This window comes from Psychrobacter immobilis (assembly GCF_904846225.1).
GTDB lineage: Bacteria > Pseudomonadota > Gammaproteobacteria > Pseudomonadales > Moraxellaceae > Psychrobacter > Psychrobacter immobilis_F.
This window is the reverse complement of the sequence record NZ_CAJGZJ010000009.1, coordinates 1-57671: the sequence shown is the minus strand read 5'-3', so window position 1 is coordinate 57671 and position 57671 is coordinate 1. Positions and strand designations below refer to the sequence as shown.

General features: G+C 42.1%; 45 protein-coding genes, 1 tRNA gene, 2 pseudogenes and 1 CRISPR repeat array (1 of these 49 running past the window's edge). Of the genes and pseudogenes, 35 read left to right on the top strand and 13 right to left on the bottom strand.

Going from position 1 to position 57671, the window contains the following annotated elements:
- Nucleotides 1–1001 carry the 5' portion of a hypothetical protein gene (locus JMX48_RS07975; protein ID WP_201536402.1) on the bottom strand. 334 nt of this gene lie to the left of the window's left edge, so the window shows 1001 of its 1335 coding nt (coding positions 1–1001); it begins with the start codon at nucleotides 999–1001; the stop codon falls past the left edge of the window.
- A 486-nt stretch (nucleotides 1002–1487) separates the two neighbouring features.
- On the opposite strand from JMX48_RS07975, the gene mrdA reads away from it, so the two are divergent.
- From mrdA to scpB, 9 genes are all read left to right on the top strand, one after another.
- Nucleotides 1488–3461: a penicillin-binding protein 2 gene (gene mrdA / locus JMX48_RS07970; protein ID WP_201536401.1), complete on the top strand. Its 1974-nt coding sequence runs from the start codon at nucleotides 1488–1490 to the stop codon at nucleotides 3459–3461.
- A 23-nt stretch (nucleotides 3462–3484) separates the two neighbouring features.
- Entirely contained in the window at nucleotides 3485–4171 is a 687-nt protein-coding gene (gene rsmD / locus JMX48_RS07965; protein ID WP_201536399.1) for a 16S rRNA (guanine(966)-N(2))-methyltransferase RsmD, read from the top strand.
- A gap of 254 nt (nucleotides 4172–4425) precedes the next feature.
- Complete coding sequence (gene rplM / locus JMX48_RS07960) at nucleotides 4426–4854, top strand: 50S ribosomal protein L13 (RefSeq protein WP_201536397.1); 429 nt, start codon at nucleotides 4426–4428, stop codon at nucleotides 4852–4854.
- Nucleotides 4855–4864: 10 nt separating this feature from the next.
- Nucleotides 4865–5251: a 30S ribosomal protein S9 gene (rpsI, locus tag JMX48_RS07955; RefSeq protein WP_101206364.1), complete on the top strand. Its 387-nt coding sequence runs from the start codon at nucleotides 4865–4867 to the stop codon at nucleotides 5249–5251.
- A 372-nt stretch (nucleotides 5252–5623) separates the two neighbouring features.
- On the top strand, nucleotides 5624–6715 hold the full coding sequence (locus JMX48_RS07950) for a lysophospholipid acyltransferase family protein (RefSeq protein WP_201536394.1): 1092 nt from the start codon (nucleotides 5624–5626) through the stop codon (nucleotides 6713–6715).
- A gap of 151 nt (nucleotides 6716–6866) precedes the next feature.
- Nucleotides 6867–7967 carry a tryptophan--tRNA ligase gene (locus JMX48_RS07945; RefSeq protein WP_227687952.1) on the top strand — a complete coding sequence of 367 codons (1101 nt, stop codon included), beginning with the start codon at nucleotides 6867–6869 and terminating at the stop codon, nucleotides 7965–7967.
- A 27-nt stretch (nucleotides 7968–7994) separates the two neighbouring features.
- Nucleotides 7995–8606: an O-methyltransferase gene (locus tag JMX48_RS07940; RefSeq protein ID WP_201536391.1), complete on the top strand. Its 612-nt coding sequence runs from the start codon at nucleotides 7995–7997 to the stop codon at nucleotides 8604–8606.
- 5 nt (nucleotides 8607–8611) lie between these two features.
- A complete protein-coding gene (locus tag JMX48_RS07935) occupies nucleotides 8612–9451 on the top strand; it encodes a segregation and condensation protein A (protein WP_201536388.1) in 840 nt (279 codons plus the stop codon).
- Nucleotides 9452–9609: 158 nt separating this feature from the next.
- Nucleotides 9610–10173 (top strand): SMC-Scp complex subunit ScpB, encoded by a 564-nt coding sequence (gene scpB / locus JMX48_RS07930; RefSeq protein ID WP_227687951.1) that lies wholly within the window; start codon nucleotides 9610–9612, stop codon nucleotides 10171–10173.
- Between the two features lie 121 nt (nucleotides 10174–10294).
- Here the strand turns inward: scpB and lolA are convergent, their stop codons facing one another.
- From lolA to rplU, 3 genes are all read right to left on the bottom strand, one after another.
- Nucleotides 10295–10993 carry an outer membrane lipoprotein chaperone LolA gene (gene lolA / locus JMX48_RS07925; protein WP_201536386.1) on the bottom strand — a complete coding sequence of 233 codons (699 nt, stop codon included), beginning with the start codon at nucleotides 10991–10993 and terminating at the stop codon, nucleotides 10295–10297.
- Nucleotides 10994–11373: 380 nt separating this feature from the next.
- Nucleotides 11374–11631, bottom strand: coding sequence for a 50S ribosomal protein L27 (gene rpmA / locus JMX48_RS07920; RefSeq protein ID WP_201536385.1), 258 nt, complete (start codon nucleotides 11629–11631; stop codon nucleotides 11374–11376).
- A 91-nt stretch (nucleotides 11632–11722) separates the two neighbouring features.
- Nucleotides 11723–12034: a 50S ribosomal protein L21 gene (gene rplU, locus JMX48_RS07915; RefSeq protein WP_144297745.1), complete on the bottom strand. Its 312-nt coding sequence runs from the start codon at nucleotides 12032–12034 to the stop codon at nucleotides 11723–11725.
- 560 nt (nucleotides 12035–12594) lie between these two features.
- Here rplU and JMX48_RS07910 point away from each other — a divergent pair.
- The 5 genes from JMX48_RS07910 to hemB all read left to right on the top strand — a co-directional run bounded on the left by JMX48_RS07910 (nucleotide 12595) and on the right by hemB (nucleotide 22117).
- On the top strand, nucleotides 12595–13620 hold the full coding sequence (locus tag JMX48_RS07910; RefSeq protein ID WP_201536384.1) for a polyprenyl synthetase family protein: 1026 nt from the start codon (nucleotides 12595–12597) through the stop codon (nucleotides 13618–13620).
- Between the two features lie 589 nt (nucleotides 13621–14209).
- Nucleotides 14210–15610: an efflux RND transporter periplasmic adaptor subunit gene (locus tag JMX48_RS07905; protein WP_201536383.1), complete on the top strand. Its 1401-nt coding sequence runs from the start codon at nucleotides 14210–14212 to the stop codon at nucleotides 15608–15610.
- A 35-nt stretch (nucleotides 15611–15645) separates the two neighbouring features.
- Complete coding sequence (locus tag JMX48_RS07900) at nucleotides 15646–18885, top strand: efflux RND transporter permease subunit (RefSeq protein WP_201536382.1); 3240 nt, start codon at nucleotides 15646–15648, stop codon at nucleotides 18883–18885.
- Nucleotides 18886–18929: 44 nt separating this feature from the next.
- Nucleotides 18930–20699, top strand: a complete 1770-nt coding sequence (locus JMX48_RS07895) for an efflux transporter outer membrane subunit (RefSeq protein WP_227687950.1) — start codon at nucleotides 18930–18932, stop codon at nucleotides 20697–20699.
- A gap of 410 nt (nucleotides 20700–21109) precedes the next feature.
- On the top strand, nucleotides 21110–22117 hold the full coding sequence (gene hemB, locus JMX48_RS07890) for a porphobilinogen synthase (RefSeq protein WP_201536377.1): 1008 nt from the start codon (nucleotides 21110–21112) through the stop codon (nucleotides 22115–22117).
- Nucleotides 22118–22303: 186 nt separating this feature from the next.
- On the opposite strand, the gene JMX48_RS07885 is transcribed toward hemB, so the two are convergent.
- Complete coding sequence (locus JMX48_RS07885) at nucleotides 22304–23281, bottom strand: glutathione S-transferase family protein (protein WP_201536374.1); 978 nt, start codon at nucleotides 23279–23281, stop codon at nucleotides 22304–22306.
- A gap of 313 nt (nucleotides 23282–23594) precedes the next feature.
- On the opposite strand from JMX48_RS07885, the gene JMX48_RS07880 reads away from it, so the two are divergent.
- Nucleotides 23595–23671, top strand: a tRNA-Val gene (locus JMX48_RS07880).
- Nucleotides 23672–23913: 242 nt separating this feature from the next.
- Here the strand turns inward: JMX48_RS07880 and JMX48_RS07875 are convergent.
- Nucleotides 23914–24138 carry a helix-turn-helix domain-containing protein gene (locus JMX48_RS07875; RefSeq protein ID WP_201536371.1) on the bottom strand — a complete coding sequence of 75 codons (225 nt, stop codon included), beginning with the start codon at nucleotides 24136–24138 and terminating at the stop codon, nucleotides 23914–23916.
- A 150-nt stretch (nucleotides 24139–24288) separates the two neighbouring features.
- Between JMX48_RS07875 and JMX48_RS07870 the strand changes: the two genes are divergently transcribed.
- The 12 genes and pseudogenes from JMX48_RS07870 to JMX48_RS07815 all read left to right on the top strand — a co-directional run bounded on the left by JMX48_RS07870 (nucleotide 24289) and on the right by JMX48_RS07815 (nucleotide 38530).
- Complete coding sequence (locus JMX48_RS07870) at nucleotides 24289–24504, top strand: hypothetical protein (protein WP_101211220.1); 216 nt, start codon at nucleotides 24289–24291, stop codon at nucleotides 24502–24504.
- Nucleotides 24505–24515: 11 nt separating this feature from the next.
- Nucleotides 24516–25718, top strand: a complete 1203-nt coding sequence (locus tag JMX48_RS07865) for an Arm DNA-binding domain-containing protein (protein WP_201536368.1) — start codon at nucleotides 24516–24518, stop codon at nucleotides 25716–25718.
- Nucleotides 25715–26005: a hypothetical protein gene (locus JMX48_RS07860; RefSeq protein WP_201536365.1), complete on the top strand. Its 291-nt coding sequence runs from the start codon at nucleotides 25715–25717 to the stop codon at nucleotides 26003–26005. The genes JMX48_RS07865 and JMX48_RS07860 overlap by 4 nt, the downstream gene beginning before the upstream one ends.
- Nucleotides 26006–26015: 10 nt before the next feature.
- On the top strand, nucleotides 26016–26336 hold the full coding sequence (locus JMX48_RS07855) for a hypothetical protein (protein WP_201536362.1): 321 nt from the start codon (nucleotides 26016–26018) through the stop codon (nucleotides 26334–26336).
- 168 nt (nucleotides 26337–26504) lie between these two features.
- A pseudogene (locus JMX48_RS07850) lies at nucleotides 26505–26624 on the top strand (subtype I-F CRISPR-associated endonuclease Cas1); the annotation flags it as partial.
- A 44-nt stretch (nucleotides 26625–26668) separates the two neighbouring features.
- Nucleotides 26669–27776: direct repeats of the CRISPR family, unit length 28 nt; unit sequence CTTCATCACCGCTCAGGTGACTTAGAAA.
- A gap of 286 nt (nucleotides 27777–28062) precedes the next feature.
- A complete protein-coding gene (locus tag JMX48_RS07845; RefSeq protein ID WP_201536359.1) occupies nucleotides 28063–28764 on the top strand; it encodes a hypothetical protein in 702 nt (233 codons plus the stop codon).
- Between the two features lie 252 nt (nucleotides 28765–29016).
- Nucleotides 29017–30315: a translesion error-prone DNA polymerase V subunit UmuC gene (gene umuC / locus JMX48_RS07840; RefSeq protein ID WP_201536356.1), complete on the top strand. Its 1299-nt coding sequence runs from the start codon at nucleotides 29017–29019 to the stop codon at nucleotides 30313–30315.
- Nucleotides 30316–30741, top strand: coding sequence for a translesion error-prone DNA polymerase V autoproteolytic subunit (gene umuD, locus JMX48_RS07835; protein WP_201536353.1), 426 nt, complete (start codon nucleotides 30316–30318; stop codon nucleotides 30739–30741).
- 381 nt (nucleotides 30742–31122) lie between these two features.
- On the top strand, nucleotides 31123–31623 hold the full coding sequence (locus JMX48_RS07830) for a hypothetical protein (protein ID WP_201536351.1): 501 nt from the start codon (nucleotides 31123–31125) through the stop codon (nucleotides 31621–31623).
- Nucleotides 31620–34112: a site-specific integrase gene (locus JMX48_RS07825; protein ID WP_201536348.1), complete on the top strand. Its 2493-nt coding sequence runs from the start codon at nucleotides 31620–31622 to the stop codon at nucleotides 34110–34112. Before JMX48_RS07830 ends, JMX48_RS07825 begins: the two co-directional genes overlap by 4 nt.
- On the top strand, nucleotides 34099–37446 hold the full coding sequence (locus JMX48_RS07820; RefSeq protein WP_201536346.1) for a tyrosine-type recombinase/integrase: 3348 nt from the start codon (nucleotides 34099–34101) through the stop codon (nucleotides 37444–37446). Before JMX48_RS07825 ends, JMX48_RS07820 begins: the two co-directional genes overlap by 14 nt.
- Nucleotides 37447–37804: 358 nt before the next feature.
- Nucleotides 37805–38530, top strand: coding sequence for a DMT family transporter (locus JMX48_RS07815; RefSeq protein WP_201536344.1), 726 nt, complete (start codon nucleotides 37805–37807; stop codon nucleotides 38528–38530).
- 265 nt (nucleotides 38531–38795) lie between these two features.
- Here JMX48_RS07815 and JMX48_RS07810 read toward each other — a convergent pair whose 3' ends face one another.
- The 4 genes from JMX48_RS07810 to JMX48_RS07795 all read right to left on the bottom strand — a co-directional run bounded on the left by JMX48_RS07810 (nucleotide 38796) and on the right by JMX48_RS07795 (nucleotide 42832).
- Entirely contained in the window at nucleotides 38796–39653 is an 858-nt protein-coding gene (locus tag JMX48_RS07810; RefSeq protein ID WP_201536342.1) for an ABC transporter ATP-binding protein, read from the bottom strand.
- A gap of 15 nt (nucleotides 39654–39668) precedes the next feature.
- Nucleotides 39669–40655, bottom strand: a complete 987-nt coding sequence (locus JMX48_RS07805) for a FecCD family ABC transporter permease (protein ID WP_201536340.1) — start codon at nucleotides 40653–40655, stop codon at nucleotides 39669–39671.
- Nucleotides 40656–40702: 47 nt separating this feature from the next.
- Nucleotides 40703–41560: a heme/hemin ABC transporter substrate-binding protein gene (locus JMX48_RS07800; protein ID WP_265088772.1), complete on the bottom strand. Its 858-nt coding sequence runs from the start codon at nucleotides 41558–41560 to the stop codon at nucleotides 40703–40705.
- A 138-nt stretch (nucleotides 41561–41698) separates the two neighbouring features.
- Nucleotides 41699–42832 (bottom strand): ChuX/HutX family heme-like substrate-binding protein, encoded by a 1134-nt coding sequence (locus tag JMX48_RS07795; protein ID WP_201536338.1) that lies wholly within the window; start codon nucleotides 42830–42832, stop codon nucleotides 41699–41701.
- A 477-nt stretch (nucleotides 42833–43309) separates the two neighbouring features.
- Here JMX48_RS07795 and JMX48_RS07790 point away from each other — a divergent pair, with 477 nt between their 5' ends.
- Nucleotides 43310–45490, top strand: a complete 2181-nt coding sequence (locus JMX48_RS07790) for a TonB-dependent receptor plug domain-containing protein (RefSeq protein ID WP_201536336.1) — start codon at nucleotides 43310–43312, stop codon at nucleotides 45488–45490.
- 102 nt (nucleotides 45491–45592) lie between these two features.
- Nucleotides 45593–46849, top strand: a complete 1257-nt coding sequence (locus JMX48_RS07785) for an HmuY family protein (RefSeq protein WP_201536334.1) — start codon at nucleotides 45593–45595, stop codon at nucleotides 46847–46849.
- Between the two features lie 431 nt (nucleotides 46850–47280).
- Here JMX48_RS07785 and JMX48_RS07780 read toward each other — a convergent pair whose 3' ends face one another.
- Together JMX48_RS07780 and dkgB are read right to left on the bottom strand one after the other, a co-directional pair.
- The gene (locus JMX48_RS07780) at nucleotides 47281–47883 is read right to left on the bottom strand and encodes an NAD(P)H-dependent oxidoreductase (protein WP_201536331.1); all 603 of its coding nucleotides are present in this window, start codon (nucleotides 47881–47883) and stop codon (nucleotides 47281–47283) included.
- A 20-nt stretch (nucleotides 47884–47903) separates the two neighbouring features.
- Nucleotides 47904–48716, bottom strand: a complete 813-nt coding sequence (gene dkgB, locus JMX48_RS07775; protein ID WP_201536328.1) for a 2,5-didehydrogluconate reductase DkgB — start codon at nucleotides 48714–48716, stop codon at nucleotides 47904–47906.
- A gap of 117 nt (nucleotides 48717–48833) precedes the next feature.
- Between dkgB and JMX48_RS07770 the strand changes: the two genes are divergently transcribed.
- The 6 genes and pseudogenes from JMX48_RS07770 (at nucleotide 48834) to JMX48_RS07745 (ending at nucleotide 56299) form a co-directional block, all read left to right on the top strand.
- On the top strand, nucleotides 48834–49721 hold the full coding sequence (locus JMX48_RS07770) for a LysR family transcriptional regulator (protein ID WP_201536326.1): 888 nt from the start codon (nucleotides 48834–48836) through the stop codon (nucleotides 49719–49721).
- A gap of 210 nt (nucleotides 49722–49931) precedes the next feature.
- Nucleotides 49932–50927 (top strand): annotated as a pseudogene (locus tag JMX48_RS07765) (IS3 family transposase); the annotation flags it as partial.
- A gap of 600 nt (nucleotides 50928–51527) precedes the next feature.
- Nucleotides 51528–52046, top strand: a complete 519-nt coding sequence (locus JMX48_RS07760; RefSeq protein WP_201536323.1) for a spore coat protein U domain-containing protein — start codon at nucleotides 51528–51530, stop codon at nucleotides 52044–52046.
- Between the two features lie 5 nt (nucleotides 52047–52051).
- Nucleotides 52052–52822, top strand: coding sequence for a molecular chaperone (locus JMX48_RS07755; protein WP_201536320.1), 771 nt, complete (start codon nucleotides 52052–52054; stop codon nucleotides 52820–52822).
- Complete coding sequence (locus JMX48_RS07750; protein WP_201536317.1) at nucleotides 52773–55262, top strand: fimbria/pilus outer membrane usher protein; 2490 nt, start codon at nucleotides 52773–52775, stop codon at nucleotides 55260–55262. Before JMX48_RS07755 ends, JMX48_RS07750 begins: the two co-directional genes overlap by 50 nt.
- A 119-nt stretch (nucleotides 55263–55381) precedes the next feature.
- Nucleotides 55382–56299 (top strand): spore coat U domain-containing protein, encoded by a 918-nt coding sequence (locus JMX48_RS07745; RefSeq protein ID WP_201536314.1) that lies wholly within the window; start codon nucleotides 55382–55384, stop codon nucleotides 56297–56299.
- A 628-nt stretch (nucleotides 56300–56927) separates the two neighbouring features.
- On the opposite strand, the gene JMX48_RS07740 is transcribed toward JMX48_RS07745, so the two are convergent.
- Nucleotides 56928–57554, bottom strand: coding sequence for a DUF421 domain-containing protein (locus tag JMX48_RS07740; protein ID WP_413786354.1), 627 nt, complete (start codon nucleotides 57552–57554; stop codon nucleotides 56928–56930).
- Between the last annotated feature and the right edge of the window lie 117 nt (nucleotides 57555–57671).

Sequence of the window (57671 nt, the reverse complement as noted above, 5' to 3'; positions counted from 1 at the left end):
AGATGTGACTTCATCAACTCACGTGTTTGCGCAGCGTTGTCACCATACATCATCTCATTCATGATGTTCTCAAGCGTCACCAAATCCTTCACGACAATTTCAGCGAAAACTTCGGAAACTTCCTCTTGGCGCTTCATAAAGCCACCTTGCAGGCGATACTGCGCGATGTGAGACATCTGCGGTTTGATAAAGGGGAAACGGCTTTGTACGCTAAAAAACTTCAAATAAGGTATAAAGTGTGGTTCTACTGGATTAAATACCATCCAAATCGCGATCCAATTGGTGAGAAAGCCCCAAATCGCGGCAAAAAACGGTACGGTCCAATGCTGCGGCACCAGCAAAAATATGAACATCTGAACAACACCGAAGATCAAACCAATCAAAGCACTAATATGCCAAATAAAATTAATTTCTTTTTGTCCGACTTTTAAAAACATATTGACCATCAAACGACGATCGCTTTCCATCGTATTGACAATCATCTTACGCATATCAACCAAATCTTCGACATGATAGGTCAGGTCAGTCACCAAAGACTGCATAATATTGGGCAATTCTTGATGTGCTTGAGCATAAACGCGGCGCTTTAACGCATAAGGCAGATTACCCCATAGCGCTGGCGAATGATCCAGCATGATTTCATCAATCAGTGGCTCAAGATTTTTGTCCACCGTATCAGTGATGAATACCGCCATTTGCTCAGGCTCCATTGCCTGAAAAAACTCATCAAGCGAGCCAAGTTTTGACAGCGTCTGATCAACGATAACGCCTGATATTTTACCCGCTTTGCGTGGAACGATACCTTGCCAGCCAATACCCGGTAACCCAAAAAAAGGGAAGTTTGGGATACGAATGCCCCAAAACTTAATCGGATAAAACAGCATTTTAAGCGCCATCCAAACGTGTATCCATGTGACAAATGCTGTTACTGGCGGAATGGTTAGCATAGCAAAAAATTCTGGGTGCTCAGCTATCGTCTGCCACAATGAAGTTGCATCCATGAATTGTCTTGCCCCTAAAGAAGTTGGAGGTTGAGTATCGTTGCTAATAAACTACGGTTAGCAAATTAGAAGGCTTAACAGAAACACGCTCTGCCCATAATAATTACTATAAAATAAATCGCCTGATTTTAGCATACTTGCTACTCTTTAGCACACGTAGAACCTAGGCAAGTTGTGACTAGAGATGACACGTTTGACGGCTTTTCTGCAATCGCAAAAACATGACCATCATCTATAAGCAACTTAGCCAATGATAACGACAAAATAAATGGCTGAATACTGCGTCCTATGACTTGTTCTGTTATAATTGCTCTCTAAATGCCAGTGATTATCTAAAATCAAGCTGATGCATTGTTATTTCAAATTAGGTCAGCCTATGTGATTGAAATCCTTTGCATTATCCTTTATGCTCACCGCACTTTGGCTAACTGCCCTACTCATTTATCTCTTTTATTGATTCACTGACCGTTTTGGCTCTGACTTTATATGAATAAACCAATGACTCCCCATACTGAACAGGTTAATAATGTTTTTACTAGTCGCATTATTATCCTTGGTATTTTAATATTTGTGGGTTTGGGCGGCTTGATAATGCGCTATGGTTATTTGCAAGTTTATGCCCATGATAAATATACAACCCAAGCAGACAAAAATCGTATCAAATTGATATCTGCACCGCCCAGCCGCGGCTATATTTATGATCGCAACGGTATAATCTTGGCAGACAATCAACCTGTATTTACGGCAATGTTGAGCCCTGACGAAGTAGAGAATCCAGAACGTACATTAAAATTGCTCGCACCTATCTTTGATCTGACAGATGAAGAAATCACTGATATTTTGGCGCGTCTGAGTAAAAGTAAAAATGATCCTGTGACCATCAGGATTGATGTAACAGATACGCAACTGGCCCAGTTTAGTGAGCGTAAACCCTTTTTTCGCGGTGTCACGATTCAAAGCAAGTTGACGCGTTCCTATCCTTATGATGAATTATTTGCTCATGTCATCGGCTACGTTGGTCGTATCAATGATAAAGAAAGCAAACGTATTGATAAAGATCACTACGCTGGAACTGACCTGATTGGTAAGATTGGGATCGAAGATTATTATGAAGACATATTATTGGGACAACCCGGTTATCAATCAGTAGAAACTGATGCTCATGGCAATATCATACGTCAATTAGACACCAAGCCGCCCGTATCCGGCAATGACATTACTTTGAGCTTAGACTACGGATTACAAACCGTTGCTCAGCAGCAGCTCGATGGTCGTCGCGGCGCTATTGTCGCGATAGATCCCAAAAACGGTGACGTACTGGCCTTCGTCAGTAACCCAAGCTATGACCCCAACCCTTTTATATCCGGTATCTCGTTTAAAGATTATGGCGCGTTAAGAGAAGACATTGACCAGCCATTATATAATCGGGCGCTACAAGGCACCTACCCGCCCGGCTCTACCATTAAGCCCTTTGAAGGCTTAAGCGGTATTCATTACGGTTTACGTAATTGGGATACCACTATTTATGATCCTGGTTATTTTAGCTTACCGGGAGATTCACATCGATTCCGTGACTGGAAGCGCGGTGGTCACGGTACGGTAAATTTAAAAACGTCTATCATACAATCAGTCGACACTTACTATTATAAATTGGCCTATGAGATGGGCATTCAGCGCCTGCATGATTGGATGGTACGCTTTGGTTTTGGCGCACAAACGGGTATCGATTTACCCAATGAAAAATCAGGCATTATGCCATCGCCCAAATGGAAGAAAGATACCTATGATAAAGGCTGGCTACCGGGTGAGACTATTTCGGTCAGTATCGGTCAAGGCTATTTTTTAGCAACACCGTTACAGATCGCCAATGCCACTGCCATGACAGCCAACAAAGGCTATCATATCACCCCGCATCTGCTAAAAAGCAGCGATGGGGCCGCTGAAGTGAAGGTTATCACCAAGCCTGATGGCAAAATAGATTATAACGGCAAACCTTCTGATTGGCTGCGTATGCATGATGCCATGGAAGAAACGGTTAAGCATGGCACGGCACGGCGCGCTTACAATCCGCGCTATCGTACTGCCGGTAAATCTGGAACAGCGCAAGTAAAATCTATCGCTCAGGGTAAACGTTACAATAAAGCCGCACTAGACCCACGCTACTGGGATCACGCTTGGTTTAACGGTTTCGCACCCGTAGAAAACCCAGAGATCGCACTTGCCGTACTGGTCGAAAATGGTGGTGGTGGTGGTGCCGTCGCAGCTCCTATTGGTCGTGCTTTATTTGACTACTGGGTACTACAACGCAAAACCGATCCTATTTTGCCGCCGACAGCAGATCAGCTTAAAGCGATTAAACGCCAAAAAGCGTTTGACAAAGCCGCACGTGACGCCATACGCGATAAAGAAGCAAAAGCGCTAGAAGAAAAAGCAGCAATAACTGCGGCAACCACTGAGTAACGACAGCGTAAACGAGATTTGCCATGAAGAAGTCCTTAAGCGGCCGCGAGCCTAAAAAGAGTCATAAAGTTAAACAGGTAGCGGCGGGTGACGTGCGTATCATTGGTGGTCAGTTTAAACGCCGTAGCGTGCGCTTTGTCGATGCAGAAGGCCTACGCCCAACGCCAGATCGGCTGCGAGAGACGCTATTTAACTGGCTATTGGCTGATATTCATGGCGCTCATATACTTGATAGCTGCGCTGGTAGTGGCGTGCTAGGGTTCGAAGCGTTATCACGCGGAGCAGCACACGCCACCTTTATCGAAGTCAATCCTGCACAAGTTGACATGCTGCGCCAAAGTACTGAACAGTTGCGCGTTGATGCCACCACTTACCAAATCATTCAGGGCACAGCCGAGCAAGTATTGACTAAAAATCAGCTGACTCAGCGTCATTTTGATGTTGTATTTATCGATCCGCCTTATGCTCACGACTTATGGCAGCCTATTTTAATGGCATTGATTAGCCATTCATTGATCGATACAGAAACGCTGATTTACTTAGAAGCGGACAAAGATTTAGACGATCAATTAAAACAACTGGCGAACTCTGTTAATGAAAACTTAGATGCTAATCTACTAAAAAGTCAACATAAAATCGGTTTTAAATGTTTAAAACATACTAAAGTTGGACAAGTTGTCGCTGGACTTTATCGATTGTCATCGTCATAATTGTATCTTGATTGCCAAAGGCAACAGCCACCGTTTTTAAATGAGCCTTTTTAGTAAAATTATTGAATACCAGCTAAAAATGTCTAAAACCGCTTAAAAACTGACCAATTGCTGCAGCTTAATGTATCTAAGGCAAAAATAAACCCCAATGCAGCTTGCAAGCGTAGGCGCTACTGCTTATAATGTGCAGTCTGTTTTTTGAGAGCCCCGTTCCCAGCTAAACTCTCAACGAATTCTAATTTTAAGGTTTTATCATGAAAACACTTAGTGCAAAACCAGCTGAAGTGACCCATGAGTGGTTTGTCGTAGATGCTGACGGCAAAACTCTTGGTCGCTTAGCTACTCAAATCGCTACTCGCTTACGTGGCAAGCATAAGACTTGTTATACTCCACACGTAGACACTGGTGACTTTATTGTTGTCATCAATGCAGAGAAAATTGCGGTAACGGGTAAAAAAGCTCAAGATAAAAAGTACTATCGTCACAGTGGTTACCCAGGCGGTATTAAAGAAACCAACTTCACTAAGCTGATTGCACATAAGCCTGAAGATGTTCTACACAAAGCAGTTAAGGGTATGCTTCCAAAGGGCCCTCTTGGCTATGCGATGATCAAGAAGCTGAAACTATATGCGGGTACTGAACATCCACATACTGCACAGCAACCTAAAGAACTAGACATCTAAGGATATACTTATGGAACGCAATTACGGAACTGGTCGCCGCAAGACGTCTACTGCTCGTGTCTTTTTATCAAAAGGTACTGGTAGTATCGTTGTTAACGGTAAGCCACTTGATGAATACTTTAGCCGTGAAACTTCACGCATGGTTGTTCGTCAGCCTCTAGAACTACTTGATTCTGTTAACGCATATGATTTATATGTGACTGTTGCAGGCGGTGGTATTAGTGGTCAAGCGGGCGCAATTCGCCACGGTATTACACGTGCATTAATCGAAGCTGACGAAACTTTGAAACCTGCTCTAAAAGCAGCTGGTTTTGTTACTCGTGATTCACGTCAAGTTGAACGTAAGAAACTGGGTCTACGTAAAGCACGTAAACGTCCACAGTTCTCAAAACGTTAATCAAAGCTCTCTCTTCTCTGTTTGTTACTGTTGTCTTTTTCTCGGAGCCACAGTAACTGAACTGAGTAAGCGTGTAGATTTGCAAAACCTTATAAGCTGGTCACAGCTTGTAAGGTTTTTTTATGCCTGTTAATGGCGTGTTAGTCACATGAATGTCTCAATCAAACTATTCCTGTGATAAATTAATCATTCATAGCTGTCAAATACTCATATCTTTGTGCTAATACTTGGAGCACGAGTAATTTACTTCAACACTGCAAAATAGAGACCCTGTGAAAATTCTAACTTGCAAAGCGTCTGATGCTACCCCATCATATCAGCAACTTTTCATTATTAGCCCTGATGTCATAAACAGTGCTGCAGAAGGATATTATGAAAGCGCCAGAACAATACGATCCCAGCAAACCAACCGCTAATAGTAGCGTACCACCACCAAGTGGAAAGCCGTCGATTAAGTCGCCCGCCATACCGACTGGTACGCCGACGATTACACAAACGCATAAACGCACAGCGCAAGCAGATAAAAAGCCCTTTCAAAAGCAATTTTTATTACCCAAATATTGGGCTATTTGGCTGTTATTTATTATATGCTTACCCATGATATATCTGCCGCTACGTTGGCAGTTTTGGTTGGGGCGTAAGCTCGGTATTTTTTGTTATAGCGTTGCAGGCTCGCGTCGCCGTGATACATTGATTAATCTCAAGCTGGCCTTCCCAGAAAAACTGGAGATCGAGCGTGAACTGATGGCAAAACAAGTCTTTGTCAATCAAGGAATTGGCGTGTTCGAAACCTTATGTGCTTGGTTCCGGCCCAATGTTTTTACCCGTACGGTATCTATTTCTGGACTACAGCATCTCGTTAATGCTCAAAATGACAATCGTCCTGTCATTTTAATAGGGGCGCATTATACGATGCTTGATTTGGGAGGATTGTTTTGTGCTCAGTTTTTTGCCTTGGACTGTATGTATCGCACGCAGAACAATCCACTACTCGACTGGTTTATTTATAATGGTCGCACCAATCTGTTTGGTAAGCAGATTTCTAGCCGTGATATGCGCAGTTTAGTCACCTCCATTAAAGCAGGACACGTTATTTGGTATTCCCCTGATCAAGACTATGGCCTAAAGCAAGGGGTAATGGCGCCATTTTTTGGTGTGCCTGCAGCCACTATTACTGCCTCACGACGTATGGCTAAATTAGGTAGCAAGACGCACCCACCTGCTGTGATGGCATTGCATACCTATCGGCAGACGCCAGATAATTTGCCACGTGGTAAACGCCCACATTATCACCTGACGATTACACCAGAATTAGATAACTATCCAAGCAATGACGAGGTTGCTGATGCGACTCGGGTCAACGACGTGTTAGAAGGGTTAATTCGTATTGACCCAACTCAGTGGATGTGGTTTCATCGCCGCTTTAAGCATGGGCCGAATGGTCGTACTGATATCTACAAGTGATCCTTTATTCCCAAAAATATTGATAAAATTTGCTATACTTTACGGTTAATATTTTTATATTACCTGCATATAAATAACGATGAATTTATAATAAATTGAAAAACGAAACTTTTATAAATAAAACCTTGATAAACCAAATAATGGATTTACCATGAATAACAATCATATTTCTGATAACCAGACCTCTGACAGCCAAACTTCTAATAACTCGGCACAAGCCAAACGAATTTTAACGGGTATTAAACCGACTGGTACTCTGCATCTGGGAAATTACGTTGGCGCGATTCGTCCAGCCATTCAGTCTATCCAGAATAGTGACGATGAGGCATTCTTCTTTTTGGCAGACTATCATGGCATTATCGGCTGTTATGATCCTGCTATTATTCATGAATCGACCAAGGCTATTGCAGCAACTTGGATTGCCTGCGGTCTTGATCCTGAGCGTGTGACCTTCTATCGTCAATCAGATGTGCCCGAAATACCAGAACTTGCTTGGGTTTTAAATTGTTCATGTGCCAAAGGCTTAATGAACCGCGCTCATGCTTACAAAGCGGCAGTCGATATCAATGTCAGCAAACAAGACGTTGATCCTGACCAAGGTATTAACATGGGATTGTTTGGCTATCCGGTGCTGATGGCAGCAGATATCTTAATGTTTAATGCTACCCATGTGCCCGTTGGTCGCGACCAAATTCAGCATGTTGAGATGGCGCGTGATATTGCGGGTACTTTTAATCATCGCTATAAAACATTATTCACTTTACCGTTAGCGGTCGTTGACAGCGACATACCACTACTGACAGGGCTTGACGGTCGCAAGATGAGTAAGAGCTATGGCAATACTATTCCGCTCTTTGGTGAGCTCAACCCTCAAGTAAGCTCTGAAAAGCAGATGCATAAAGCGATTATGAAAATTGTGACCAACTCACAATTGCCAGAAGAGCCAAAAGATCCTGACGATTCTGCTATTTTTGAAATTTATAAAGCCTTTGCAAGCTCTGAAGAGATTACTGATATGCGTGCGAAGTATGCCGCTGGTATTGGCTGGGGTGATGCGAAGCAAGCGTTGTTTGATAAAATCAACGATGAAATTGCGCCATTCCGCGCACGCTACGAAGAACTGATGGCCAATCCAAAAGAGTTGGAAGAAATCTTACAAATGGGCGCAGACAAAGCCCGTCGTCATAGCCGTAAACAGCTAGACAAGACACGCCGCGCTATTGGTATCCGTCCACTTGCCAAACTTAAATAATAAATGAAGTATTGGTAGATATTATTAATGTCAATGCATGAATGTTTCGACAATACTTACTTCTTATCTTATTGTCAGTCTTTATATGATACTGACAAAGCGTATGACACTGAGCAAGCGAATAGACTTAATCGTCATCGCCATGTAGAACCAGATTCTGCTCAATTTCTAGCCAGTATTGCCATGATAAGAAAACCTAATAAAGTGCTGGAGATTGGTACGTCAACTGGATTTTCTACCCTCTGGCTTGCTTATGGTTTACGTCACCAGTCTCATTCTGATTTTATATCGTTAGATATAGATAAAAGCCGAAGCGATGCTGCTAGGGAACATTTACAGAATACCAGTTTACATACTTTCGTCAGGTTAATAGTGCAAGACGCATTTGTTTTTCTGAATGAGACTGATGATATTTTTGATTTGATATTTTTAGATGCAGAGCGTCAATTTTATTCTGATTATGCCGAACGTTTACATAAAATATTGAGTGTTGGCAGTGTTCTTATCGTAGATAATGTCCTCTCTCATAGCGATGAGGTTTCTGAATTCATAGCAAAATTCAAAAATAACTCTCGCTATATTTGTCATACTTTAGATATTGGTGCAGGATTATTTATGGCAGTATGTCAGGAACCTTGAGCATTATGGATACATTTGATACTACTGCTATTCGCATTTACCAAACGCCAGTTCAACATCTACCAGAAGATCTTTATGTGCCGCCGAAGGCCTTTGCCATTTGGTTAGAGCAATTCGCTGGGCCATTAGACTTTTTATTATATCTGGTCAAAAAAAGCAACGTTGATTTGACACAGATGCCAATATTGCCCATTACTGAGCAGTATTTGGCTTATATTAGCGAGCTGGACACGGCGCATTTTGAGTTAGCCGGTGATTATCTGCTAATGGCATCAACGTTGATTGCGATCAAAACTGAGCTGCTCTTGCCTTCGCCAGAAAGGCCTACCGATGAGCGCGATCCAAAGGCGGAATTGATTGAACGTCTAGAAGAATATGCACAAATTAAAGTGGTCAGTCAGCGTTTAGATAATTTGGTTCGTCTAGAACGTGATGTATTTTTGGCGATGGTCAGTATGCCTAGCCAAGACGTTATGAATACTGAATTACCGAGTTACTCACCGACTTTGTTAATTGATAGCTTGTTTAAAATGCAGTTACAACCCGACTATCAGATGCATACCATTAAAATTGATGCGGTACCGCTTGCTGATCGTATTGCCAGTATCAGTCGGCAGTTAAGCATAGAGGGCGCACGCCCCTTTTATGAGCTATTAGATAAAGCGCAAGGTAAGATAGGCGTCGTCGTCAGTTTTGTAGCAGTGCTTGAATTGATGAAGCGGCAGTTGATTGGCGTGGTCAGTACGGATACAAGTAGTTACACGAGCTCGGCAAATACTACTGATGCTAATGCGTCCGCCACAGGCAAGGAACTTGAATCATTAACATTACAATGGCTGGTTTAATAGCGATTACCGTGATGATATTTGGCCTGTAAGCATTACACTCACTTGATAGTTTATGTGTTATTGAAAACACCACAATTAGAAAGAGTATATTCCCAATGGTAGACAGTGATGATTCAATAAAAAACAATCAGGCACATAGATCGATTTTAGCAACTGTGCCTGCATCAACTAATGAACAGTCGCAAGATCTCAGCAAATATACAGAGATCAGCAAGTATATTGAAGTAATATTACATGCATCAGAAGCGCCACTCACGGCAAATTTACTCAAAAAACAGTTGTCTTTGTCTACCAAAGAGCTAGAACAATCTTTAAGATTATTACAAGAACGCCTAGATACTGGTGTGTTAAATTTGCATGAAACTGCCAGTGGTTATCGATTACAAATCGCGGATAACTATAGCGCGTTAATACAGCGTGTTTTTCCGCAGCGTCAAGAACGCCTAAGCCAAGCGTTACTTGAGACTCTGAGTGTTATTGCCTACAAACAACCCGTGACACGTAGCGACATAGAGCATGTGCGCGGTGTGACGCTATCGAGTAGTATATTACGGCAGTTGTTTGATAAAGGATGGATAATAGAGAAAGGCTATAAAGACACCTTAGGTCGCCCTGCCTTACTACACACTACACCGCAATTTTTGGATGCGTTTGGATTGAGTCATCTAGATGACTTGCCTCCGATGCCAGATATGGAAGGCATCAAATCACTGTCTTAGCAAATCCCTGTCTTAGGCTGTGCCAATATCCCATTTATGATTTAAAAAAAAGGACAAACCTTAATCGGCCTGTCCTTTTTATACTTGTTTAACTGTCAATAATCGTGATGGGCGTTGCTGATTATTGATTGATAACATCAACACCTTTTGGCGGAGTAAACTTGAACTGGCTGCCACTGATACTTGGATTAAGTTTAATGCTGCTGAACTTAATCGATGTTGTCTGGCCCAAGGTGTCATTTAGTACCATCATCACAGGTTTGCCACCGCTAAAGCTTATTGATAAGCTTTTAAAGCTGGCACTATCTGATTTTGGATAGAGTACATAATAGTTTTTATTGTCATAAGGCTGGGTAATTTTAAAATTTTGATCAATTTTACTTGGATCGCCTGACAGTAAGAGTGCTGGCGTATTGCCAACTTGGCTGTCGACATTTTGCTTGGTTGCTTGCTCCAAGTCTTTATCATAGACCCACATAGAATTACCATTAGCCACGATCAACTGCTCTGACGGTGATTTTGTTTCCCAGCGGAAATTATTTGGGCGTTGTACACTCATCGTACCCGAAAAAGTACCGCTATTGGCACCTTTAGTCGTTTGGCTGAAGTTGGCCGTCATACTTTTCGTATTTGTTAAAAGCTTGTTCAAGCGTTTGGCCGCTGTCAAATTATCAGCAGGCGCTGCCGTTGCAGATTGCGTCAATGCAATCATAGGTGCTGCAACACCAAGCGATGTCATTAATACACCTGTTAAAGCGCCACTCATTATTTTTTGTTTTAAAGTTGTCTGTTTGGCTGATTGCTTGGTTAATAAATTCATCATTAATCCTCTCTTAAAATGCATAATAGCTTAAAAATAAAATATCTTATTAAAATTGTTGTTCTCTGAAATCATTGACCTTACTTATATAAAGGTAGTGCTAATAAGCTAGGAAGACAGTTTGCCAGTTTTTTCATTGCGCGCCTAGTCATGATTTGCAATCATTACTACGCCTGCCATACACACTTGTAACCAGCTCAATTGCACAATAGTCTATAGCGTGCATCATATTCATTTAAAGATTTTATCTCTTTAAAAAACTCATAACGTCCTGCATTTAGCAATAGGCATAAAAAAGCTTCTACTACCATAAAGTAATAGAAGCTTTTTCGTCATCCAGTTATTTTATTCAAAAAGTATAAAATAACTTAGATAAGCAATTAGGCGTTTTCAACCATCACATAACGACGGTTGAACTTACCTTTGGTCGCAAACTTCACAACACCATCATTCAGTGCAAATAAAGTATGGTCACGACCCATGCCAACGCCTTCGCCTGCGTGGAATTCTGTACCACGTTGACGAACGATGATGTTACCAGCTGTGATAGCTTGGCCACCAAAGATTTTTACGCCGAGCATTTTTGGGTTTGAATCACGACCGTTACGGGTCGAACCGGCAGCTTTTTTATGTGCCATGAGAAAATCTCCTTGTTAATGTGACTTATCGCTAATGCGACAACTCTTAAGCATTTAGTGCGCTATTTAGCAATAATAGCTAAATGGGTAATTAGGCATTAATGGCTTTGATTTTTAACAAGGTGTACCATTGGCGGTGACCTTGCTCTTTGTGATAATGCTTACGACGGTTGTGCTTGATGATACGGATTTTTTCGCCGCGACCATGTTCAACCACTTCAACTTCTACGCTAGCGCCTTCAACGACAGGCTGACCGATTTTGACAGTTTCACCATCAACAACCATCAACACATCTTCAAATTTGATGGTTTCGCCTTTTTCTGCTTTTAGTAGTTCAACTTTAAGCAACTCGTCAACCACTACACGGTGCTGTTTACCACCAGTTTTAATTACTGCGTACATTGTATGACTCCGTTTAACCCGTGTGCCGTGGCTGATATCATACCAACGCTTTTACGACGAACACGACAGGGAAAAATTAAAGGCAAGATTTTACGTCTTTTTGCTTATAAAAGCAAGCAACGCATCTTGTTTTTGTAAGGTAATTACACGCAAACTATGTTCCGTATCACTATATGAAATATCATTTTTGAACACAACAAAAGCCATGTTCTATACGAAAACAAGTCATAAAACAATAGGGAATGATAATTTATGCCTAATCGGTGGCTATTATAACTTATGCAATCAGCTACTTACAGCCTTTTATTACACTCTTATGTGACTATAACTTTCTAAAAAAATAAGAACTCATTTAAGTATCATATCAGTGCTATTTTTATGGTTTGATCTCGGTTTCCGCCTGTAATTAATCTCACATAAATAAAAGATAATCGCTCTACCCTCCGCACACTTTAACCAACAATTTAAAGCGGTAGCTATGTTATTATAGGCAACACGATGCTTTACCTATATATCACCAAGGCTACAACAAACTTTCCTTATTAATATGACCATTTATTATGACTAGCACTCCTTTAAATAATACACATCACACCCTCCAATCTACGCCAACCTATAACGATATTCAAAGTATTGTGGCGGATGATTTTGAGATCATGGATAAGCAAGTATTCGGTAGCCTTAATTCAAAAGTGAAACTGGTAATGAATGTCTCACAGCATGTCATTAATGCTGGTGGCAAACGTATGCGCCCACTGATTACTTTGTTATGTGCACGAATGTTTGATGATAGTCCATCAGAAAAAGCCATGCATTTGGCGGCAATTACTGAAATGTTGCACACCGCTACTTTGGTTCATGATGATGTGATTGATGAGTCAGGTCAGCGCCGCGGTAAGCCTACGGCCAATGCCACATGGGACAATGCAACCGCAGTACTGGTTGGTGATTACCTAATTGCCCGCGCCTTTAACCTGTTGGTCGGCTTTCAAAGCTTACCATTGCTACAAGTATTCTCAGACGGTACCTGCGATATCGCCGAAGGGGAAGTGTTACAACTACAACATCAGCATAACCCTGCCGCGACAGAAGACGATTACTTACGAATCATTGATGGTAAAACCTCGCGTCTATTTATGATGGCAACTCAAGGCGCCGCCATTTTACAAGACAAGACAGAACATATGCAGGCGCTGGGTGATTTCGGTCAGCACTTCGGCAATGCTTTTCAAATCATAGATGATATTCTGGATTACAGCGGTGATAGTGAGTTGATGGGTAAAAACCTCGGTGATGATTTGGCAGAAGGCAAGCCAACGCTACCCACCATTAAAGCCCTTGAATTACTTAAAGACAGTGATATCGAAGGCTACGATCAACTGCGTATCGCGGTGCAAACTGGAAAAACCCCAAATGCTGAGCAACTTATCAAATTGGTACGTCATTCAGGCTCGTTAGACTATTGTAAACAGCGTGCGCTTGAAGAAACGAAACTGGCACAACAAGCGCTTAGCACACTACCTGATAACTGCTATCGCAAAGGCTTATATCAATTAACAGAGCTTGCCAGCGCTCGCTTGCTATAGCAGTAACGTAGTTACTACTGAATCATTGGGCGAGAATTGGTAAAGCCAATCATAATTATTATTACAATAATGGCAATTAGTGGTTGATAAAGTTGTTTTTTTGATTGCACAGCAGGTGTATCATAGTTTTAAGACCTTTCTATCTATAAGGCTTTGCTATTTTCACAAAAATTTACACGTGCTTTCAATTGAGCGTTGTATACCTCTTGATTAGGTGTTAGGGGAGACAACGCTTGCCATAGCGGTCTTTAATTCATTCATAAAAACCAATATTATCATTTTTTGCAATAAACTTTGCAAGCAACTACTTGACTGTGGGGTTACCCCTATAGTTTATAATTAGTCATCAAATTTACCAGTCAAATTTGTGGCTCAGCTACATTTTAGATGCCAAAAATTCTTACAACGATATTCAATGCACTTATCACTATCAACTGTCTTAATTGTGGAGCTTTAATTGAAGGTTCACTTAGTAAAGATAGGATAGGTAGGTTGAGCAAATACTAATTTTGATATTGAATACGCTAAGACTTATTGATAATTTTTTACACTGTCATTATTTATTTTATACATATTGCCGAGGACATTGATGAAGCATTCTTATCTTGCGCTTGTAATAGCATCTGTACTATCTGGAGCTGTACTTGTTGGCTGTGACAAAAACGAGGACGCCGCTGGTGATCAAGCCGCACAGCAGCAAATGCCGCCTGCGGTTGTAAACGTCCAAACTGTCACACTTGATACTGTACCTCAAGTACAAACTTTTTCTGGACGTACAGCAGCTTATCAAATTGCTGATGTGCGCCCACAGGTCAATGGTGTGATTGACGAGGTACTGTTCCAAGAAGGGAGCAACGTCAAAAAAGGCCAGCCACTTTATCGTATTAATACCGATAACTACGCGTCGTCTGTCGTCAGTGGTCAGGCATCTGTGCAACAAGCACAAGCCAACTATCAGACATCACTTGCAAATACTGCCAACGCAAAAGCTGAACTGGTCAGCCGTCAAGCTTCATTGGCCCAGGCACAAAATGACTTACAACGCTTACAAGGCTTGGTGAGTATTGATGCTATCTCAAAGCAGCAATACGATCAGGCACAGACGCAAGTACGTACTGCACAAGCAGCGGTACAAAGCGCGGCGGCGGCAGTTGGACAAGCGCAAGCGGGAATCGAAAGCGCTAAAGCAGGTATTCAGACCGCTCAAGCTGGTTTGGATGCCAATACTTTAGATCTCAATCGTACTATCGTGCGTGCGCCGCTTACTGGTCGTACTGATCGCTCTAGCGTTACCGCTGGTACGCTGGTAAGCGCCAGTCAGGCCGATCCTTTGGTTACTATCTCACGTCTAGATCCTGTCTATGTCGATATCAGTCAGTCATCATCTGAGCTATTAAAGCTGCGTCAGCAAATATCTGAGGGCAAAGCACAAGCAGGTATGGACTCGGTTGAGTTGGTATTAGAAGATGGCTCAGTCTACCCAGTGCGTGGCAAGCTTGCTTTATCTGAGGCAAAAGTTGATGAGTCAACAGGCGCTGTGACCTTGCGTGCGATCTTCCCAAATAACAATAACATCTTGTTGCCAGGTATGTACGTGACAGCACGCTTGACTCAGAGCGTAATTACCAACGCCGCATTGATTCCGCAAAGCGCTGTTACGCGTAGCCCTAAAGGTGATGCGCAAGTCTATATCGTTGATCAAAATAACAAAATTCAAGTACGCCCAATTACTATCAATGGTACTTATGATGGACAATGGGTCGTTACTGATGGCTTGCAAGCAGGTGATAAGGTCGTTGTGATTGGCGGCAGTAAAGTCAAGCCTGAACAAGAAGTGGTCGTTAAGCCATTAGAAAAAGCCAATGCAGCGCCCGCTGCAAAAAATGCACCTAATGCTAGAACGCCGCAGCAAGCTGCAAAAACAGTGGATAAGCAATCAGCTGGTAACGATAATTCTAGCGAAAAACAACCAAAAGCCGCTGCTCAATAATTCCATTCAAAGATAGGAAGACTTAGGGATATACTATGTCACGTTTTTTTATTACTCGCCCTATTTTTGCATGGGTACTGGCTATTTTGGTCATGCTCATCGGGGTGATATCGGTTATTAATTTACCGATTGAACAGTATCCACGTATTGCGCCACCGACTATTTCAGTCAGTGCAACCTATCCTGGTGCTAATGCGCAAACCGTCGAAAACTCAGTCATACAGATTATTGAACAACGTATGAAAGGTCTTGACGGCCTTATGTATATGTCGTCATCGAGCTCTTCAAACGGTGCTGCTTCTGTCACATTGACGTTCGAAAACGGAACAGATTCTGATACCGCACAAGTACAGGTACAGAATAAACTGCAAGCCGCTATGAGCTCGCTGCCTGAATCGGTACAGCGTCAAGGCGTCAACGTTAATAAATCCTCTAGCAGCTTTTTAATGGTGCAAGCTTTTGTCTCCGAAGACGAGAGTATGGATCGTAGCGATATCGCCGATTATGTTAACTCAAACGTTGTCGATCAGATCAGCCGTGTCGAAGGCGTTGGTGAAGTTCAGGTGTTTGGTTCTACTTATGCGATGCGCATTTGGCTAGATCCTGCCCGCCTACGTAGCTATAACATGGTGCCATCTGATGTGGTTGAGGCAGTACGTGCGCAAAACGCGCAAGTCTCTGCTGGGCAATTAGGTCAAGCGCCTGCCGATACCGACCAACAAGTTATCAACGCTACCGTTACTGTACAAAGCTATCTACAAACCCCTGAAGAGTTTAGAGATATCTTATTAAAGACAGACACTTCTGGCGCACAAGTGCGTTTGGGTGATGTTGCAGATGTAGAGATTGGTAGTGAAAACTACAGCGTTATCTCATTGTATAATGGTAAAGAAGCCGCTGGTATAGGTATTTCATTGGCTGGCGGTGCTAACGCGCTTGAGACTCGTGAAGCAGTCGGTGCAAGTATGGCAGAGCTGGAAGCAAACTTCCCAGCTGGTCTAGTATCAGTCGTGCCTTATGACACTACCCCGTTTGTTCGCTTGTCTATTGAACAGGTAGTAATGACACTACTTGAAGCCATTGTACTCGTCTTTATCGTCATGTTCATTTTCTTACAGAATTGGCGTGCCACCATTATTCCGACCCTTGCCGTACCTGTCGTTTTACTGGGTACGTTTGCCGTACTTTACATTGCTGGCTTTAGTATTAACGTACTTACCATGTTTGCGATGGTACTATCCATTGGTCTACTGGTCGATGATGCAATCGTTGTTGTTGAAAACGTCGAACGTATCATGGAGGAAGACCCGCATATCTCCGTCGTAGATGCGACAACACAATCCATGGGCGAGATTAGTAAAATCGTTATCGGTATTGCGTTGATTCTATCTGCTGTATTTGTACCGATGGCCTTCTTCGGTGGCTCTACGGGTGTGATTTATCGTCAGTTCTCTATTACCCTGATTACCAGCATGGTGCTGTCCGCTTTGATTGCACTTATCTTTACGCCTGCCCTATGTGTAACCTTGCTAAAACGTAACAAGAGCCATGAAAAAGGTAGTAATGAAAAGCAAAAAGGGTTTTTTGGTTGGTTCAACCGTGGCTTTTTAAAGCTTAGCCGCTCGTATGAGAATTTCGTTGGCAAAAGTATTCGTTTTAAATGGTTATATCTGATTGGCTATGCAGCCATCATCGGTCTTATGGCTGTTGTATTCTTACGTATTCCGGGCTCGTTTTTACCAGAAGAAGATCAAGGGATTATGTTTACCTTGGTTCAGCTTCCTGCTGGTTCGACGCTCAATCAAACACAAGACGTACTCGATAAAGTCAGTGACTATTACGAAACGAAAGAGACCGATAATATCGCTTCGGTCTTTACGATCGCAGGCTTCAGTTTTGCTGGACAAGGGCAAAACATGGGACTGGCTTTCGTCCGTTTAACAGACTGGGAGAATCGCTCTGGTGATGAAAACACCGCGCAATCGGTTGCTGGTCGCGCCATGGGTTATTTCACTACTCAGTTAAACGAGGCGCAAGTGTTTGCGATTGTACCGCCAGCGATTACCGAGCTTGGCAACGCTAGTGGTTTTGACTTAATGATTCAAGACACAGGTAACCTTGGGCATGAGGGATTACTTGAAGCACGCAATATGCTACTAGGTATGGCAGCGCAAAATGATCAAGTCGCTGGCGTACGTCCAAATGGTCAAGAAGATGCACCGCAGTTAAAAGTAAATATCAACCAAGAGCAAGCAGCAGCTTATGGCTTGTCATTGGCCAATATCAATAGCGTTATCTCGACCGCTTGGGGTTCAAGCTATATCAATGACTTCGTCGATCGCGGTCGCATTAAGCGCGTCTACGTTCAAGGTGAAGCGAATAGTCGTACTAACCCTGATGATATCGGCAAATGGTATGTGCGCAATGATAGCAATGAGATGATTCCATTTGATGCGTTCTCTAGCAGTGAATGGGAATCTGGCTCACCACGTTTGACTCGTTATAACAGCTTACCATCAATGAATATCCAAGGTAGCGCGGCACCAGGTTTGAGTACTGGTGAAGCAATGAGCTCAATGGAAGCGATGATGGAAAAGCTACCTGAAGGTGTGGGTTACGAGTGGACTGGTATGTCGCTTGAAGAACAAAAATCAGGTGCACAAGCGCCAATGCTATATGCGCTATCCATCTTAGTAGTATTCTTGTGCTTAGCCGCTCTGTATGAGAGCTGGTCTATCCCCTTCTCGGTACTATTGGTTATTCCACTTGGGGTGTTGGGTGCCGTTATATTTACTTTATTCCGTGGCTTTAGCAATGATATTTACTTGCAAGTAGGTCTGCTCACAGTGGTTGGTCTATCCGCCAAAAACGCCATTTTGATTATTGAGTTTGCCAAAGAGCACCAAGAGGAAGGTTATAGCCTCACAGAGGCAGTTATGACCGCAGCGCGTCAACGCTTACGTCCTATTATTATGACTTCACTTGCCTTTGGACTGGGTGTTGTGCCATTATTTATCGCCACAGGGCCTGGCTCAGGTAGTCAAAATGCCATCGGTACCAGTGTACTTGGCGGCGTAGTTACCGCTACATTATTAGGTATCTTCTTTATTCCTATGTTTTATATTTGGGTGCGCAGTTTATTCCCGCACAAATATGAGAACAACAAGCCAAATGATAGAGATGGCGGCAATGGCGGTAATGGTACACCTGACCCAAAAAACCCAACGCCTTCTGAGAGTTACCAGCCTGCAAGCTTTGGAGATAATACACAATGAGTGCTCAAAAAATATTTACCATCAACTCAGTAGTGGTAGCAAATATGGCTACCACTTCGCAACCAGCGCTATCACGGATGCGCAGAAATGGCGGTCGTCTAATAGGTTTAACCGCTTTGGCGATGAGTATGGCTGCTTGTAATACCATCCCTAAAGCTGATATGCGCCCTGTCCTTGCTGAGCCTAATATCCCTATCGGACAAACCTATGGGGCGTTCGACAAGGAAACGGTTAGTACGGCTGAGCAACCAAGTGTCGCCAGTCAACGCTGGCAGAGTTTTTATAGCGACGATCGTTTAAAAGGCCTTATTGCTTTGGGTCTGGAAAACAATAAAGACTTTGAAAGTGCTCGTTTAGCAATTGAAAAAGCACGTGCGCAATATCAAATTACTGATATTAACGACTTACCTAGCATAGATGGGACGGCTGGCTACTCTCGCAGACGTCAGCAAAGTCAAATAGGGTCAAATATTAGTGATTCTTATAACGTGCAACTGGGTTTGGCCAATTATGAGCTGGATTTTTGGGGTAGGATTGCAAGCTTAAAAGATCAAGCCTTGCAGAATTTCTTGGCTACAACTGCCGCTAAAGATGCCACTCAAATCAGTCTAATAAGTAATATCGCGCAGAGTTATGCCAACCTAAGCTATAGTTTGGCTCAACTAAAACTGGCGGAAGCAACCGTTGAAAGTCGTGAGCAATCACTATTTATTGCGGGAAAACGCTTTGAGGCAGGTATCGATCCTAAGCTGCCTTCACTGCAAGCGAGTGCGTCACTTGAAACTGCTAAACTCGCCGTATTACGTGCGCAGAGCAGCATTTTAACCTCACGTAACGCGCTGCAATTTTTGGTTGGCGGACCCATTCCAACCAACTTGATTCCAACACCAGCCGTCAGCAATATTACTAACCAGAAAATCTTTAATGCTGGTCTGCCGAGTGAATTGCTACGCTACCGTCCAGATGTACTGCAAGCGGAATATAATTTAAAAGCTGCTGGCGCAAATATAGCAGTGGCACGTGCTTCTTACTTCCCATCTATTAGTTTAGCAAGTAGTGTTGGTGTCAGTAGTGGCAGCCTAGACGATTTATTCAAAAACAGCGCGTTTGGCTGGTCATTCGGACCAACTGTCAGTGTGCCTATCTTTGATGCAGGTCGCTTAGACGCTAATTATGATGTGGCTAAAATTGAGCGTGAACAAACACTTGCAGGCTACGAGGGTTCTATTCAGACCGCTTTCCGTGAAGTATCTGACGTACTAGCAACACGTGCGACACTTGGCGAGCAGCTCGAATCTCAGTATCGTTTGCAAGACAATTTTGAGCAAACATATCAGATCTCTGATGCACGCTTTAAAGCAGGTATTGATAATTACTTGGATGTGCTTGATGCGCAGCGTTCGCTATTCTCAACGCAACAAGGGATTTTGGACTTAGAGTTACAAAAACTTGTCAGCCAAATTCAGCTATATCAAGTGCTAGGTGGTGGTGCCAATCTGGATACACCAACCGTTATCCCTGTGCCGCAGCACACCAACTTAGCACAAATTCTCACGCTACCTGCCAATACCAATAAAGCAAAAGCGGCCAATGCTATTAACGCCGCTGGCTCAGCGCGTGTTGCTTCTGCACAAGAAGTGGCCGACATTAAGCAGTCGCAACCAAAAAAGGTAACGACCTTTAAGCCTAGCGCTACCGTTGACATCAATGATGACGGTAGAACAGATGCAGCCGTAGGAGTCGTCACCGAAAAAACGACTTCTAACGAGAATAGTGTTGAGCAAGTGCCTGTCACACAGATTATTGAGCCTTAAATTATATAAAGCAATCATCTTGTGACGTTGTTTTCTCATTACGTTGACAGTCGATAAATACAATTAGCCCTACCGACTTGGTAGGGCTTTTTGCTTTTGTAACCCACTATTGGTTATAAAGTCGGTGAAAAGTTGAATCGATACAGCAATAGTCAGATAATACTGGTATAAATTTTCCTCGCTTGCTGTGCTGTGGCAGACAGAAGCTTCGAAAAACTCATTCCAGCAGTACTGTATCGCTTTTAATTTTTTTTGACTATAGTAGTGGCATTTTATTAAATACTCTTTTATAAACGCTCTTTCCATAAAATCCATATAGCCTAATAAGCTAATGTAATAAATGGGTTTTAATAAGGAAATGATTTTTGATATCACGTTAACAGTGATTAAACATAAAGTAAGGATTTATCATGACTTATACATTTAACCGCCAATTCCCTGAAACTCGCTTGCGTCGCCTGCGTTACAACGATAACGTGCGAGCGATGATTCGTGAAGTTGAGCTGCACCCAAAACACTTCATCGCCCCTGTTTTTGTATTAGAAGGCAAGAATAAACGCGAGACAATCGCTAGTATGCCAGGCGTTGAACGCTTATCAATCGATTTGCTCATTGATTATGCTAAGGAATTATTGGCAGAAGGTGTCACGACGATTGATATATTCCCCGTGATTGATAATTCATTAAAAACCCCCGACGGCAAAGCAGCCTACGATGAAAATGGCCTAACGGCACGCGCGGTCAAAGCCATCAAAGATGCCATTCCAGAAATGGTAGTAATGACTGATGTTGCGTTAGATCCTTATACATCACACGGTCAAGATGGCTTACTCGATGAGAATGGTTATGTCGTTAATGATGAAACCGTTGAAGTATTGGTGAAACAGGCATTGGTACATGCCCGCGCTGGTGCCGATATCATTTCTCCTAGCGACATGATGGATGGACGTATCAAAGCCATGCGTGATGGATTTGAGGCAGAAGGCTTTGTGAATACCGCTATTATGGCCTACTCAGCCAAATATGCTTCTGCTTACTATGGTCCGTTCCGTGATGCAGTGGGCAGTGCTGGCAATTTGAAAGGCGGGCATAAAAAGCAATACCAAATGGACTTTGGTAATCGTGCTGAAGCATTGCATGAAGTGGCGATGGATATCAATGAAGGTGCCGATATGGTGATGATTAAACCGGGTCAGCCATATTTAGACCTCATCCGCGAAGTAAAAAACACGTTTGGCGTACCAACGTTTGCTTACCAAGTCTCTGGCGAATATGCCATGCATATGGCTGCTATTCAAAACGGCTGGTTGAGCAAAGATGTCATTTTGGAATCTTTAATTGGCTTCCGCCGCGCTGGTGCAGATGGCATTTTGACGTATTTTGCCTTAGAAGCAGCCAGACAGCTCAACAACGCTTAAATTTTCAAATTTGCTTTTGTATTTTATGAATATATTGCGCCAGCTGACTGATATCAGCTGGCGCAATTTTTTGGGCTATTCAGTCAATTAATTAATTAATAGTATTGACGAATATTTGCCGATTAAGAAGAAATACATTGCCTTATAACACCAATTCGACACATATAACCATCTTCGAATTTAACGCTATAGACGTGCACGGTCATGCGGTTCATTAAAGTCTAAAAGAGGTCCCACAGGTATAATACGAGTTGGGTTAATATTAGCGTGACTGGTGTAATAGTGCTGCTTAATATGTGTCATATTAATAGTCTCTTCGATACCTGGCACTTGATATAAATCACGCAGATACCCCCATAAATTCGGATAGTCGACAATACGGTGTAGATTACATTTAAAGTGACCAACATAAACGGCATCAAAACGTATCAAGGTTGTGAACAAGCGCCAGTCCGCTTCGGTTATTGTGCTACCTACCAAGTAGCGATTATTTGCCAAACGTGCCTCTAAGGTATCTAACGCAGCAAATAATTCTGTCACTGGCTCCTCATAGGCGTCTTGTGTGGTCGCAAAACCTGCTTTATAGACGCCATTGTTTATGGCTGAATAGACAAATGCATTGATCTCATCGATTTCTGCCAATAATTCTGACGGTGCAAAGTCACCTGCTACGGCTCCAATCTCATCGAAGGCTGAATTAAACATGCGAATGATTTCAGACGATTCATTACTTACAATGCTGTTGGTTTTTTTGTCCCATAACAGAGGCACTGTCACGCGTCCTGTATAGTCAGACTTGGCAGCAGTGTAGACTTCGTAAAGATAGCTGGCATTAATAAGTGGATCAGCGATAACACCTTCGCCCTCTGCAAACGTCCAGCCTTTATCATCCATAAATGGGTGGACGACAGATATAGAAATCATATCCTCTAAGCCTTTTAGCTTGCGATAAATCATGGTACGGTGCGCCCAAGGACAGGCCAAAGACACATATAAATGGTAACGATTGGCTTCTGCTTTAAAGCCGCCCTTGCCTGTTGGACCTGCGCTGCCGTCTACCGTGACCCAGTTTCTAAAACCCGCATCTTCCCGTTCGAAGCGCCCACCGCTAGCGTCAGTGTCATACCATTTATCTTGCCATTGACCATCAACCAATAAGCCCATATCATGCTCCAGTTTATTCTACGTTTCATTTCATTGTTATAAAAAACAACTGATGTTTAGTCATCAATATAGTGCTGATGACTCACTTTGAAGGCTTATAATAACATTTCCATGTTACCTCGCCACTAACCTTTGTTATTTTATAAATAAGAATAACTAAAATAACACTTATCAATATTTAACTCATCTACATAAAAAAGCTGTCACGCCACTCAATACTCAGCTTTGTACTCAATATAAAAATAATAAGTCAGTATTATTATAGAAAAAGCTTGCAAAGTCTGTGAAACTTGCTAAAATGCTCAACCTAAATAGGCGTATAGCTCAGTTGGTTAGAGCGCTACCTTGACATGGTAGAGGTCAGCAGTTCGAGTCTGCTTATGCCTACCAAATTTAGAAAGCCCCAGTTTAACGACTGGGGCTTTTTTTTGTCCGTAAAATATGGGCTGTAGGGGGAAAAGAACGTTGACACCAATTAGAATACTCACTTTTCCGACCCTAATTAAATTGTATCAAAAACTCTGTGTGCCCAAGTTGTGCCCAAAATGTGCCTTCTCTTAATTTGCACTATTCATCAAAATAGCCTATTTGACCTCTACTTCTAGTTTCTCTAAAACCACTTAAAATCTGATTTATTTCTTTTTATCTATCGGCTCGTTTGGCACATAAGTAAATAAATCACCTACTCCAATATCTAATGCCTCACAAATCTTATCCATAGTTTCAAAATCTATTCTTGAAGTCTGTTCATTATAGATCTTGTGCATTGTCGACTTACTAATTCCCGTCGTTCTTATCAAATCAGCTACTTTCATACGTCGTTCAGCCAGTAGCACTGGTAAGTTACATAAAATCATCAATAATTCCTTAATAGACTAAAAAAGTACTTGCATCGACTAACCTTAGCTAGTAAAGTACTCCTATCGAATAACAAATTACTTTTATTGAATTATTTGTTATATCGATAAAACAATCTAGTTGTTTAATTGGCTTACAAGGAATTTATTATGTCACACACCTACCTGACAACCCAAGAGCTTTCTGAGCTTATCAAGTATAACCCTCGTACTATTCGCAATGAGCTTAAAGATACGGTACTTATCGAAGGTATTCATTACATTCGTCCTTTCGGCGGCCGTAAGATTCTATACGTTTGGGAAGAGATCGAAAAAGATATGCGTACTGGCATCGCTGGCAGCATTAACGCTATGGCATTGCAATAAGGAGAAGCATTATGGCTAGTATTAGAACACGCAAAAGTAGCAATATGCTATTTGTCGACTTTCGCTATATGAACAAACGCTGTCGGGAGACGACAAACCTGACGGACACGCCAGCCAATCGTAGGAAGCTTGAGAAGATAATTGAGAAAATGGAAGCGGAAATTACATTGGGTATTTTTAGTTATGCTAAATATTTTCCAAAAAGTGATAAATGCGACGAGATGATGGCGTTAAGTGATCGTAAGGAATGCATTCAAAGTGACACCCCTTCATTTAAACAATTTGCCCTGCTCTGGTTTTCTGAAAAAGAAATTGAATGGCGTGAGACTTATATACGCAAAATAAAGGAGATTATCGATATGTATTTACTACCTAGTTTTGGGACTAGACCCATTCATCTCATAAAAAAGACAGATGTATTAGCCTTCCGTTCATCGCTCGCCAAAGTAACGTACGGAAAAGCTAACAAACATCTGTCAGCGGCACGCATCAATTCGATAATGGTACCTTTGGGTATGATACTAAAAGAAGGCGCTAAACGCTACAAGTTTGATAACCCTTATTACGATATCAATGCGCTCAAACAGCCTAAAACGGATATTCAACCATTCACACTGAATGAGGTTTGGACGTTTATTAATGGTGTGAGAGCGGACTATCGCAATTATTATTTGGTACGTTTTTTTACTGGTATGCGTACGAGTGAGATTGATGGGCTGACGTGGGAGAACATTGACTTTAATCGACGTGAGATTGTGATCAAACAAGCTTATGTTAAAGGCAAAATTGTTCCTCCTAAGACTCAGGAGTCTTATCGTGCGATTCAAATGTCACCTTGGGTCTATGATGCTCTGAAGGAACAACAGACCATTACTTATAAGCGATCTGACTATGTGTTTTGCGCGCATACAGGTGAACCACTTGATTATAACAACGTAAATAAGCGTGTTTGGCACCCTACTCTTAAGATTTTGGGTCTCAAAAAGCGTAATGCCTATCAGAGCCGTCATACCGCAGCGACGTTATGGTTAGCTGCTGGCGAAAGTCCTGAGTGGATAGCCAGCCAAATGGGACACTCTACGACTAAGATGCTGTTTAATACTTATAGTCGCTACGTACCGAATATGACTAGGCAGGATGGTAGTGCATTTGAAGCATTGGTCAACCGCAGTCAGATTTCTCAGATATCTACTGACAAGGAGACGTCACAATGAAAATGATTGATTACGATAACCTACATGCGACGTTTAAACCTAGTGGTTACGTTAGTGAAGATGCCAATGTCATTGCCAATAGTATAATTTGTGAGTTTCCTATCCAAGCAGGTAATGGTTTGGCTAGGTTCTTAAATGTTGATAGTTGCTTCGATAATCATATGGCAATGCGGGTATGGGTTCAGAAGCGCTTAGATGCCAATAGTGGCTATCTTGTTGATGAGATATGCCATCAACTAGAGAGCGAGCTTTATGGACTACTGCCACAAACTGGCTATGATTACTAAGGAGAATATTATGAGTGTAAACTTTGTTTTTGATTTAGATCTGGAGGATACAGCAAAACGTTTGTGCCATGAGTATTGGTCATATGTATCACCTAGTGATTATATAGCTCATTTAAAAATACTTTGTTACGACCACAACATGGAATTTGATGAATTGTTTGCTACGCTTGCGAGGTGTCAGGTTTATTTAGATGACATACACTGTGAGTACTGTGGTCGTCCATACCAGCTGGATGTACCAGCAGATATACCCTATGCAAGACATTTAAACTCTTGGTTCTGTGAGGGATGTATCAACTTTTCTGGTGGACAGCTTATTGTAGATAGATAGATTTTCAGATGTACCTTATTACCAGATAATTTAGGTTGTCTGGTTTTTTATTATCTCCAAATCCTTAACGACATCTGTTGTCGCAGAGTAAATACTATCCATTGTTTTGCGAACATAATTCCAGTAAAGTAAAATCATGTCTTAAGGTCTTACTTTACTGGAATTACTATGGCTAAATCGACTAACCCCTATACAGATAATAGCTTTGCCTCATCGGATCTAAAAACCATCTTGCACTCGAAACGTGCCAATATTTACTACCTTTCTCATTGTAGGGTAATGCAAAAAGTGACTTAGAAAAAGCTGACGCGCTTTAAGTATGATGTTGCGATCTTCATCACCGCTCAGGTGACTTAGAAACTGCGGAGACAGCCGACACACGCCCTGATATGCTTCATCACCGCTCAGGTGACTTAGAAATGATTATATGGCATGTTTTGCTTGCTCAAGCTCTTCATCACCGCTCAGGTGACTTAGAAATTTCAGCAAGTGTATGACCAAGTATGCAGTGACTTCATCACCGCTCAGGTGACTTAGAAATCAATATCACTCATCGCCTTTTCTCCTAAAATCTTCATCACCGCTCAGGTGACTTAGAAAACCACACTACAAAGATGCAAGTGGAATTGAGTCTTCATCACCGCTCAGGTGACTTAGAAAGATCAAATCCGCGAGCAAGAAAAGATAATGGCCTTCATCACCGCTCAGGTGACTTAGAAATTCGCCTGAACCAAGTACCTGCTGAGCTTCGGCTTCATCACCGCTCAGGTGACTTAGAAATTGAATAAATCCATGACGGTTTATGACGTAGTCTTCATCACCGCTCAGGTGACTTAGAAAAGCAATCGTCTTGCCGACTCGGTTGCCAGCCACTTCATCACCGCTCAGGTGACTTAGAAAACACCTAGCTTGTAATCAACAAAGCCATGCGCCTTCATCACCGCTCAGGTGACTTAGAAAAAAATAATCAATCTGTAAATCAACCTCAGTTTCTTCATCACCGCTCAGGTGACTTAGAAAATGGAATAATTTTAGCAACTTAGATAGCTTACCTTCATCACCGCTCAGGTGACTTAGAAAATCTTGGTATTAATGCCCATTGGTGCCACCAACTTCATCACCGCTCAGGTGACTTAGAAAATTGGCAACGGGCAAGACCCAATCGTGATGGCCTTCATCACCGCTCAGGTGACTTAGAAAACGGTCTGCCAAGCGACATGCTCGGCCTACCACTTCATCACCGCTCAGGTGACTTAGAAAGGGGTGCTCAACGGCGAACTGCCAAAACTGGTCTTCATCACCGCTCAGGTGACTTAGAAAACCAACGGTCAGCTAACTTCTTATTGCCAATCCTTCATCACCGCTCAGGTGACTTAGAAAGATATTGATAACACTTGCTTAGATGAAGAAGACTTCATCACCGCTCAGGTGACTTATGAGCAGCGTTAAAAAATTGTACTGCAATTTTAATTGTGCAAGGAAAATCCTTTAAATAGGATTTTCAGAAGTTATAATTCCAAACGCAATTCGGAAAAATGGATCTCACCGCTCAGGTGACTTAAAAAGCTATAGCTGCTGAGTAAGAGACTGCCATTTACGGGTTTCATCACCTATAGGATGCTTAAAAATAGCGGGGGTTTAAAGTAGTTGACAGATGTCATTGCCTAGAAATTCGATTATAGTAGATATCTATAACCATTATTTAGACAAACTAAGGGGTTGAACCATGAAAGTACTAGGATTGTGTATTGCAGCAGGACTGGGCTTAAGCGCTTGTGCTATGACAGGTAATACAGACCAAAATAATAATGCCAATAGAGTCGTCACTCAATATCCTGTTGAAGCTGCCATACTAAACATCTACACCAAGCAACGCAGTGATAAGTTAATTGCCACGGTTGGGAATCAAAGTGTATCAGCAGAAATTCAAGTCACACCTAAAGGCAGTATGCGATTCAATAATAAAGCTGTACAAGGTGCCGAAGTAAACACTATCAATAAAGTGAATGATCGAATCACTGATCAGTCAGTCGCTATCAATTACTTTACCCTGAACCCACTCGTGTTTCATGGCTTTACAGATAGCACGGGTAAATACTCACTATCAAACCAGACAACTGTCATTCCTAAGATGGCTACAGTCGGTGACTCAAGTAAGTTGATGACTGAAACCGTCTATACTGATAGCAGTATGCGTAACAAGATAGCTACTTATAACCAAGATTGGTCTCTTGCGCGAGATACTAATAACACCGCATGGTTCTGCATAGAAACATCAGGCAATCTATTGCTCAGCTCTGACCCTGCAGGTACGTCATCAGAATGCTACAAGATTAATGCCAAAGGCGATCTATTAGCGAGCAAAGTGACACTTAATCAGCCTAGTAATAATGGCAGCGCTAGAACAGTGACCTTAACCAGTCAGTAGTGATTAGCTTTGTCATATGACTTTCATTGCATGACCTTAATCACATAACAATGATAGATAAAGTAGCGCCTAACATGGGCGCTATTTTTTATGGTTTAAACTGCTCATCTAAAACCTCACGACAACCACCGTCGCATAACTCACATTTGCCCTTGAATTGTTCAAGCGGCTATCTCTACAATCAAAGTCATCTCATCTGAGCATCTAGTTACTCGTGCTTGGATATACCTTTTCCTTTATGACGAGTCTGCTATGTATGCGCTCATCGACTGCAACAGCTTTTACGCCAACTGTGAAAAGCTCTTTCGCCCTGATCTTAACGACAAGCCTGTCGTCGTGCTGTCTAATAATGATGGCTGCGTCATAGCACGCTCACCTGAAGCAAAGCTGCTTGGTATTAAGATGGGCGTGCCGTACTTTCAAGTCAAAGACTTCTGCATCAAAAATAACATCACTGTCTTTAGCTCCAACTACACCCTCTATGCCGATATGTCTCAGCGTGTCATGAACACGTTAGAGATACTGTGTCCAACCGTTGAAGTGTATTCTATTGACGAAGCCTTTTTATACCTAGCCGATTATCCCGTTGCCATGAATGATCTTAATGCTTATGGCAATAAGCTTAAAGCCATTGTAGAGATGCACACCGGCATTCCAGTCAGTGTCGGTATTGGTACTACCAAGAACATGGCAAAGCTTGCCAATCATGCGGCTAAGAAGTATCCAGCCACCAAAGGCGTCTGTGTCCTAGAAAATATCAGATGGATACGCCGTATCATGCAGATAACAGATATAGGTGAGCTATGGGGTGTGGGTCATCGGTACAAGGTTAGACTCAATGAGATGGGCATTCATACCGTCTATCAATTAGCTATATGTGAGCCTGCCAAGATACGCCAGTACTTTGGTGTGGTACTAGAGCGCACCTGTTTAGAGCTCAACGGTCAGTCCTGTTTAGGTATTGAGAGCATCGAGCCTAAAAAACAAATCATCTCCTCACGGTCTTTCTCCGAGCGGATCACCGATCAGCAAGCCCTTAGCGAGTCGATCTGTGGTCATGTGGCAAAAGCCGCCAATAAACTACGCAAACAAGACAGCGTCTGTGCTTATATCACGGTCTTTGCTAAGAACAGCCCTTTTAGTAAGAATGAGCCCTATGTCTCAATCTCTGGTGACTATCACTTTATCACTCCAACCGCTGATACCAGAGTGATGGTCACCGCTGCCAGACAAGTCTTAAAGGTGATCTATAAAGAAGAGGTACGCTACGCTAAAGCAGGTGTGATGCTGCTTGGTATCTGTCAGCATGATGAGGTGCAGCTTGATTTGTTTGCAGAAGGCAAAGTAGTAGTCGAGGATAAAAAGAAAAGTACAGAGGTCACTGCCATCATGGATGCACTGAATAAAAAGTACGGACAGAACAGTCATCAGCAAGCGGCAGTGTTTATTGCCAGTGAAGGCATCAAGAATAAGCAGTCATGGCAGATGAGCCGTGACATGCTTTCTCCTTGCTACACCACCAATATCAATCAGTTGCCTAAGGTGCATTAGATGACCGTCAAAATAATCGGTAAGCTCACCAATGAGGTTGAAACGGTATTGCTGTCTTTATACAGCGATAAGGTCAAAGCAGGCTTTCCAAGCCCAGCCACTGACTATGTGCAAAACCGTATTGATTTAAATACCCTACTCATACGCCATCCAGCATCGACGTATCTGGTCGAGGTGGAAGGAGATAGCATGGTGGATATCGGTATCTACCCCAATGATATTCTAATCGTTGATCGCTCACTGACCGCTTGTCATAAGGACATTGTGATTGCACTGGTCGATGATGGCTTTACTGCCAAGCAATTGATACTGGGTGAGAACATCATACTGCGAGCGCACAATGAGAATTATGCCGATATCGTGGTTAAGGGATCGCTTGAATTATTTGGGGTGGTGGCGAGTAGTATTAGGCGGTTTAAGCGCTGAGATATATAAGACCACTCTTTTAATGTCTTAAAATCACATATTAATCTGTATCCGCGCCATCTAAGCTCTTGATCCTAATATTTAAGTAATATACTGCTCAGGTTCTATCTAGAATTTATAAGCTATTGTCTTGAACTGCTACTCTAGCCACCCTACCCATGCTCTTGCTAACTCTAGCTCATTTCTAAAACGCTTAAGATCAAATTATCGTTACCCTTCTATAAATAACCCTAAAAATAAAATGATGCGTCACGTATTGTCGCCTAGTTGACGAAGTGGGATCTAATTGATCGCCAGTAATAGTAAGATATGAGTAGAGGTCAATAAACGAGGCGTAATGTCCAAGTCCTCAACTCATTATTTCAGTTAGGGCGTAGGCAGATGGTAACGATAGCGAAACTACAGATAACCTCTGTGCTTATATTTCCAGATATTATCGATCTATTTAATATTTATACATATCATATCAGACCGTTCATTAATGAAGCCTTTAAGCTTGAACAAAGCGCTGCTTGGACTAAAACCACATTGTTTATCAAAGAGGATAAACAATGGTTTTTAGTCAATAATTTTGAGCTTTTTCATCTAGTGAAAAGCCCTAATATCGATTTTAATGTACTCAGACAAGAGGTATCTGTGCAATACATCTCAAAGGATGATTTTGAATTTGAGCTCTGTTTTTATGAGCTCATTGAGCTCATCACTCAGCATAACAAAAAGCTAGATATCAAACTCATTTACAGAAATTTGAATAACATCTTAGATAAACAGAAGAATCAGCAGTTATTTGGCAAAAACATTTTTGCTGTCACCAAATTTTGTGAGCTTATAAATATCACTGAGCAGACCTATCATGCGCGTCGCTCTGGAGTATCGCTATGACTCAAAATAATGACACCTCTCCCAGTCAGGAGGAATGGCTGTCTGCAAAGACTATTAATCATTTAAAGAGTGATAAAGCGTTTGTTTACCCCGAATCTGTTGTAGAGGCTATCTCTACCATCGTTATCGCAGTACATGACAGTTATAAACGTCCTGAAAACTCTACTAAATATTTAATAGAGACGATAGCGCCACTACTACAACAGAGACCAGTTGCCAATCAGTATATGCAGATCAATAGGACGGATTTGGCACAAAAACCACTGATGATGCAGCTGCTTATCCTAATGCAAGATATTGTCAGTCGTCAGCGACTCAATCACTCATCGCGGCTGATTTGGATGGCTATAGCGCTGCACACTGCCGCGCTGCTTATGGTGCCCGATAGAAAAACTGATACCAATAACATACTCATGCAATTTAAGATGGCGCAGTTTTCAGCGGCTCCTAGGCGTGTGTGGCTATGGCCGGCTCTACCTGATATCAAGCACATTGATATGAGCATAGAACGTATATTATCGGTATTTAACAGCCTGTTAGAGCAGCAAAAAAGCGCGCTTGCGACGATAAACAATAAGCAAACTACTCATACCGAGGAAATGAAAGTAGCAAAGAATAAAACTGACGCAAAAGCAAAACTCAGTCAAATAGAGAAAATAACGACCGCCTATCAAAATGCGCATGCATTACGCAAGCCTAAACCCAAGCGTAAGAAGCCACCTAAGAACATTAAAATTAAAGCTATCAACTTAGCAGACAATACATCGACAATACCCTTAGACTCTACTGCAACGAGTCACAACTGGAATACCACGCCCAGCAATGATGCATGGGGTAACACACGTGATGATATAGAACACAGCGCTATCGCCATAGATCTCGCATTTTTAGAAGCTAATACTGAAAGCTATGAAGGGTTAACGACGAGCTTTGAAGAGTGTATTGACCACTATGAGGCGCCCTATATCAGCTACGGCGAATATCCAAACCCGTTAATCAAAAACTCCATACCGCTGCAAACTATCGACTTATCGCTACAGCAAAACTACATGTCTCAGCGTAATCTCGCGCTCAACTCTAATACGCGCTTACTCTCCCTTGTCGGCTACCAAGCGTTATTTGCTGCGCTCAACCAAGACGCAAGTACCTTACTAGAATCAGAGACTCATAAAACCTGTGCGGGTATTTTACTGTTATCTATGATTACCGGACTGCCAGTTAAGTCCTTACTAACACCCGGCTATATAGGTCATCCTGGTATTTTTAACCTTGAAGGTAAAAAGTATTACATTAAACACAGTTTAGGTATTACCGAAAGGTCCACAAGCCAAACACTGGCCGAAAAGGATTATGAAAATCATTCCGATACCATCAAAGTTCCACTACCGTCGTGGCTGATAGATAATTTGCTTGCCTGTCAGTTGCCTGTAAAAGAAGATTTTACGGCGTATCTTGCCAACTTGCGTAGCAGCCTTGGATTGCCGTACCTGTCCGTCAATCGTATAGAGACCGCACTACATATCGTGCTCTCTCGTTATACACCTGATTGTCATCAGCATATTGCTGATATCATTTGCCGCACGCCAGCGCCCCATGCTCCAGCGATGTACTATAGTAGCCACACCAGCGAAGCGCTTATTACTAACTATAAGTCGGCGCTAAGCGTGTTTAGCAGCACTAGTAGTTTTGATTTATCTTATATATCTCTTTGGCGCAAATATACAGTGGGGTCAGGGTTTGCGCTAAAGATTGAAACGGTTTGCGACATCATAAATGAGATGAGGTGCTGGACCGATCAGAGTTTAAATGATGAGGATCACTTTAATAGAACCGGTATTTTTGTATGGTTTATCTTTTGCCTTTTAACCGGCGTGCGACCAAATAACGGTCTTGGCAAGATGTACGATATCGATCTTGATATGGGTTGGCTGCTCATCAATGACAAGCCTGTTAAGAAGGTCAAAAGTGATCGTTTGATACCGCTATGCTCTACTCTTGTAAAACACTTAATAGACTATAGAGCGTATTTGATTGACTATCAGGCTAAGCATCAGTCAAATCATGTAATCAGCGCCACCATTGACGATATTCGCTTAGGTAACGATGAGGCTTTATTGAAACTATTGTCTGAACGTGCTCCTACTTTTAATGCCACTGTTCTCAAGGATATTAAGCGTGGTGATGCTTATCAGACGACCAAACACATCATTGATGCTAATCCTTATTGGACACGCCATTTTGTTCGTACTCAGCTTGAAAAGCTTGGTGTTTCTTTATCACTGATTAACACGGTTATCGGTCATGAAAAAGCTCGTCAAGAAGTATTGGGGCGTTTCTCATCAAGTAGTAAAGCAGATATTAAGCGTGTAGCGTCCGTGTTTGAACAGATCGCAGCACAGCTTGGGTTATCGGATATCACAATCAACAACTACCCTAATTCAAATCATGTTGGCACAAACACTGCAGAGGTTGACCATGCTAATAAATGAAACACAGCTGCCAAAAATTATTGATGACTTAGCAAAGTTTGATGGTAGAAAAAAGCGCTACGTGCCTTACCCATCTATACTCAAAGACAGTGACATGGCAAGGACACGTGAGATACAGCTACTCGCCGATTTACAGACCGAATGGGAGTCATTGAAAAGGATTTATCCTGGAAGTATCGGATTCATAAAGTCTTTCAATAAATATTACCGACAAGCGCTTTGGTCCGATGAGCGCATCTTTTCATTTTTGCCAAGCTCTAAGGATTGTTTTGATTTGTCATGGCTGTCATGGAGCCAAATATTAGGCCAATGTCAGCATGATTTTTATGAACAGCTAAAACCTTTGTCTAGTGAGGGTTTTTATGAGTTTCAGCCAATCATTGAAGACAAAATTGCAAAAGCTTACGAGTCATCTAGAACACTCAAACACGTCTGGCAAGTCGTCGTTAAGTTCGTTGACTATCAAAATGAGCACTATATGCTTGCTGAGCATCACTATCCTAAGATAATCGCGCCACAGCCTACTAAAATCAATCCACTAATTATAAATACAGCTTGGATAAAAAACGGTAAGGCGCTGGTCAAAATTATTCGTGCAGTAGAGCATCAATGGAATCAAACAGCCGAATATAGCCAAGAGCAAATCATAGGCTGGATAATATTCTCAGGTATTGTGTATGGCGGTATTAATGAGATACAGATGCTCCAAGGGTGGCTTACCTCATTGCTCGCCAAAGAGTATCAGCCATTCATCAAAGAAAGAATAGTGGTCTCACCGCGCTTTGTGCAAAAGCGTTTTGGTAACGAGCGTGAAGAAGAAAGTGACAAGCTTTATAACACTAAGCAAATAATTGTAGATATGGTCAGTCAGTGTTGGCTGATGCGTTATCATAAAAACAGCAGTCAAGCAGAGATCAAACCTATCATTGCCAAGCTGTCAGAAGATAAGATAAAACAATACTTAACCGTGGCTCTGTCTGACGTGATCAAGCCTTTGGGTATTAAGCCACTTCCCTTTTCAAGGTTCTTATATTACGCCAGTTATTACTGGGAGGAGCTGAAGGGCGCTGATATTGACCATGCTTCAGTTGGGGTGCTGCGAGGCATGCATAACACTGTTGGACTGAGTACGCAGGACTTTGATCAGTTTTTGAACCGAAAATATCAGTATAAAGAGAAGCCGTATGATCTAGAACATATCTTGACGCTGTCTATCAGCAAAAACTCTATTAATCAAAACGAGACATCTAGTAGTAGTTCTACCAAAAAGATAGAGGTTAGAAAGTCTGATTTAATTATGAATCTGACTAAAGACTTCAAAATAAATGAAAAACAGAAGAAGAAAAAACTCGACCAAACGACGTACACTCTTATCGAAAGAGTACAAAAACGCTATGAGCAATATGATGACTTAAGTGAAAAAATTTTATTAGATTGGGTACTAAGTTTACTCAATCGAAAGGAGTCAAAATCACTTAGTAATGAGTCTATTTTGAAATATATTAGAACCATAGGCTATGAATGGTTATATTTCACAACGGCTCAGCCGCTTGATATTTGGTCAGAGGAAGAGTTTGAGGACCTTTATGAAGATATTTTAGAGTACAAAGCTGTCGTACGGAATAATACTGACATTGGATACTCTGCCAATTTATTGAAGAGTATGCACAACTTTGCTAAGAGCAAATACAATCTACCCTCCGTGAACTTTCAACACTCCAAAAACGGTCGGCGTGTACGTGCAGAGCTGGTATCACCGCAAGCGTACCAGGCCATCATTACGCAGATACTGGGTTCTGTAGATATATTGGAGCGGGAGATGTTCGCGCTTTTATTTATCTTAGTCTATCGTACTGGCATGCGTAAAAAAGAGCTGTTGGGACTTAAGTATAGTGATATCGAAGGTTTAAAGGCAGCTACACCCTCAGTGGTAATCAGGCCCAATAGCTACCGGCCCACCAAGACTCAAAGTAGTATCCGCCGCATTGCCTTATTTGCCCTTCTCAAGCCTGATGAGCTGAACTTTTTCATTAACTTTGTGCAAAGTAATATTGGCAGCCATTCAAACAAATTTATCTTTACGTTATCATCGGATCAGCGTCCTATTGATGACCATGTTCCTTTACAGTTACTCAAACGAGTCTTAAAAGACATGTCGGTAGATGATAATGTGGCAGAGCATACCTTTCATGGGTTTAGACACACGGCTGTGAGTAATCTATCTTTAGCGCTATTAGGTCATCCAGATCTCGTAGAAGCCCTCACCGATTATGACGAAAACGACATACTGCGTATAAAGAAAGGCCTACTAGGGGAGCATATCGATGCACAAGATCGCTGGTACGCTCTATCAGGTATTATGGGGCATTTGTCGCCTGAGCGTAGCTTTGAGTATTACAACCATTTAGCCACGCTGATGGCGACCTATGCGCTTAGTAAAGCAGATATAACATTGCCAGATCGAACGCTGTATAACATAACAAGTTTTACTAAAAAAAAGCTTAAAGAGAATAATGCGGCAGTTAGTAATAATAGTGTCAACATACCTAGTATTCGTACACTTTTATTTAAAAATATCATAGAGGGCAAACGCAAGTCACCGAAATTTACGATCGAAAACCGTGATGAGCAATGTCCCTTGAGTGCCAATTCACTGGGCAATGATGAGCTGTTTGGTCGCTATGGTCTGAACCGAATTCAGCTGCTACTACAAACCTATGATGACAAAATACCATTAAACAAAGCGGCACAATTGGCAAATATCTCTATGCACGATGCAAAAATTTTAATAAAACGTGCCAGCGAGGTTGCCGACATCGCTACCAAACGCGACAAATCTCGCTTTGTTAAGCTATCAGATTCAAAGAATTCCGTACTGAGTCCACTGAATATTCAATATCAAAGTGACTTAAGATTGCTATCGCTTTTGTTAAGCAATGCCTATCGCTTACGGGAAGAATCAAGGATAGACTGGGCTTTGTTCATTGAGATATGTAGTGAAAAAATATCTACTAGCAAAGCATACATATCATTTGGGAAAGGAGATAAGAAAGAGTTGCAGCGTTTCATTGATATTGTGGATAAACTACTGCCTTTGAAACATTGGCTAATGAGTAGCAACGAAGCCTTGTTAATGAAAACTATGCCATCTACTAATTATCAAAATATTAAGCGGCAGTCTAACAACTCGATAGAAGCTATTCATATCGGTATTGCTAGCCGAGATCCTAGAGATCAAACGAACAAATGGCAGTACTCGCCGCTACTACGGTTTTTTGTGCATATGATGCTTATCACTGATGAAAACATACTCATTATAGATAGTAAACTATAGATACTTTGTTGATTTGAGAATCATATTTTAAAACTTATATATCACTGGCTTACTTGGTTCTAAATTCATTTGTCATAATATTTCTATTATAGGAACAGTAAATTATCCCTATAATAATTCTGAATTTAATAGGCTTTACTGACAGTACCATTTTTTATGTCTTTACTATTTCACTCACTTTTTTTAAGTGAATTAGATCTAAATTATAAATTGATCTATTGCATGTTAAATGAATAAACAACGCAAGTCTAAACTATAGCGTAAAATTTAGAGATTCAGTCATGAGTACACTAGTATTTGTTGCTGTTATAGGCGCAGCTATATTAAACGCAGCATGGGGGCTGTAGTCCTTGGACATATGCCACTTGCATTAATCGTTTTACCATTTGTTCCAACGCCATCTGTTGTAAGTATGCCTTATCTAGCAGTAGGTATTCTACTCCATGTCGGATATCAATTATTCTTACTGAAATCATATGAAGCTGGTGATCTCACCCAAATATATCCAATTGCCCGTGGATCAGCTCCTCTACTTGTCGCATTAGTCTCTGTGACCATATTAGGGGTTCAACTAGAACCAATACAAACATTAGCTATCATGAGAATAGGATGGGGTATCCTCAGCTTGGCCTTGGTTCGGCAAGCTGATGGGCAACGTAATAGCAATGCAGCCATGCTCGCACTGACAACAGGGATATTTGTCGCAAGCTACTTGTTGATTGATGGCCTCGGTGCTCGTATTGCTGAAACTTCTTTAGGTTTCTATAGTTGGCTAACTATTGGTAACGGAACTATTATGGCAGCTTACCTTGCGTATGTATCACCAACTACACTAAAAACTATAGCAACTAAAGGCCGTGTTGTTTTCTTATTTGGCGAAGGAGCCTCTTTTATTGCCTATGCGATTGTTACATGGGCTTTTGCTCAAGCACCAATTCCTCTTATAACTGCTTTGCGAGAAATCAGCATTATCTTTGCATTATTGATAGGCGTTTTCTTTCTAAAAGAGCGTCTTAATTTGATAAAAGTTTTTTCAACGTTTACAACCTTAGTAGGAGTAGCTCTGTTGCGTTTTGCTAAATAATTCTAGATAGGTAAAGACATTAGTCTTTTCGACTGATACGAATATCAGACGTATATCTCAATTAAGTTGTCTGATTAAAATATCCCAAGTTAATTTCTACGAGATTAGCGGCAGGGGTCAAAACTGCTTTCATTTTAATAGAAAAAAGTCCTACACGTGATTAATCGTATAGTATAAATACTTGAGTTTTAAACCTTCCTCTTCTTAGGTTAAAACAGTCTCTTAAACTCTCATAAAAAACAAAAGAATAGTTTTACTGGAGAGTTTACACAAACAACAAGCCATCTTCAGTCTGATGCACCTTAATATCGACATCATAAACATCGCTTAATTGTGGACGTGTCATCACCTCACTAGGCGTTCCTTGTGCAACAATTTGTCCACCATTTAACAATACTACCTCATCAGTATAGCGATGTGCATGGGTCAAATCATGGAGGACTACCAAAATACTTTTGCGTTGCTGTCGCACCAAATTTTGCAAATAATGAAGTAAAAAACGCTGATGGCGGATATCGAGGTGATTGGTCGGCTCATCGAACATCATGATTTTAGTATCTTGCATTAGCGCCCTTACGATAGCCAAGCGCTGTTTTTCACCCCCTGATAAGGTTTGCACGCGAGCACTGATCAAGCTTGATAACTCAAAATCCTGTAATAAATGTTGCGCGCGCTCAATATGATTGCTGTTTGGGCGCTGATACCATGCAAGATTTGGTGAAACGCCTAATAGCACATAATCTAATACCGTTAGTGGCAGCTCAAAACGCTCATGTTGTCCAACCCAAGCGATATGACCATTATTCATGACCTCGTTGATAGGCTGACCGTAAATCGTAATCTGACCATCCGTTTTGAGCGCGGTTCCTGTGTGTTGACCCAAAACCGTGTGCAGTAACGTGCTTTTACCCGCGCCATTTGGTCCGATAAAGGCGACCAGCTTTTGACTTGGCACGGTTAGCTTGTCTATCTTTAACAATGTTTTATGACCATGCGAAATATGAATATCTTGCATCGACAACAGCTCGCCTGCATCACTACTCTTGATATTACTACTATTTATACGACTATCTTGATTCGCTAGCGATGTCTTTGATGTAGCCGTAAAAAATGAATGGAACATAAATACCCTCTTCGATTAACGGCGGCTACTACGCACAAACAGCCAAATAAAGAATGGACCGCCAAGCAACGCTAAAACGATGCCAACGGGCACATCCACTGGATAGGCAACATGCCGCGCCGCGCCATCAATGACGAGTAATAATATCGCCCCAAGCCAGCCGGACCAAATCATGAGACGCATACGTCTGCCGCCAAACAGAATAGCCAGCAGGTTTGGTACCATCATGCCAATAAAACCAATGACGCCTGCTAAAGACACCGCCGCCCCTGTCAATAATGCCGAGGCAATCACGACCAAACAACGAACCAAACCAACTTTGATACCCAAAGATTTAGCAGCGGCTTCACCAAGCATCAGTCCATCCAACTGGCGACCTAACGGTAATAAAATCGCTAAGCCTAAAACCATAGAAACAATTGAATATCGCAGCGGTGCAAAGCCTGCTTCCGCCATACTACCTGACAGCCAATTGGTCGCAGATCGAAGTACCATGTCATCAGACATGAATAAAATCAGGCTGACCACAGCGGCACAAAAAGCACTGATGACAAATCCCAATATCAGCAAGCCCATCTGCCCACCGCCCAAAAACCGATGACAAGCGAGAATAAACAAACAGACCAATACGCTTCCGGTAAACGCAGCAAGCGGTATCCCAATACCACCAAACCCCAATGCCAATACCAAAACAACACCAAGCGCCGCGCCACCTGACGTACCGATTAAGCTTGGGTCAGCTAAAGGATTCTCAAATAAAGCCTGTAATGCTGCACCACTAACTGACAACGCCATTCCCACTAATAATGCCGTAACCACGCGCGGATAGCGTAGCTGCCAAATAGTATCGTCAAGATGGCTAGGGCTTGACCATTCGCCAAAGCCAGTACCAAGCGCCAACCAAATTAGTAACACAGATATGACAGTGGCGGCAATATAATAGATGCTATGTTTGTGTTTTCCAGTTTGTATAGCGATAGAAGCAGAAATCGTATTTGCCATGTGAGATATCATTTTGTTGAATATAAGATAAAGTATTTTTACTTAGGCTATTTTGCTACAGCGTTCAGCTTCTTTAAGACTTCAGGCGAATGTAAGCCATACCGTAGAAATTCATCTGCTGGCCAAAAATGTACGCCGCCTTTTTTACCTGCTGCACTTGCTGCAATCTCTGGACGTTTACTAAATTTACTGACCCCGCCAACCACTGCTTGATTATGATCGGCAATAATAATCACATCAGGCTTGGCGGCCAGCCAGCCTTCACGTGACATAGGTTTTAGCCCTGATACGTTTGCAGCGTTAATTCCACCAGCACGGCGAATCAACTCATCCCCTACCGTGCCCTTACCTGCAACGATACGACCATCGTAACTTAATAAATAACGCTTACCCGTCTTTGCCATTGGACTCATCCCTGCATTCCAACGCTTCGCAAGCTCCAATCCTTCGGGTTTTTTATCAACGTAATTGCCGATGGATTTAATACTATTGGCAAAGGTGTTTACTTCTTCTTTAGGCGCTACATTGACAGCTTTAACTTTTAGGCCATTTAAGCGCTGATAAATACTCGTAGGCTGCACCATGTAGCTACCGAGCACCAAATCAGGCTTAACTGCCAATACAGACTCGGCGGTGATATTACGGTGCATACCCACGGCTGGCACGCTCTTCAACGCTGGATTATGATTGGTCGCATCTTTACCAACTAACTTATTGGTCCCTCCTAGTGCCACCACAACGTCTGCAACATCGGGACTCATCGCGACAATACGCTCATAAGCTTGGGCAGAAAGTGAGGGCACGGCAAATGCGCCAATAATGGCAGCAGTGCTGATAGCACGACTCATCAATTTTTTATTTATCACTGAATGAGTTATTACTGTTTTTGATAATGCAGAAGACATAAGCATTCCTAATTTGCTAACGTAAAAAATGACACTATTAACGTGTATTAAGCATCCCAAATAACTCACAAAACAGCTATGATTTATCCGTTATGTGAGTGTCAATATCGCAAAATTTGCTGATTTTTTATGACGGGTTTACACGCTCTCTTCTTCAGCCATTGCAACTGCTGCTAAGGCTTCTGCATATGGATGCGCTTCGATGACCGTCGAGACAATTTGCTGCCATGCTTCAAGCTCAGGTGTGCCTTCAATTCGCTGACCAAACACGCTAAAGATACTGACGCCGTGACCATCAAAACCTTCGATACAAGTCACGATGCCGTCTTTGGTTGGGCGCTTAACGCTCCACACTTGCGCCAATGCTTTGTCTTTTAAATGCAGCGTAAAGTCATTATGGTCTTTATCTAAAATATTGAACCAATCGCCCATACGTTTGAGCGTCTGCACGGTGCCAGTCTGAATCTGCACCAGACCGCTATTACCAACAAATATCATAATCGGACATTTCGCATCACGCGCTTGCTCAAATACCGCTTCGACCGCGCTAATATCAAGCTGCTGCGTCATCTGCTCTGGTGCTTGACGGTAGCTACTAGCACGATCTATATCGAGATTTTTTAATAATGAGTGGAATTGATGCACGTCTGTCATTGCCTGCCAGCCTTGTTGTAGCTGCGCGCGCGCATCTTCACTTAATGCCTTGTAACGCCAGTCATTTAGCGGCTCTTGTGCCTCTAACGTCAGCGTCTTCTTATTTACCGTTTGCAGCTGCTTCTGAATCATCGCCTGCCAACGGCTGATATTCTCATCGCTTAGCTCTCGCAGATAGACTTTGTCAATCGCCGCGCCCTGAGCGTTATAAAACTGAATACTATAAGATGGCTTATCGGCACGGCTGGTATCCGTTACCGCCAGCATATGCTGCCATTGCCACATAAAGAATCGCAAATCTAGACCACCAACATTGAGTGCCAATCCCATCTTTTCGCCAAGCTTAAGATTGTGATACGGCGCCGTTTTTTCATGCACGGCCAGCTCGTTTCTGACGATGCTTTCCATTTCACCAAACTTCTCAAATTGCTTTAACACAGCTTTGCACTGATCACCAATATACTGGCTATAGGGCGAGGCTAACATCAGTTCAAACTCGCTGCCCCCCAATGCAGCCGCCCCTTCTGTAGGAAATAGCATCGGGGTTTTTGCTTTTAATGCTTGGTACTGTTGCCACAACTCAGTATTTTTTTTGGTTAACGATAGCGGTTGACTCATGATGGTCTCCATAAAATAGATAGCAGTAAAAAAGCCAATGATCTTGGCTATATAGTATTGAGATATGAATATCTTTAGAAAATAGCAGCGACTATGATGATTGATGTTTGATAAGACCAATACCTGCTGTACTACAGTGCTTACAATGATGCAGCAAGGGTGTATTTATCAAGCAAACTTTTAGCAATTATCGCTTCCAATTCATCATTTATAATTTTGTCTCTAGGCTTCGGGAAAAATCATTATGGCAACATTTTTTCACTTTGTAAATAATAATAATTATCATTTACATCTTGATAATTGTTATCGTTTGAAATACTATGTCTGGGCTTTGTTACTTAATCTAGTGAATCAAGTAACCAAACCTTTAATAATTAATACTATGAAAAGGTCGCTTTAGATCGCTCTTTTTGTAGAAAAAGGTCTTTAAGTAACACGACTTTCTTACTCTCTCTTTTTACGATGGCTGTTTTATTTATGTCAATTTTAGCGTTTGATTTATCGTTGACTCATACGGGACTAAACACCCATCCCTCACTACTGCGTCGTAGCCCATTAGCCATAAGTGTGGCATTAGCATTGTTTACATTCACGTCAGTTTCAGTCCAAGCAGCGCCAATTTTCGCAGAGACGAATGGTGATATGACTAACGATGCAGCCATGCCGAGCACACGTTTAGACCCTATCGTGGTAACGGCGACTCGCTCTGAGCGCGCCTTGAGTGATTCGCCAGTTGCCCTGCAAGTACTTAGCCGCCAGCAGCTCGATGACAACCATGCTCATACTTTAAAAGAAGCGCTAGCCTTGTTGCCCAATGTCTACTTACGTGAAGTCCACGGCAAGACAGGTTACGAAGTCAGCATGCAAGGCTTCACAGGTGATCAAGTATTGGTGTTGATTGACGGTTTGCCTATTACGGCAAGCACTGGCTCGACAGTAAACTTGAATCAATATATGAATATGGATATCGAACAGATAGAGGTGGTGCAAGGAGCGGCATCAGCGCAGTTTGGTAGCGCGGCGATGGGCGGCGTCATTAATATCATCACCAAACCCATTGGCGCGGCAACAGGACATATCACCACCGAGATTGTCAGCAATGGGCAGCAAAATCCATCTGGTAAAAAGCTAGATGCCAATAAGCGCTATGTAGAAGCCAGCGTGGAAGGGCCGTTAGATAAAAACCAGCGCTTTCACGCGCGTCTATCAGGCTCGTATGTGCACAATGATGGCTTAAGCTTAGACCATGAAGCATGGCCTAGATTAAAAGATGCCAGCGAGCAATCACAAGTCAGTGCCCGCTTCAGCTACCGCCCTGACGGTAACGACACATCAGGTAATAACAATGACCGCAACGATAACCGACTGGTCAAAAACTCTCAATATTGGCTAGAAGCCAGCCACTATAAAGAAGACGATATCAGTCGCTTTAATTATTATGTCGCGCCGCGCTATTTGGCACAGCAAAGAGATGAGCACATCAGCAAGCAGCGCTTTAGTGTCGGTGCGCGCGCTGATATCGCGCCGCATGTCGATGATCGCAGCAGGACTTATCGATTGTCCGCTCAAGCGTTGCATGAGGAATATCAAAGCGAATCTAATACTAAAACACAGCAAGCCATCACTAGTGCCCGTGATACAGAGATTAGTACGACGTTGGTGCAAGCCCAGCTCGACCTACCTGAGCTATTGCTATCCGATAAGCACCTTCATCTTATCCAAGTCGGCGGTCAGGTTCAGCAAGACAAGTTAAGCCAAACGAAAAACCAAGTCAGCGAGCTTATCAGCGATGACGTCAGCCGTGATGTCGGTGAGCTGTATCTACAAGATGATTGGCTGATTGGCGATAACTGGGAAGTGTTGAGCGGTATTCGCTATCAAAACGATGAGGACTTTGGTGGTCATACGGCGCCAAAAGTATCACTCAAATACAACCATTTGGATGCAAGTGGGCGCGACCATGTCTTTCGTAGCAGTATTGGCGGTGGCTATCGCGTGCCCAATCTAAAAGAACGCTATTACGTTTTTGACCATAGCAATTTGGGTTATAAAGTCATGGGCAATCCCGACTTGCAACCTGAAACCTCAACCAGCTATCAGATCGGCTATCAAGGTCAACTGAGCGACACCATGAATTTGACGGTCAATGGTTTTTATAACGAGATAGATAACCTAATTCAGACCGATGAAGACAATGCGAGCTTTGAGGGCAATATCGCCATTTATAAATATATGAACGTCGATAGTGCCAAAACCTATGGCGGCGATATTGGCATTGATTGGCAAGTAGATGAGCGCACCAAACTACAAGCCAGCTACGCCTATTTAAAGACGTATAACAATGTGACGGATACCGAACTGACTTATAAACCCAATCACAAAGCGATGCTAGCACTAGATTATCAGCTTAATGACAAATTACAGCTAATCCCGCGCATCAATTATGAATCCAAACAGTTGATTAGTACCAGCGAGCAAGCGTATTCACCCTCTTGGTGGACGCTAGATAGCAAGCTCAATTATGACGCAACTGCAAACTTGAGCTTGTATGCAGCGATTAATAATATCTTTGATGTGCAGCGTGATGTCACCGATACCAGTGACTACCGTCCCATTGATAATCGCGAGTGGTTACTTGGCGCCAGCTACCATTGGTAAGCCTTTAATTCACAATCATTCTAAAGCAAGTGTATTTGTACCGCTATTTTTACCCTTATTTTGTACCCTCTATCTGAAACGACAACCATCAAGGAAGCTGATATGACCCCCATTCTCCCAGCAGTTCACACCAAGCCGACTAAATTGGCATTACTGTTTAGTAGCAGCATTTTAGCACTCAGCATGACCGGCTGCGGTGATGGTACAAGTAGTGATAGTAACGGTAATGGCGGCACTACCCCGCCTGTGAGCAGTGCCAGCTTTAGCGAAACGGCTACTTGGCAAGTCACCAATCTAGCGCCTAATACCGCAACCTGTTATGACTTTGATGCCAAAGCTGAAAGCTCGTGTGCTGAAGATAAATGGGATATCAAGTTTGATAACCAAGCGCGTTCGGTCAAGCTCTGGTCAAATAGCGGTGATTCTGGCACTGGCAAAGGTGGCGTTTTTGGTTTAATCGATTGGTCAGATCTGAGTCGTTATAGCAATGCAACTCAAGATCCTGATACCAGTCGTGACATTACCATGCACTACAATGAAGACCGTAGTGGCGGTATTTTTGATGCAGAGCCTTGGTTTGAGTACAACTTAAAAGGCAACCATCAGCTCTACCCGAACAATCGTGTCTACCTTGTCACCACAGATAATGGCAGCGCCATGACAGACAGCAGCGTACAGCAGCCTATTTATGCCATGCAGATTACCAACTACTATAATAATGCAGGAACCTCAGGCTACCCTACTCTGCGCTGGATTGATACTGCACTACCGAACAAGGTGCAGACAAAAACTATCGATGCCTCAAACAATGATAACTGGGTCTATTTTGATCTAACTACAGGAAAAATTAGCACTGCTAAAAACAGCACTTGGCAGATTGGCTTTAAGCGTAATAGCGTCATTTTAAATGGTGGCGATTCTGCTATTGGCACTAATAAGAGCAAAGTTGGTGGCTTCTTATCAAAAACACCGATAGGGTATTATGATGATAAAGGTGAGCCCATTGTCAGCAAGTTTATGACCGATGGTAGTGCGGCGACTTTAACCGACCTTACCAACACCGCTATATACGACAAACCGATGAGTGCCAGAAGCTGGGTCGTTGATAGTAAAGGCTCGGATCTCAATCCTGCTTATACGGGTAATTTCCCGAACCTAGACTTTGGCTGGTATACCTACAATGGCATGACGCATCAGCTAAATGCCAAAGCGGTTGACAGCGCTCAAGGCGCGCTCATTAGATCTGCTGAAGGCAATAGCTATGCCCGCGTGCGTTTGGATAAAATCAATTACCCTGATAGCTCAGCGACGACTGCGACCGCATGGGAATTTAGAATAGACATTCAGCCTGCTCCTTAGTTTTTTTACCTTTTGAGTTTAGCTCAGCTAAGCTTAACTTATACATACCGCATTATTTCATAAAATAAATACATCATTTTAACTGCCCTTCGCAAGCTATCACACTTTACGAAGGGCAATTAAATTGGACAGCTACTAGGCTTAGATCAGGACCCATTTATATTGTCTTTGGAATATCTTCAGATTTTCGGCTATCCTTCACTAATTCGACACCATTAGGATCACCGTACGCTGACGTACATTTAGAGTTCTGAGCCTGACTGTCAATTGCTTATGCAGCTTTAATTGGCATAATAGGAGCATTAGCATTCTGAAATAGACAGCTACTTAACAATAAGGCTCTGGGTAAAAAAGGTATCACGACTATTTTTTTGAATTTCATAAGGACATACTGGCTATACCACAGCATTTTCAGATAGGCGATCAACTCATTATTCATGAGCGATAAAGCTTGGCCCAAACAGGGCACTCAGGTGTTCCTGATACTGCGCAATATCATTAGCAATAGTCGGATTTTTTATGACATCGTTACTCATGAATGTTGGCATTGGCTCCATTCCTAGAAACTGATATGCCTTATGAGTAGCGATATATACGCCATCAACGCCAACACCTTCAAAAAACTGCTTAGGATCTGTGAATGCTTCTGTAGGTGCATTCCAAGTTACTGAAAGCATATACTGTTTACCTTGCAGCAGACCACCAGAACCATATTTACTCTCCAAGTCTTGCCGAGAACGCCCATCACTTTGATAGAGACTGCCATGACCAATGGTGAAAATCTCATCAATATATTTTTTGACTGTCCATGGCACACCCATCCACCAAGCAGGAGCTTGTTGAATGATAATATCTGCCCACAGCCATTTTGCAATTTCATCCTGAATATCATAACCTGCATCAATGTTGGTCACTTTTACGTCGTGACCTAAACTGAGTAATTGTTGCTCAGCGATATGGGTCAGGGTGTCATTGAGCTCACCTATTGAATGAGCAAAACGTTTGCTACCATTTAATATCAATATTTTTTTCATTATCAGCTGCCTTGTACAAATTAGATAGATGGATCCCAAATAGGTGCCAAACCTTCAGGATTGACTTCACGACTATTGGTATCGAGTTGGTCAATTTTCATTAATTGCTCAACGCTCAATGTGATGCTTTGTGCTACTAAGTTGCTCGCTAGATTTTCTCTTTTAGTGGAAGAGGGAATCACAGCGTAGCCTTTAGCGAGTGCCCACGCTAAGATCACCTGTGCTGGGGTTTGTTGATTGTAATTGGCTATTTTTTGAATGATAGGATCTTTTAATGCTTTGCCGTATGCTAGTGTCATATAGGAAGTCACGTTAATACCTTGCTGCTTCATAAAAATTACCAAGCGGCGATTTTGTAGATAAGGGCTTAATTCTATTTGATTGGTCTCAATGTTTTCAGCGCCTATTACTGCTATAGCTCGTTTTAACAAATCAATATTGAAGTTAGAAACTCCTATTTTTTTGGTGAGGCCTAATTTTTTTGCTTCGAGTAAAGCTGTCATATACTCTTCGACAGCTACTGGGCTTGAAGGCGCTGGCCAGTGGATCAATGTCAAATCTACAGCATCGACATCTAACTTTTTTAAGCTGGCTTTTAAGCTAGGAATGAGCTTTTCCTTTGATAAGTTATCAACCCAAATCTTAGTGGTTAGATATATTGATTCAGAAGATATGCCGCTATTTTTGATAGCAATACCGATAGCCTCTTCGTTATCGTATGCTTGCGCCGTATCTATCGCTCGATATCCTAAATCTAAGGCGTTTGTCACAGAGTGAATAACCGTATCACCTTGTAATCTAAAAGTACCTAAACCGAATTTTGGCAGTGTCATATGTTTTACCTATATTTTATCTATGAAAGTTATCGTTGGATTGGCAATCATTATATAGACGCTTATAATTGATAAGAAGGCACAAAAAATCAAAATACTCTTGCATAAGGATCAATAATGAAAGTTACGATTAATGAGCTTGATACTTTTGTTAGTATTGTTGATGAGGGCACAATTAGTCAGGCCGCTGAACACTTAGGGGTTACGGTTTCAACAGTAAGCAGAGCGTTATCAAGGTTAGAAAAGAAACTAAATACATCACTATTTAGGCGCACAACACGGCGTTTGGAGCTGACACAGGAGGGTGAAAAATATCTGGAACGTGTGCGGAGTATTCTCAGTGACTTAGAAGATGCGGGAGATATGATGGTGAAGAATAAAGAGGTGCCATCTGGTAAGTTGCGTATTGATGCAGCTACTCCTTTTATGTTGCATGTGATTGCACCATTGATCGATAAATATAGTAATGCTTACCCACAAATCGATATCGAGTTGGTCAGTAATGAAAGTTTAGTAGATTTATTAGAAGCACGTACAGATGTGGCTGTTCGTATCGGTGAATTAAAAGACTCTTCATTAAATGCTACCCCACTAGGCTTAAGCCAGATTCGTATTTTAGCCAGCCCTATTTATTTGAAAAAACACGGTATACCCAAAAGTGTGGAGGACTTGGCTCATCATCAGTTATTAGGTTTTAATTCATTGGAGAAGTTAAATGATTGGCCTATCTATGATGCGGCTAATAATTTGTTTCATATTCATACGAATATAAAAGTAGATAGTGGCGAGACGCTAAGACAGCTGGCCTTATGTGGGACCGGTATCGTGTGTTTGTCCGATTTTATGACTTATCAAGATATCCAAAAAGGAGATTTGATTCAGCTATTTGAGTCTAGTACGATCAAAATCCAACAGTCTATTAATCTGGTTTACTACAAGAATAGAAAATTATCAGAGCGTGTTAGCTCATTTATTGAGTTTTTAAAGGCGGAAGTGACGCTTTAAGATAGGTAAAAAAATACTTAACGTCATATAATGAAAATGACTTTCTTTTAAAAAGGCATTGAATATTTTATAAGCGATTACTCCAATGTTGCCAACTCTTACTAGCCACCAATTCCTATTACGATGAGATAAAGGTATTGATAACTGAGCTATGCTGAAGAAACCGTAGAGGTAAACTTGGTAAACTAAGCGTATTAATTGGAGTTTATCATGGTCAAGAAAATAAGAACCTATAGCACAGAATTTAAAGCTGAAGCCGTTAAGAAGATAGCAGACAATAATGGCAATATCTCAGCGACCGCAAAGCAGCTTGGTATCGCCATGCAGACCTTATCTAATTGGCACAATAAAGCTAATCAAGGCAAACTTGCAGGAACTGAGCAGTTTGATGCTGATCTTATGGCAGCTATTCAGGAAATAAAGCAGCTCAAGCGGCAGTTTAAATCGGCTGAAGAGGAACGAGAGATCCTAAAAAAGGCGACGGCGTACTTCGCGAATGAGGAACGTTAAAAAACAGTCTGGGAGACTGTTTTAGTGACGCAAGTCGAAGGGCTACGCCCGCAGTGACAGCTAATCAGGTACGCCTTTGTCAAAGATAACCAACACTTCTTTAGCATCACTACTATGTGCCGCGTGCTAAATGTTAATCCATCAAGCTATTACGACTGGATAAATCACGATATTAGTGAGCAACAGATACATCGTAACCAGTCTGAGCTACTGGTTAGAGCCGCTCACAGTGAAACTTGTGAGCGCTATGGTGCTGATCGACTGCGCGCAAAGCTGATTGAGCAAGGGCACGATATTAGCCTGTAAATGGTCAGAAGCATTAAAGAAGAACATGGTATCAAACGCCGTCGCCACAAATGTTTTAAGGTCACCACGGACTCCGATCACAATAAGCTTGTCTATCCAAACATACTAAATCAGCAGTTTGATGCTAAGCGTCCTAATAAAGCGTGGGTCAGTGACATCACCTATATTTGGACTGCTGAGGGCTGGTTGTACTTAGCTGGAGTCAAAGATTTATACACCAAAGAGCTGGTCGGCTACGCCATTAATAAGCGCATGACAGCAGATTTAGTATGCCGTGCACTCAATATGGCAATCAAAAATAAATGTCCAAGCCAAGGGCTGATTGTACATTCAGACAGAGGTAGCCAGTACTGTAGCCATGCCTACCACAAGTTAATTATGGCACTACACCATTGATTGACTCTAAATAAAGTAATAAAAAGAGGAGCTGATGATTAGCTCCTCTTTTGTAATAAACATACGCTTCAAAAACTTTATTCAATATTCGTCACATTGTGCGTAGAAACGCCCTTGTACAAAATCTCCTTATGACACCCGTTAATATCATCTGCCTCTATTAGATAAAACTCTTCAGCTACATCACTGTTAATTTAGTTACTACTGGAAATAATAGAAGAAACACCAAAATCGTATATAGGTATCATAATCTCGCTAGCATAATTTATAAAAAATTAAAACTAACTTTTGTAAAGTATATTTGGCTAACTAATAGCTAATCCTATAATACATAGCACTATATCAAACATTTAACGTGCAATCCCATAAAACATATAATACAATAAGTTAACAAACATGATAAACGGTCTATATTGACGACAAACGGTTTACATTTTGTAATTTTTTATTGATCTAAGGGAAACCTCTAGGTTTAATCGATTACTAAAACACATAATCTCCCCCATTTAACATGGTATAGATCAAGTGCCCATTTAATACTGCGCTATACCTCATTGAAATATTAAAAGTATTTATACTCTCTGGAGAACAATCATGACCTTTAACAAAAACTTATTGACCGTTACATTAGTTGCTATTGGTGGTTTTGCCGCTATTTCTAGCGCAAATGCTGCAGGCACTACCGATAGTAGTTTTGGCGTTACTATGGAAGTTGAATCAATATGTACTATAGATGCCGCTCCTGTAGACGTTGTACTTGCAGCAACTGAAGCAGGAAAAGCGACTACAGCTGTAACAGCAACCACTAATCTTATCTTAAATTGCTCTAAAGGCTCTGTGGCCGTTATTGGTCTAACACCTGCATCAACTGGTAACCTCGACGGTACTGGCACTATGCTTGGTGGACTTGGAACACTTGAAGAAGTGGCATATAAATTAACTTCTGGCTCAGCTAGTGGCACTGCTTGGGGCACTACTGATACAGTCTCTACCGCAGCATTCGAAAATTATGCTACCGCCATTTCTACTCCTATATATCTAACAGTAACTGATGCCGCCGACGTTACACCTGGCGCTTACTCAGATACTATTAATGTTTCTGTAGCTTATTAATTCCAATGTTGAGTCTCTGGTTACGCCGTGTTGCGAGACCTGCTGTTATCTCTAGTTTGCTACTGTTTTGTAGCGGTGCAATGGCGAGTGGCCTACAGGTCTCTCCCATCTCTTTAAGTTTACAAGCTAGAGAAAACGCCAGTGGCCTGACCCTTAGTAACTCAAGTGACGAAGCGATAAGTGCGCAAGTGCGCATTTATCAGTGGTCACAGGATGAAAAAGGCGATCAGCTTACTCCCTCACGAGGATTATTGGCCAGTCCGCCAATGATTAAGCTCAACCCCGGTGACAAACAACTGGTTCGAATTATCCGTGCCAAGGCACCTCCGCAAGGTACTGGAGCGGTGGAAGGTAGCTATCGAATTTTTGTTAATGAGTTACCAATTAAATCTGCTAAGAAAAAGAGTGGCCTGCAATTTGCGATGAGCTACTCTTTACCTGTATTTGTACAGCCCGTTGGTGTTAATAAAACTGAGCCAAAATTACAATGGCGTTATAGCGTGCAACCAGATGGTAAGCAAATAACATTACGCGTTAGCAATAGCGGCAATGGCCATGCCAAGTTGATTGGTCTGAGCGTTATAGATACTGCGGGCAATAGCGTTAATATACACCAAGGTTTACTGGGTTATGTTTTACCAGATGCCACTATGAACTGGACACTGAAAATACCGCCTTCCGCTCTTCCGACAGGGACAACAACCGGTAAATTCAAGGTAACGATCAATGGAATTCAGACGACACAGGACGTCACATTGGACAGTTCCACTCGCTAAAGCAGTTTTACTGCAGAGTATAACAGTATCGGTCAGCCACGCTATCGAACCGAATGAGATTGTCTCTTCTACGAGTGCTTCTAAAGACATGGCCTCTACAATCATTGATAATATTAGACAAGCTCAGCTCAACATAGACAGTTACAACACTGAAAACGATGAAACTGATCTGTATCTAGAGGTCACCCTTAATCAAACCAGCTCTGGTTTGGTACATTTCGTTTACCACAAAAACCAACTTTGGGCTAACGCTGATGCGTTGCAACAGCTTGGCTTTATAGTACCGCCTGATAGCACCGAACTCATACCGTTAAATAGCTTGCCTGACCTCAAGGTTGATTATGATGCACGGCGGCAAACGCTGAGCCTTATCGCACCTCTGAGCTTGCTCAATCTAGATACTACTGTACGTAATACACGCAGTAATCAGCGCCCGCAACCCACTGCATCACCAGGCATGTTATTGAATTATGATATTTATGGCAATCAAACTCAGAACAGTGCTAAAAACCTCAGTGCTTTTACAGAGCTGCGCGCGTTTAGTGATCTCGGTGTACTAAGTTCTACGACATTAACTACAGCCACTCACTCTGCTGGCAATAATGACAAAGATTGGGACGGACGCACAGTGCGTCTGGATACCAGTTGGAGCAAATCATTTCCTGATAAGCTGCTTACGGTTCGTGCTGGTGACATTCTCACAGGCGCGCTGTCATGGACGCGCTCTACGCGCTTAGGTGGCCTACAAATTGGTACCAATTTTGATCTGCAGCCTTATATGGCCACCACCCCATTGCCTTCGTTTTTTGGTTCAGCTACCTTGCCCTCAGCGGTAGAACTATATGTGAATGGTCTTAAACAATACAGTGGGAATGTACCAACCGGACCATTTGAGCTACAGACTGCTCCTAGCTTCAGTGGCGCAGGCAATGCTCAGTTGGTAGTTACCGATGCATTAGGACAAAGCACTACGCTTGAGTTCTCTTTATATGACGCCCATCGTTTGCTCCAGCCGGGGCTTTCCGACTGGTCAGTAGAATTGGGTACTGTGCGCAAAAACTATGGTAACAAGTCCTTTGATTACGGTAATAATATTGCTGCCAGTAGTACTTGGCGTTATGGGGTGAGTAACCGCTTCACTGCCGAAACCCATGCCGAAGTAACCGAAGGTCTAAGTAATGCTGGAGTCGGCGGTACTTGGTTATTAGGCCGCGCAGGTGGTGTTTTATTTGCATCACTAGCAGGTAGCAAAGGCCAAGGTGAAAGCGGTTCGCAATACAGCACAAACTACTCATGGAATAACAGTCGCTTTAATATCGGAGTCAGCGCTACAGGCACGAAAGGGACTTACCGTGACGTAGGTAGTCAATACGGATCTGCACCCGCTCGCCGCAGTGAGCAGATATCTACAGGTTATAGCACTCAATCCTTAGGTAGTTTTGGCATAAGCTATAACCAAGTGTCACTTGCTGATCAGCAAACAACACAGTTTGCCAGCGCCTATTGGAATAAATCCTTTGGCCAACGTGTAAGATTGAGGGCTAATCTTAATCAAGACATTAATGACTCTGCTAATAACAGTGCCTCTATCGGAGCTTCATTCTCGTTAGGTCGTAATATTTCGATGAATAGCAGTGTTCAGCACACAGACGAGCGTGATGTGTTTGTAACGGATATTTCACAGTCAGCGCCGAATTCAGGCGGCATAAACTGGCGCGCACAAGCACGGCACAGTATAGACAATAACTTAGATAGTAATTCTAATAGGAATGATAGTAACGATGGATTGGCAGAATTAAGTTATCTTGGGCGCTATGGCCGAGTACAAGCGGGTGTTAGCGTCAACGATGACAGTTACGCTACCTATGCCAGTGGCACAGGCTCACTAGTAATGATGGGTGGGGGAATTTTTCCGACTCGTCGAATAAACAGTGGTTTTGCGGTTGTCTCTACTGACGGTATTGCCGATGTGCCCGTACTACTACAAAACAGTCCAATTGGTACTACAAATAGTCGTGGCCTATTGCTGGTCTCGCCACTAAATGCTTATCAAAGTAATAAAGTTAGCATAGATCCTATGGGTTTGCCCGCTGATCTGCGGATTGATAACGTCAATATTGAAGCCACACCAACTGACCGCGCTGGCACTTTAGTCACATTTGCTATTACGCCAGTACGCTCTGCTTCCGTTATTCTTATAGACAGTAGTCATCAACCACTACCATTAGGCAGTCAAGTAAGACTGCTCACCAACACGGCTGTGCCATCGACAATCATCGGTTTCGATGGTGAAGTATATCTGGATACGCTAAATGAGCATAATGTGCTTGAGGTAATTAATCCCTCTGGTGACATCTGCACTGTCAGTTTTGACTATCATAAGCAGGGCGATGAGATCCCACTCATTGGTCCCCTGATCTGCCAGAAGGTACAAAAATAATGCACCGATTACAAATAAAAATATCTCCATGGCGTTACAGTATATTGTTGACACCTATCATACTGTGGTTCACCGCAGTAAGCTCACATGCGACATTAAATGTTAGTTGTCAGGCCAACATGAATACTGGAGTTGTAAATATAAGCAATACTATTACAACTGCTAATTCTGAGAGTGCAAATATCACTGGAAATTTGGAATACAGCTGTACCAATACTGGCGACACTGCTGGATATGTTTCTGTTTGCCTTGCACCTGATGGTGGCAACACACCTAACGCTGTGATCCCACGTTATATGAACACAGCATCTAATACTGATAAATTGGCGTTCGATATGACACTGCCAAATAGTAAAACTTGGGGAACTCGTACTTCTAGTTTTGGAGAGGAATACAGCTCAGGAGCAATCTATATTCCAGCCAGATCTACTACCTCAGGACAAAGTAATATTTCAGGCCAAGTTGTTATCAATATGTCCCTACTCTCAAATCACGGCAACACTCTAGCCACACCTGGAACTTATACTAATAATTTTAATGGCGATTTAACATTTAAAACCGCAGAAAACTCAAGCTTAACTGACTGCTTAGAGGGAGTTCAAGATAAAAGTAATTCATTCGCGTTTACAGTCCAAGCTACTGTCATTTCTAGCTGTGAAATCACTGCTAAACCTACCGATATCAATTTAGAGAACATTGCGGCAAGCGCCACTAATATCAAAGGCAGCACTAGTATAGGTGTAACATGCACTAATACCGCTCCCTACACAATTGGCTTAGGTCCTTCCAACGGCAACGTAAATGGTGCAGGCATTATGACTGGCACTACCCCTAATAGCGACGTGATACCTTATCAATTACAATCTGCTGATGGAACAGCATGGGGCAATACCTTTACTGCTGAAAGCGTGGGAAATGGTGTGGCTTATAATGGTACCGGAGTAAATCAATCACATACTGTACATATTAATGTACCTAGCGCTGACGTCAAGCCAGATCACTACTCTGACATAGTAACTATTAGTGTGAATTATTGATAAAGCCTGTTGCTTTATCAGTGATCAAATCCTTATCTGCTTAAGATGTCACATGAAGAAGTGTACCGGAAATTGCTTAATAGTAGTAGGCAGTCAACACCAAACTACTAGTGTCATTATGAAAAATGACTTTGGATAGAAGAAGGCTGTTTACAGTGGTTCCTTTGGGGTATGCCCCAAAGGAACCACTGTAAACAGCCTTCAAACCTATTAATAGACTACTTAAAACAGACTGCTAAAATGGAACCACTTATAACAAACTGCTGAACTAGCTCATCTATTGCGTTGCGTATCATAGAACCATGTGACCTTTATCACAAAGCTAACTCATAACTCGTACTACGCCCCAACGCCTCAGATCTTTGCAGCATCCCTTTATCCATCAAATCATTGAGATCTCGCAGTGCTGTATTTATAAAACACTTGGTCATCACTGCCCATTTCTTAGTGGTCAACTTGCAATAAAAGTCTATAAGTAAATTATTCTGCATATTTATTTATCGATTGTTTAAAGCATGCTGTCGATGGGTGTGCCAAAAACTCGCTTTATAAATGATGTTTGATGACCGTATTAGTAATCATTTAATCTAAATGGCAGTTACACCGAATTCGGAATACCCTCGGCCGACTAATTCACGATCCTAGTACTAAGAGCCTTAGCCCAACCTACTGAGTGTTGACAACGGCTACATGCTTCATTTAGATCTAATATACATTCGACATAACCGCAATGCATGCAAGCGTAGGGCTGTCCATCCTCTATGGTTTTCGCTGCTTGAAACTCTTTAGGAAAAATGGGTAACCCATACTGGGTCTTATCGTGTGGAAATAACAATACACTAAACTCACCATCTGTTTCTAGCAATCCTATCTCCACTTGTCCTAAATGACGCACACCATATTGGCGCATTTCGGCAAAGAATTCATCATGAGACATTTTATCTTTCTTGGTGTCTTCGAGTACTAATAAGCCATTTTCAACGATATAAGTAGCTCTACCTTCTAGCAAATCCTCAAAAAACTTATACTTTGCAGTAAACCAAGTACACAGCCTATAAAGTAGCAGCACAATACTCATGATAAGCACAGCTTGAATAAGCGGCAAATCTTTAGTGAACATTGGGTCGCCAGCGATAGATCCGAGTGACAAAATAATGGTTAACTCAAAAATAGAGAGCTGGCGAATGCCACGTTTACCTGTGAATCGTAGAAACAAGATAATCATAGTAAACATTACAATCACACGTATGACGATTTCAGCGGCAAACGACCATGTCGTGTCATATAGTCAGTCCTTTATAAATAAGATACAATGCTTTTAAAATAAGCGAAGTAGCAGAAGAATCCATGACCTATTCAGCAGACTTTCGAG

Bases quoted from the DNA above. Each gene is read 5' to 3' on its own strand.
- dkgB (WP_201536328.1), bottom strand. From the start codon at position 48,716: ATGACACTGCCAAAATTCGGTTTAGGTACTTTTAGATTACAAGGTGAT.
- JMX48_RS07750 (WP_201536317.1), top strand. From the start codon at position 52,773: ATGGAATTCAGACGACACAGGACGTCACATTGGACAGTTCCACTCGCT.
- rpmA (WP_201536385.1), bottom strand. From the start codon at position 11,631: ATGGCACATAAAAAAGCTGCCGGTTCGACCCGTAACGGTCGTGATTCA.
- JMX48_RS07945 (WP_227687952.1), top strand. From the start codon at position 6,867: ATGAATAACAATCATATTTCTGATAACCAGACCTCTGACAGCCAAACT.
- JMX48_RS07800 (WP_265088772.1), bottom strand. From the start codon at position 41,560: ATGTCTTCTGCATTATCAAAAACAGTAATAACTCATTCAGTGATAAAT.
- umuC (WP_201536356.1), top strand. From the start codon at position 29,017: ATGTATGCGCTCATCGACTGCAACAGCTTTTACGCCAACTGTGAAAAG.
- JMX48_RS07845 (WP_201536359.1), top strand. From the start codon at position 28,063: ATGAAAGTACTAGGATTGTGTATTGCAGCAGGACTGGGCTTAAGCGCT.
- JMX48_RS07875 (WP_201536371.1), bottom strand. From the start codon at position 24,138: ATGATTTTATGTAACTTACCAGTGCTACTGGCTGAACGACGTATGAAA.
- umuD (WP_201536353.1), top strand. From the start codon at position 30,316: ATGACCGTCAAAATAATCGGTAAGCTCACCAATGAGGTTGAAACGGTA.
- JMX48_RS07785 (WP_201536334.1), top strand. From the start codon at position 45,593: ATGACCCCCATTCTCCCAGCAGTTCACACCAAGCCGACTAAATTGGCA.
- rplU (WP_144297745.1), bottom strand. From the start codon at position 12,034: ATGTACGCAGTAATTAAAACTGGTGGTAAACAGCACCGTGTAGTGGTT.
- JMX48_RS07755 (WP_201536320.1), top strand. From the start codon at position 52,052: ATGTTGAGTCTCTGGTTACGCCGTGTTGCGAGACCTGCTGTTATCTCT.
- JMX48_RS07815 (WP_201536344.1), top strand. From the start codon at position 37,805: ATGCCACTTGCATTAATCGTTTTACCATTTGTTCCAACGCCATCTGTT.
- JMX48_RS07950 (WP_201536394.1), top strand. From the start codon at position 5,624: ATGAAAGCGCCAGAACAATACGATCCCAGCAAACCAACCGCTAATAGT.
- JMX48_RS07805 (WP_201536340.1), bottom strand. From the start codon at position 40,655: ATGGCAAATACGATTTCTGCTTCTATCGCTATACAAACTGGAAAACAC.
- rsmD (WP_201536399.1), top strand. From the start codon at position 3,485: ATGAAGAAGTCCTTAAGCGGCCGCGAGCCTAAAAAGAGTCATAAAGTT.
- JMX48_RS07900 (WP_201536382.1), top strand. From the start codon at position 15,646: ATGTCACGTTTTTTTATTACTCGCCCTATTTTTGCATGGGTACTGGCT.
- JMX48_RS07895 (WP_227687950.1), top strand. From the start codon at position 18,930: ATGGCTACCACTTCGCAACCAGCGCTATCACGGATGCGCAGAAATGGC.
- JMX48_RS07910 (WP_201536384.1), top strand. From the start codon at position 12,595: ATGACTAGCACTCCTTTAAATAATACACATCACACCCTCCAATCTACG.
- lolA (WP_201536386.1), bottom strand. From the start codon at position 10,993: ATGAATTTATTAACCAAGCAATCAGCCAAACAGACAACTTTAAAACAA.
- hemB (WP_201536377.1), top strand. From the start codon at position 21,110: ATGACTTATACATTTAACCGCCAATTCCCTGAAACTCGCTTGCGTCGC.
- JMX48_RS07760 (WP_201536323.1), top strand. From the start codon at position 51,528: ATGACCTTTAACAAAAACTTATTGACCGTTACATTAGTTGCTATTGGT.
- JMX48_RS07935 (WP_201536388.1), top strand. From the start codon at position 8,612: ATGGATACATTTGATACTACTGCTATTCGCATTTACCAAACGCCAGTT.
- JMX48_RS07795 (WP_201536338.1), bottom strand. From the start codon at position 42,832: ATGAGTCAACCGCTATCGTTAACCAAAAAAAATACTGAGTTGTGGCAA.
- JMX48_RS07855 (WP_201536362.1), top strand. From the start codon at position 26,016: ATGAGTGTAAACTTTGTTTTTGATTTAGATCTGGAGGATACAGCAAAA.
- JMX48_RS07810 (WP_201536342.1), bottom strand. From the start codon at position 39,653: ATGTTCCATTCATTTTTTACGGCTACATCAAAGACATCGCTAGCGAAT.
- JMX48_RS07825 (WP_201536348.1), top strand. From the start codon at position 31,620: ATGACTCAAAATAATGACACCTCTCCCAGTCAGGAGGAATGGCTGTCT.
- JMX48_RS07870 (WP_101211220.1), top strand. From the start codon at position 24,289: ATGTCACACACCTACCTGACAACCCAAGAGCTTTCTGAGCTTATCAAG.
- JMX48_RS07830 (WP_201536351.1), top strand. From the start codon at position 31,123: ATGGTAACGATAGCGAAACTACAGATAACCTCTGTGCTTATATTTCCA.
- JMX48_RS07865 (WP_201536368.1), top strand. From the start codon at position 24,516: ATGGCTAGTATTAGAACACGCAAAAGTAGCAATATGCTATTTGTCGAC.
- JMX48_RS07780 (WP_201536331.1), bottom strand. From the start codon at position 47,883: ATGAAAAAAATATTGATATTAAATGGTAGCAAACGTTTTGCTCATTCA.
- rplM (WP_201536397.1), top strand. From the start codon at position 4,426: ATGAAAACACTTAGTGCAAAACCAGCTGAAGTGACCCATGAGTGGTTT.
- JMX48_RS07905 (WP_201536383.1), top strand. From the start codon at position 14,210: ATGAAGCATTCTTATCTTGCGCTTGTAATAGCATCTGTACTATCTGGA.
- rpsI (WP_101206364.1), top strand. From the start codon at position 4,865: ATGGAACGCAATTACGGAACTGGTCGCCGCAAGACGTCTACTGCTCGT.
- JMX48_RS07770 (WP_201536326.1), top strand. From the start codon at position 48,834: ATGAAAGTTACGATTAATGAGCTTGATACTTTTGTTAGTATTGTTGAT.
- JMX48_RS07885 (WP_201536374.1), bottom strand. From the start codon at position 23,281: ATGGGCTTATTGGTTGATGGTCAATGGCAAGATAAATGGTATGACACT.
- mrdA (WP_201536401.1), top strand. From the start codon at position 1,488: ATGAATAAACCAATGACTCCCCATACTGAACAGGTTAATAATGTTTTT.
- JMX48_RS07940 (WP_201536391.1), top strand. From the start codon at position 7,995: ATGTCAATGCATGAATGTTTCGACAATACTTACTTCTTATCTTATTGT.
- JMX48_RS07820 (WP_201536346.1), top strand. From the start codon at position 34,099: ATGCTAATAAATGAAACACAGCTGCCAAAAATTATTGATGACTTAGCA.
- JMX48_RS07860 (WP_201536365.1), top strand. From the start codon at position 25,715: ATGAAAATGATTGATTACGATAACCTACATGCGACGTTTAAACCTAGT.
- JMX48_RS07745 (WP_201536314.1), top strand. From the start codon at position 55,382: ATGAATACTGGAGTTGTAAATATAAGCAATACTATTACAACTGCTAAT.
- JMX48_RS07790 (WP_201536336.1), top strand. From the start codon at position 43,310: ATGTCAATTTTAGCGTTTGATTTATCGTTGACTCATACGGGACTAAAC.